This is a genomic window from Acidovorax sp. (genome assembly GCF_021287135.1).
GTDB lineage: Bacteria > Pseudomonadota > Gammaproteobacteria > Burkholderiales > Burkholderiaceae_C > Acidovorax.
Window position 1 is genome coordinate 57,672 of the sequence record NZ_JAJTBB010000047.1, and the last position, 56,054, is coordinate 113,725.

The window sequence follows — 56,054 nt, forward strand, 5'->3', positions numbered from 1 at the left end:
GCGCCGAGCCAGGTCACCGACCTTCAACAACACGAGAGACTCCCAAGCAGGAATTTTTGCTGATACGCAGCGATGCCACGGGCGCTGTGCACGCCCGGGCAGCCGAGCAAGGGCCGCCCCGCAGCGAGGGCTGCGTGCCCCTGAGGGGAAGGGGCCGCAGGCAACTCAGGGGGGCTTTCATTTCACTTGCGCACGGAGATCAGTTCGATCTCGAAATTGAGCGTGCTGTTGGGCGGAATCACCCCGCCCGCGCCGCGCTCGCCGTAGGCAATGGCCGGCGGGCAGGTCAGCTTGGCCTTGCCGCCGGGCTTCATGCGCTGCACGCCCTCGGTCCAGCAGGGAATCACGCGGTTGAGCGGAAACTCCGTGGGCTCGCCGCGCTTGTAAGAGCTGTCGAACTCCTTGCCGTCCAGGAACGTGCCCTTGTAGTGCACCTTCACGGTGTCCGTGGCCTTGGGCGATTCGCCGGTGCCGTCTTTCAGCGACTCATAGACCAGGCCGCTGGCGGTGGTGACCGGCTTGGCGGTCTGTGCCTGAGCAACCGAGGCAAGGGCTAGCGAGGCGAGCAGGGCGAGAAGAATGCGCATGGGAATCCGATGGGTTGGGTTGGTGAAAACAGGAAAGCCCCCGATGGTAGGGCCTTGCCGAGCGCTGCGTCGAGCAACGACTCTCGGGCGTCGCAATCAGGGCATTCCGTCTGACGTTCGCTGTGGGGTGGCCTTTTGAGCAGCTAACGTAGAAGTGAGCGGCCTGCGCGGCTTTTCGCGCAGGTCCGTTCGACTGCCGGATTGGGCGACTTGTAGCTCATGGCGCTTCTAGGGCTGGCAATACGTAACCCCGGTCGCCATGTTTCACAATCCACGGTTCAAAGCGCATCGACGACTGCTTTAGGAAAGTTGTCTCGGATCGAAGGCATATCTAAGGCGCTCAACGGTGGAGTTAAGCCGCACCGCGAAGCGGCGTCGGCTTGGACGAATTGTTAGGCCGCACGTGCCTTGACCACGAGAGGCTCGACACGCGGGGCCTGCCAGAGCTGAACAAGATAGCGTTCCTCGCCGAATAGGCAGTAACTGATACGGACCCGGTAAATACCGGGAGCCAAGGGGATGCGCGCTGCCTCTGGAAAGTATTCCGTCCAGCCTGCGACCACCAGCGGCCCATGTGCGATTGCTAGCGAACACTCATTGACCTGATCGTACGGCTCCCATGATTCTGCCGGCGCGCCCTCAAGCACCTCTACGGCAACAGGGATATTGCCGTTGCTGGCAGTGCCCACACCAACAATTCCCGGGGCGAGAGCGAGTAAGCGCTCTACGGCCTCGTCCGTCCATGCATCCGACAAGTCACCGCTCGCCAGCTCGTCCTGAAGGTAGAACTGATGGTAGTCAGCGAACAGCTCAAGATCGCGATGTTGCATGTGTGTGGCCTAACGTTTGACGTAACCGGCCTCGCGCGCTTTTTGCGCGAGGTCCGTGTTGACCGGGAGGTTAGGCGCGGCCATGGAACCACGCGCTCTGCTCGGACAACTGAACCTCCACTTGATACGCCTCTAGCCCAAGGTCGGGAAGCTCCACAGAGTAGTCTCGGACTAGGCAGGTAAATAGAGGGACCGTAGTTCCATCCGGTGCAATGACAGCGAAACGGAACCTTGAATTGCGTGCGTAAAACCTCCCAAGCATTTCTTCGTCAGGCGGCGCCTTCTCGAAGGTGGCCTCGGTGAATAGGCGAAAGTGCTTTCTAACCTTCTCGTAGTCTTCCGTTGGAAAGAATGCGCCGACGGCGACTCCCATTCCCGCATCAACTCCGCCAAGATCGGAAGTTCCAATCATCAGATCGCCGCAGTAGATCGAAAACATGAAGCCCTAACGAACCAAGCTAAGCGGCGGCGTAGCCGTCCGCTTGAGCGACGGGTTAGAACCCCCTGAACTAGTGGTTTTTGAGTAGATCACCGACCAGCCTCACCGCTTGTAGCGTCTCGGACGGGAAATAACTGTTGTCTCGCATGCGGCTATAAAGCTCTTGGATGTTTTTCTCAAATGCCGCTGCAAATTCTGGGTCTTTTTTCCCCAGTGTTTGTGCAAAACAAGCAGCTAAAACGGCGATTGTTTGGGTCGCCTGATCTGGGAGGGGGCTACTCATTAAATACTCCAGATAAAAATCTAACGGACGAAGTAAGCGGCTGGCCGCAGGCCAGTCCGCTTGAATGAATAGTTAGCTCATAAAGTCAGTTAAGAAATTTCTGAACTCTGAGCCTAAAAACTCAGGTGTTGAGGGCTTAGCTATTGGTCTGCTGTTGGTGAAAAGTGGAAAACGATCTGATGCAGGAACTCTCACAAAATAAGGGACTTCTTTGTCACTCTTGGTCCAGAGAGTGAAGCTGCCATATTCAGAGTTCTTGGAATATAACTCTGAAAATGAATCAAAGCCTAAAACATTCGAGGCGTTGTACTTTCCAGAAATTATGTCATAAAGCAGCAAATCGTTTATTTTAAGAATTTCTTTCGTTAGGTTAAGTTGGTTTAATAATTCGCTGCCCAAAATCTGATTTGAAGGCATTGGAGAGAAGCCGCACGTCATAGCGCCAGACATCAAGCCTGATGGTCCAATGCGTCGAGCACCAAATATAATTTTTTGGCTTCTTGCGGAATAGTAACCATCTAGACATGGATCTGCATGGTCGTAAATAATTTCCATATGCCTTCTCAACATTTTTATTTTGACGGGCTTACCGTCGATCACGGCTAACGTAGAAGTAACCGGCACCGAAGCGCAAGCGAAGGGAACCCAAATGCGCAGCATTTGGGTGTCCGGTTGACTGCCAGGTTATGCCTCACTGCCAGGAATTCCACGTAGCGCTTCTCGGGCGGACATAACGACGCCTGGAGCTCTAAAGGATGCCATCTCGAGGAGGACTTCCCTTTCCAGTGGATGCGTTCCCTCGCCAAGTATGTAAGCCAAGTGCTCCTGTCGTGGTTCCGGCCACGATCTCCATTGGCTTTTGATCTGGCACATAACCAACTGCGGGTCTGCATCAATGATGGAACGCGCCTCGATACACCCGACATCAGACCAATAGTCCGCATCGGGAAGATCCAGAAGTTCCGCCAGACGCTCAATCATTGACTTGGTTCGCTGACGCATAACGCCCTGAGTTCAGCCGCCGCCGTAGGCGGTCGGCTGCGACGAACAGTTAGACCCGAAGGCCAAAAGGGGGCGCCACGACTTGAAGACGTGCGCGGCCCAGGAAAAAGCGCTGTGCCACGGAAGCGTCGCAGCGCTGCAAGAATGATAGCTGGTAGCGCTTTCTGCACAAGCGCTGGAGGCCAAAAAGGCTTGAAACTTGCAACGCGTATGCAGGCGAAGCCCGGCGCAGCGCCAAGACCCCCAAGGAGAAACCTTTGAGAAAGGCAAAGCGCTGGAATAAAGGCTGGCCTGCATAAAGCGGAATATGAAGGGACTAACGAACTGAGTTCAGCCGCCGCCATAGGCGGTCGGCTGCGACGAACAGTTAGACCCGAAGGCAAAAAGGGGGCGCCCAGCCCTGAAGACGTGCGCGGCCCACGAAAAAGCGCTGCGCCACGGCAGCGACGCAGCGCTGCAAGAATGATAGCTGGTGGCGCTTGCTGCACAAGCGCTGGAGGCCAAAAAGGCTTGAAATTTGCGCGGCGAACGCAGGCGAAGCCCCGCACTGCGCCAAAACCCCCAAGGAGAAACCTGTGAGAAAGGCGAAGCGCTGGAATAAAGGCTGGCCTGCATAAAGCGGAATATGAAGGGACTAACGAACTGAGTTCAGCCGCCGCCGTGGGCGGTCGGCTGCGACGAAATGTTAGGGATAGACAAAAGGTTAACGCCCACAACCGCAAGCGCCACAATTGCAGATAATCCAACCACACCGAGAGCACTCGAGAAATCCAAGACTATCAATGTTTAGTTTGCATGACCAGCAATGTGTGAACCGCGCAACTCCAGTTGGTTCGCGTTTATTAATCCCGGTAGATGATAGTCCATATTTTTGAAGATGCGCTTTATGCTTGAGTTCTAGCTCAATGTTTTCTTTCTCAACCAGTTCCTTTTCTGCTTCTTGAACAAAATCAATAGGTAGGTCGTCGAAAACCTTGCTGCGCATGATTTCACGATTGCAGTCAACCCATCTTTGCTGGTCGTAAAACCAAACGTCAATACGATCGCTGCTGGAGGTTGGTTTCTTGACAAGAATTGCTCCTTTGGATACATGGCGACCAAGCCAGTAGCGATTTTTTAGAATCCAGGGCAATTTGTTTCCCTAACTAGAAATAGACGACAAGCATGGTAGTCCGATCAGTCCGCTAAGACAACTATAGCGCCGGCTACCCCATACAAACCCTGATCCTCGGAAAATTAGGCAAACCTAAAATTTTGCGGATGACAGAGCGTCTCGCTCCACCCCCGCAGCCCGGCAACGACCCCGCCGAGCCGCGCCCGCCCAGGTTGCTGGAGCGCATGCGCATTCACCTGCGCACGCGGCACTACAGCATTCGCACGGAAGAGGCTTATATCGACTGGGCACGGCGTTTTATTCTCTTTCATGGCAAGCGCCACCCGCAGGATATGGGGGCGGCCGAGGTGGAAGCGTTTTTGAGCCATTTGGCGGTTGATCGGCAGGTTTCTGCTTCCACACAAAATCAGGTCAAGGCGGCGCTGCTGTATTTGTACAAGCAGGTGTTGGCGATGGACCTGCCCTGGCTCAATGAGGTGGTGCAGGCCAAAACACCCAAGCGCCTGCCGGTGGTGCTGACCCCTACCGAGGTGCGCGAGCTGTTGCTGCACATGGATGGCACCACGGGCTGATTGGGCAGTTGCTCTATGGCACGGGCATGCGCCTGCTGGAGGCGCTGCGCCTGCGCGTGAAGGATGTGGAGTTTGCCCGCCGCGAGATCATCGTGCGCGAGGGCAAGGGCAATAAAGACCGGGTGACGGTGCTGCCCGAGAATTTGATCGCCCCGCTACAAGCGCAATTGCAAAAGGCCCGCGCCTTGCACGAAAAGGATTTGGCCGCTGGGTTGGGCAGGTGTATTTGCCGCACGCGCTGGCGGCCAAGTATCCCAACGCGGATGCAAGCTGGGCTTGGCAATGGGTGTTTCCGTCGCCGGTGCGCTCCATGGATCCGCGCCCCGATGCGCACACGGGAGAGCTGCTAGAACGCCGCCACCATGTGTACCCCGAGTCGGTGCAGCGTGCCGTTCGCGAGGCGGCGCACGCAAATCAACAAGCCCGTGTCGCCGCATGTGCTGCGCCATTCGTTTGCCACGCATTTGCTGCAGGCCGGCTACGACATCCGCACGGTGCAAGAGCTCCTGGGGCATGCCGATGTGAGCACGACCATGATTTACACGCACGTGCTTAACAAAGGCGGGCGCGGCATCTTGAGCCCGCTCGACGCCTTGTAAAAAACACAAAGGCCCGTCACCGGGCCTTTGTTTGTTTGTTCGTCGTCCGCGGGCAGCACCGTCATGGCGCTGCGTCGGCACGCTCTATGCGTAGTCGCTCACCGGGATGCAGCTGCAGTTGAGGTTGCGGTCGCCCCACACGTTGTCCACGCGGCCCACGGGCGACCAGTACTTGTTGCTGCGCAGGGCGGCCACGGGGTAGGCGGCGGCTTCGCGGGTGTAGGGGCGGTTCCATTCGCCGGCCAGCAGCGCCTCGGCGGTGTGCGGGGCGTTCTTGAGGGGGTTGTTGTCTTGCGGCAGATTGCCCGCTTCGATCTGGCGGACTTCCTCGCGGATGGCGATCATTGCGTCGATGAAGCGGTCCAGCTCGAAGAGGGTTTCGCTTTCGGTGGGCTCCACCATCAGCGTGTTGGGCACGGGGAAGCTCAGCGTGGGGGCGTGGAAGCCGTAGTCGATGAGGCGCTTGGCGACATCTTCGGCCATCACGCCGCTGGTTTCCTTCAGGCCGCGCAGGTCCAGGATGCACTCGTGCGCCACGTGGCCGTTTTCGCTGGCGTAGAGCGTGGGGTAGTGGTCCTTCAGGCGGGCGCTGATGTAGTTGGCGCTCAGGATGGCGGTTTCGGTGGCGGCCTGCAGGCCCTCGGCGCCCATCATGCGGATGTACATCCAGCTGATGGGCAGCACGGCGGCGTTGCCCAGCGGCGCGGCGCTGACGGGGCCGACCTTGCCGACGGCCGGGGCCTGCGGCTGGTCGCCCTGGCCGGGCAGGCCGGGCAGGAAGGGCACCAGGTCGGCCACCACGCACACGGGGCCCACGCCGGGGCCGCCGCCGCCGTGGGGGATGCAGAAGGTCTTGTGCAGGTTCAGGTGGCTCACGTCGCCGCCGAACTCGCCGGGGGCGGCCACGCCCACCAGGGCGTTCATGTTGGCGCCATCCACGTACACGCGGCCGCCGTGGCTGTGCACCAGGGCGCACAGTTCCTTCACGCTGGTCTCGAACACGCCGTGCGTGCTGGGGTAGGTGATCATCACGCAGGCGAGGTGGGCGCTGTGCTGCTCGCACTTGGCCTTCAGGTCGGCCAGGTCCACGTTGCCGCTGGCGTCACAGGCCGTCACCACCACCTGCATGCCGGCCATCTGGGCGCTGGCAGGGTTGGTGCCGTGGGCGCTGCTGGGGATGAGGCAGATGTTGCGGTGGCTTTCGCCGCGCGCGGCGTGGTAGCCCTTGATGGCCAGGAGGCCCGCGTATTCGCCTTGGCTGCCGGCGTTGGGCTGCAGGCTGATGCCGGCGTAGCCCGTGGCCTGGCACAGCCAGGCGCGCAGTTGCTCGTCCAGCGCTTGGTAGCCTTGCAGCTGGTCGGCGGGGGCAAACGGGTGCACGTTGGCAAACTCGGGCCAGGTGATGGGGATCATCTCGCTGGTGGCGTTGAGCTTCATGGTGCAGCTGCCCAGCGGGATCATGCTGCGGTCCAGCGCCAGGTCCTTGTCGGACAGCGCGCGGAGGTAGCGCAGCATGCCGGTTTCGCTGTGGTGGGTGTTGAACACCGGGTGCGTCAGGTATTGGCTGGTGCGGCGCAGCGCGGCAGGGATCAGTGGCTCCACGCCGCGTTCAAATGCGTCGAAGGTGGGCAGCGTCTGGCCGTCCTTGGCGAAGACCTTCCACAGCAGCTCGACATCGGCGCGCGTGGTGGTCTCGTCCAGCGAAAGGCACAGGTACTCTTCAAAGTAGATGCGCAGGTTGGCGCCCATCTGCACTGCGCGGGCAGCGATGGTTTTGGTAGCGGCGCCGGTGTGCAGGCTCAGCGTGTCGAATGTGGCGTGTTCGCGCACGGGGGCGCCCAGCTGCTTGAGGCCTTGGGCCAGGATGGCGGTGTAGCTGGCCACGCGTTGTGCAATGCGCTTAAGGCCCTCGGGGCCGTGGTACACGGCGTACATGCTGGCCACCACGGCGGGCAGCACCTGGGCGGTGCAGATGTTGGAAGTGGCCTTCTCGCGGCGGATGTGCTGCTCGCGCGTTTGCAGCGCCAGGCGGTAGGCGGGCTTGCCGTGCACGTCCACGCTCACGCCCACCAGGCGGCCGGGCATGCTGCGCTTGAACTCGTCGCGGCAGGCCATGTACGCGGCGTGCGGGCCGCCCGCGCCCATGGGCATGCCAAAGCGCTGGGTGGTGCCGACCACGATGTCGGCGCCAAATTCGCCGGGTGGCGTGATCAGCGTCAGGGCCAGCAGGTCGGCGGCCACGATGAAGGCGGCTTGCTGGGCGTGGGCCTTTTCCACGTCGGCGCGCAGGTCGTCAATGCGGCCGCTGGTGGCGGGGTACTGGGCCAGCACGGCAAAGTAGTCGCCGGCCAGCAGGGTGTTCCATTCTTCGGCCGAGTTGGCCAGCTTCACCTCAATGCCCAGCGGTTGGGCGCGTGTCTGGATGACTTCGATGGTTTGCGGATGCGCGTCGCCCGCCACCACGAACACGTTGCTCTTGCTCTTGACGGAGCGCTTGGCCAGCGTCATCGCCTCGGCGGCGGCGGTGGCTTCGTCGAGCATGGACGCATTGGCAATCGGCATGCCCGTCAGGTCGCACACCATGGTCTGGAAGTTGACCAGCGCTTCCATGCGGCCTTGCGAAATCTCGGCCTGGTAGGGCGTGTAGGCGGTGTACCAGGCGGGGTTCTCCAGGATGTTGCGCAGGATGACGCCGGGCGTGTGCGTGCCGTAGTAGCCCTGGCCGATGAAGCTCTTGAGCAGCTTGTTCTTGCCCGCGATGGCCTTCAGTTCGGCCAGCGCCGCCGCCTCGGTGGTGGCCGGGGGCAAGTCCATGGCCCGGCTGCGCGCGATGGAGCGCGGCACGATGGAGTCGATGAGCGCACGGCGCGAGGCCTCGCCGATCACGGACAGCATGTGGGCTTCATCCGCCGCGTCGATGCCGATGTGGCGGGGCAAAAACTCGGCGGCGTTTTCCAGCGCGGAGAGGGGCAGGGCGGCGGTCATGGTGGGGCGGTGGTCTGCTATGAAAAAGGGAGCTGCTCGCGCTTGTTTTTAGCCAACCTCAGATCGATTTTGGTCTGAGATCGGCGTGGATCAAGCGCAAGCAGCTATGGTTTTTGAAGCGCTGTGTGCGGCAAGCCCGGCGTTCAGGCGTTGGCGGCAAAGGCCGTGTAGGTGGTCTCGTCCATCAGCTCGGCCAGTTGGCCGGCGTCGGACAGCTTGACCTTGAAGAACCAGCCGGCGCCCAGCGGGTCGCTGTTGGCCAGGGACGGGTCGGCGCGCAGGGCTTCGTTCACCTCGACGATCTCGCCGGCGACGGGCATGTACACGTCGGCAGCGGCCTTCACGGACTCGACCACGCCGGCCACTTCGCCCTGGGCAAAGGTCTTGCCGACTTCAGGCAGGTCCACGAACACCACGTCGCCCAGCGCGTCCTGCGCATGCACGGTGATGCCGACCACGGCAGCGGCGGCGTCAGCGGCGTTGATCCACTCGTGTTCTTTGGAAAATTTGACGGTCATGGGAAAGCTCCTCAGGCAAAGGGGTAGATAAGGGAACCAGCAATGTAGCGGGCGAACGGGGCGTCTGTGGTGGCGGCTGCGCGCCGCCACCCGCGAAATCAGCCGCGGTAGTAATTGGCGGGGACGAAAGGCATGGCCCGCACCTCCATCGGCACGGCCTTGCCGCGCACGATGGCGTTGACGCGGGTGCCGATGGTGGCGTGGGCTGCGTCCACGTAGCCCATGGCCACGGGCTCGTTCACCGTGGGGCCCAGCAGGCCGCTGGTGACCTCGCCAATCTTCTGGCCGTCGGTGCCTTGCAGTGCGGTGTGCTCGCGCACGGGCACGCGTTCCAGCGCGACCAGGCCCACGCGCTTGCGCTGCAGGCTGGCGGGGTTGTCGATCTGCGCCAGCACCTTGTCGGCGCCAGGAAAGCCGCCTGCGCGCGCACCGCCGGTGCGGCGCACCTTCTGGATGGCCCAGTTCAGCGCGGCCTCGGGCGGGGTGGTGGTGGTGTCGATGTCGTTGCCGTACAGGCACAGGCCGGCTTCCAGGCGCAGCGAGTTGCGCGCGCCCAGGCCGATGGGCTTGACCTCGGGCTGGGCCAGCAGGGCGCGGGCCAGCGTCTCGGCCTGGGCGGCGGGCACGGAGATTTCAAAGCCGTCTTCGCCCGTGTAGCCGCTGCGGGTCACGAAGCAGTCGCAGCCCGCAATGCTGAACGCGCCGCCGGTCATGAACACCAGCTTTTCCACACCGGGTGCGAGGCGGGCGAGGGCGGTGACGGCCTGCGGCCCTTGCAGCGCCAGCAGGGCGTGGTCGGGCAGGGGCACCACCTTGCAGCGCTGGCCGATGCGGGCCTGGATGTGGGCGATGTCGCCCACCTTGCAGGCGCCATTGACGATGACGAACAGGGTGGGCTCGCCGTCCACCACGCCCTGGTTGAAGAACATCAGGTCGTCGATGATGGTGCCTTCGTCCGTCAGCAGCAGGCCGTAGCGCTGCTTGCCCACGGGCAGGTCGATCACGTCCACGGGCATCAGCGTCTCGAAGGCCGCCGCCGCATCGGCGCCGATGAGCTTGAGCTGGCCCATGTGCGACACGTCGAACAGGCCCGCGGCCGTGCGCGTGTGCACATGCTCGGCCATCAGGCCGGCGGGGTACTGCACGGGCATGGAGTAGCCGGCAAACGGCACCATGCGGGCGCCCAGCTCAATGTGCAGGGCGTTCAGGGGCGTGGTGAGCAGGGGGGCGGATGCGGAAGCGGGCGTGGCGGTCAAGGCGGAACTCCGGGGCAAATGGTGGCCGCGACCCCATGGATCGCGGGATTTGCCCTGCTGTCCGCTTTACCTGAGAGATTCACCGCGGCGCCCTGGCTGGCCGCGCGGCTTGCTCCTTCGGTGGATGGCCCATCGCGCGATGCGGCAAGCCATCTCTCTCCAGCAAGGGAACGCCCGCATCGCTGCGGGCGGTTGCCAGTCCTTTTGCCTGAGCGTTCGGCAGCTGCCTGCGCCTTCGGCGGTGCCGCGCTGCCTTCGTGGTGAAGGTGGGGCACTCTCTCCTGACGGCCGCGATTGTAATGCCTACTTTGCGTACACCCAATCGCGCAGCGCCAGCGAAATCGAGGGCACGTAGGTGATGACGAGCAGGCACACCAGGATCACGCCCACAAAGGGCAGCAGGTGCTTGACGATGCGGTCCAGCGAGATCTTGGCCACCGTGCAGGCCGCAAACAGGTTCACGCCGAAGGGCGGGGTGATCATGCCCAGCGCCAGGTTCACCACCATGATGAGGCCGAAGTGCACAGGGTCCACGCCAAAGTGCATTGCCACCGGGGCCAGGATGGGGGCCAGCACGATGATGGCGGCGCTGGTCTCGATGAACATGCCGATGAAGAACAGCGCGGCATTCACGCCCAGCAGGAACATCGCGGGCGACTGCAGCACGCCTTCGAGCCAATGGCCGATGGCGTCGGGCACGCCGGCGCGGGTGATGAGAAAGGCAAACAACCCGGCATTGGCGATGATGAACATGATCACCGCGGACGAAAGCGCCGACTTGCGCAGGATGGCGTACAGATCCCGCAGCTTGATCTCGCGGTAAATGAGCACGCCGACCACCAGTGCATAGAACACCGCCACCGCCGACGCTTCGGTGGGCGTGAACACGCCGCCGTAGATGCCGCCCAGAATGATGACCGGCATCAGCAGTGCCCAGCCCGCCTGCAAGGTGGCGCGGCCCAGGGGCATGCGCCCGTCGCCGTCGTTTTTGCCCCAGCCCTTGATCTTGCAATACACCCACACAAAGCCCATCAGCGCCACGCTGATGAGGAGGCCGGGGCCGAAGCCTGCGATGAACAGCTCGCCAATCGACACCTCGGCGCTCACGCCGTAGAGGATCATGGGAATGGAGGGCGGAATGACCACGCCCAGCTCGGCGCTGGTGGCCTGCAACGCCGCCGCGTAGCTGGTGGGGTAGCCATGCTTGATGAGCGCCGGGATCAGGATGGCGCCGATGGCGAACGTGGTGGCCACTGACGAGCCCGAGACCGCCGCAAAGATCATGCAGGTGAGCACGCAGGTCATGGGCAGGCCGCCTTGCACGCCGCCCACGATGCTCTTGGCAAACTCCACCAGCCGGCGCGAGATGCCGCCGGTTTCCATCAGGTTGCCCGCCAGGATGAAGAACGGAATGGCCGCCAGCGGGAACTTGTTGATCGAGGCGAACATTTCCTTCACCGAGATCAGCATGTTGGCGTTGGACACCTGGATGCCCACGACCGATGCGAGCCCGATGGACACCGCGACGGAGACGGTGAGTGCAAAGCACAGCACCATGGTGACGAGCATGGTGGGTGTCATTGCGCGGTCTCCAGTTCCTGGCGCTGCGGGTCGAGCCAGTTGCCCACGATGCCGATGGCGCTGAACAGGCCGCCCACCGGCATGGCCACATAGGCCCAGAACATCGAGACCGATTCCAGCCCCGCCATCGACTGCACGCCGCCGCGCTGGGCATAGTCCCAGCCAAACCACACGATGACCGCAATGAGCGCCAGGGCGGCCAGGCTCACGACGGCATCCAGCACGCGCCGCAGGGCCGGCGGGCTCCAGCGGTAGAGCACGTCCACGCTCACCATCGCGCCCTGGCGAAAGGCCGCGGGAATAGCGAGGAACACCATCCAGATCAGGCTGAAGCGGATCAGCACCTCCGTCCACTCGGCCGGCTGCTCCAGCACGAAACGCATGACGATCTGGAACATGCCCAGCAGCGATGCCAGGGCCAGCATCAGGCAGGCACCTGCCATGGCGGCGCCGGTGCTCCACCGTTCCCATTGAAGAAAGATTTTTTTCATGAATGAAAAAGCCCGTTTGCGCGCGGCAAACGGGCGTTGAAAGCTAGGACCAGGAGCAACGGGTGCGTCCGCCGCACGCGTTGCGGGTTACTTCACGGCCCGGATCTTGTCCAGCGCAGCCTTGCCGAACTGCTTTTCAAACTCGGCATTCACGGGCGCCAGCGCTTCCACGAACTTGGCCTTGTCCAGGTTGTCGATCACGGTCATGCCCTTGGCGCGCAGGTCGGCCACGCCCTTGGCATCGTCTTCATCCACACGGGCGCGGTTGGCCTTGGCGCCTTCTTTCGCAGCGTCCAGGAAGGCTTGCTTGTCGGCGGCCGACAGCTTGTCGAAAGCGGCCTTGTTCATCAAGAAGATGCAGGGCGAATACACATGGCCGGTGAGCGACAGGTGCTTTTGCACCTGGTCGAACTTGGCCGAAATGATGACCGACAGCGGGTTTTCCTGGCCGTCCACCGTGCCTTGCTGCAGCGCCGTGAACACTTCCGGGAAGGCCATGGGCGTGGTGATGATGCCAAAGCCCTTGTAGGCGGCGATGTGCACGGGGTTCTCCATGGTGCGCATCTTCAGGCCCTTCAGGTCGCCGGGCTCCTTCACGTCACGCTTGCTGTTGGTCATGTGGCGGAAGCCGTTTTCCGCCCAGGCCAGCGCCTTGAAGCCCTTGGCGTCGAATTTGGACAGCAGGTCTTGCCCGATGGGGCCGTCCAGCACGGCGCGGGCGTGCGCCTTGTCGCGGAACAGGAAGGGCACGTCCAGGATCTTCGTTTCGGGCACAAAGTTGGGCACAGGGCCGCTGGAGCTGAATGCCAGCTCCTGCGTGCCCAGTTGCACGGCTTCGATGGACTCGCGCTCGCCGCCCAGGGCGCCGTTGTAGAAGGTCTGCACCTTGTAGCGGCCGCCCGTGCGCTTTTCGACTTCCTTGGCAAACGTGTCGATGGCCACGCCCTGGTGGGAGTTCTGGGCCGTCGAGATGCTGATGCGCATGGTGGTCTGCGCAGCCGCGGAGGCCACAAAGCCGAGCGCAAGGCCCAGGCCGACGACGAGTTTGGTCAATTGCATGCTGTCTCCTGTTGGAATAGTGGGCGGGGGCCGGCAGATCGTGCGGCACACCCCGCAGGGGCGGCCCCCGGCCTCGCACAAATTATGGCGGTGCAGCATCAGACCAGGCATCCGGGTTTGTGCTGGTAAGCGTGCTTATCAAATGCCGTGCGCGGAGCCTCGGCACAGCCGCTGCGCGGCGGTGGGCGCGGCGGCTTTTCTGTGCCTCGGGCACACATGCCAACGGCCCCGTGCTGGCGGTAACCAGCCGGGGCCTTGCCATTTCGTGCACTCCGGTAAGAGCGCCTTGATGGAAGAAAGTATGCGCTGCGCAGTGAAGATGAATCTTCTGAATTTGATGGGTTTTGTGCTTTTTGCAGAATAATTTTCTGCTGAGAGCGAATTTTGTGAATAATTGGCCTGATGGACCGATTGGACAGGAAAATTCTGGCTGTGCTGCAGGCCAACGCCCGCGCCAGCCTGCAAGAGATCGGGCAGGCCGTGGGCCTGAGCCCGTCGCCTTGCTGGGGCCGCATCAAGAAGATGGAAGAGGCCGGCGTCATCCAGGGCTACACGGTGCGCATCAACCCGCAGGCGCTGGATTTGGCCGACACGGTGCTGGTGCAGGTTACGCTGGACAGCCACTCCGACAACACGCTGGAAAAGTTTGGCGAGACGCTGGCCAGCATCCCCGAGGTGATCGAAGCGCACCTGGTGTCGGGCGACTACGACTACCTGCTGCGCATCGTCGTCAAGGACACGCGCGACTACGAGCGGCTGCTGCGCGAGAAGCTCTACAAGATCAAGGGCATCCGCCACAGCCGCTCCAGCTTTGTGCTGCGCACGCTGAAGAAGGCGGACCTGCCGCTGGGTTGATATTGATTTGAATGAAAATGGCCTCCGGCGCTTGTTGAGCAAGCGCAAGCAGCTACTGAAACGATAGCAAATTCCAGCGAGCCCGCGACCGCCGGCCGCCCTGCGGAACCCCCACCATGAACCTGCGTTTTGTCGAAGCCTTTTATTGGGTGGCCTCCCTCAAGAGCGTGACTCGCGCCGCCGAGAAGCTGTTCCTCACGCAGTCGGCCATGTCCAGCCGCATCGCAGCGCTGGAGGAGGAACTGGGCGTGCTGCTGCTGGACCGGCGCGACAAGCACTTCAAGCTCACCGTGGCCGGCACGCGCTTTTTGACCTACGCCCGGCGCATGCTGGAGCTGCAGCGCCAGCTCAAGGCTGAGATGGGCTCGGGCGCGCCGCTGGAGGTGTCCTTCCGCCTGGGGGCCATTGAATCGGTACTGCACTCGTGGCTAATTCCGTGGGTGGAGCAGTTGCGCAAGGACAACCCGCTCCTGGAGCTGGAGCTGACGGTGGAGCCCACCCCGGTGCTGCTCGACCAGGTCCGCCGCGGCACGTTGGACGCTGTGTTCGCCGCGCTGCCCGCGTCGGCCGACGGCATCCGCAGCCAGGCCCTGGCGCCCATGGAGATGGTGTTCGTCGGCAACAGCAAGCTGCACCGCAAGCGCAAGTACACGCTGCAGGACTTTGCGGACACCGACATCCTCACCTTCCAGCGCGGCTCGCAGCCGCACGTGTACCTGCTGGACACGCTGCGCCATGGGCAGGTGGAGCCACGCTGCGTACACACCATCTCCTCCATCTCGGCCATGGTGCAGCTGGTGCAGGGCGGCTTTGGCGTGGCCACGCTGCCGCGCCTTGCGGTGCAGCGCATGCTGGCTTTTCCGGACCTGCGCGTGCTGGCCTGCGACGCCGCGTTGCGGCCCCTGCCCATCCACGTGAGCTACCGCGAAGACCCATCCTCCCCCGCGATGGAAGCCGTCGTGCGGTCGGCGCTCGCATTCATCGACGCACCTTCTCCTGCTGCCGTACGCAAGCGCGGCTGACCCCACCTTAAGCCGAATAACCCCCTTGCCGCGTGCACGCCGGGCGCAGCCGGGCCGCGCCGCGCTGCCGTGGCGTTCGCGTGCATGCCGCGGGCTCAGGGTTATCCCTGAAACTGCGCCAGCGTGGTGCATAGGGTTAACCCTCGGCACCAAGATGGCTCGCGATTCACCAATGGAGAGCATCGAAAAAATCGATGAGCTAAGAGAAATTTTTTGAATTTGCCAGGCCGGTTACACCCCCACACAATCCGCCCAACGTCATGCAATTGACATTTCTCAATGCAAGGAAAAATGGTGGATTCAGCAGTTCAACCCGCAGTGGAAGTGTTCGGCGCACAGGGGCTTCATGACCCTGCGCAGGTGCGCCGCGTGATCCGGCAAGGGGGCTGGGCATCGCACACCAGCGGCCTGGCGCATGGCCGGGTGCAAGGCAACCTGGTGATCCTGCCCGAGGTGTTGGCCGGCGACTTCCTGCGCTTTTGCCAGCGCAACCCCAAGCCGTGCCCCGTGCTGGCCGTGAGCGAGCCCGGACAGACGGCGCTGCCCTCGCTGGGCGAGGACATCGACATCCGCACCGATGTGCCGCAGTACCGCGTGTGGCGCCACGGCGAGCTGGCGCAGGAAGTGGGCGACATCACGGACCTGTGGCGGCCCGACCTGGTGACCTTTGTGCTGGGGTGCTCGTTCTCTTTCGAGGCGGCGCTGCAGGAGGCCGGCATCAGCCTGCGCCACATCAACGAAGGCAAGAACGTGGCCATGTACCGCACCAACATCGCCACCGAGGCGGCCGGCCCGTTTGGCGGCGCCATGGTGGTGTCCATGCGGCCCATGCCCGCGGCCGACGTGATTCGCGCCGTGCAGGTCACCTCGCGCTTTCCCAATGTCCACGGCGCGCCCGTGCACATCGGTGATCCGGCCCTCATCGGCATTGCCGACATTGCCAAGCCGGACTACGGCGATGCCGTGGCGCTGATGCCGGACGAGATTCCCGTTTTCTGGGCCTGTGGCGTCACGCCCCAGTCCGCCATCCTGAACGCGCAGCCGGCGTTTTGCATCACCCACGCGCCGGGCTGCATGTTGATCACCGACCTTCTCAACCACCACCTTGCCAGCTTCTAAGCGGCAACCCTCCAGGAGTCTCCCGATGAAAAAAATCGCACTGTGCATGACGGCCGCCCTCGGCATGGGCCTTGCCCAGGCCCAGGTCAAGTGGGACCTGCCCACCGGCTACGGCGCCAACAGCTTCCAGACGCAGAACGTGCAGCAGTTTGCCGACGAGGTGGACAAGCTCACCGGCGGCAAGCTCAAGATCACGCTGCACCCCGGCGGCTCGCTCTACAAGGCCAACGAGATCAAGCGCGCCGTGCAGACGGGGCAGGTGCCCTCGGCCGAGTTCATCCTCTCGGGCGCGTCCAACGAGAACCCGCTCTTCGGGGTGGATTCCATTCCCTTCCTGGCGACGAGCTATGCCGACTCCAAACGCCTGTACCTGGCCGCCAAGCCCGCGCAAGAGAAGCTGCTGGCCTCGCAGGGCATCAAGGTGCTGTTCAGCGTGCCCTGGCCCGGCCAGTCGCTGTACTCGCTCAAGCCAGTGAACACGCCCGCGGACTTTGCCGGCACCAAGATGCGCGCCTACAACCCGGCCACCACGCGCATCGCACAGCTGCTCAAGGCCCAGCCGGTCACGATCCAGCTGTCAGAGCTGGGCCAGGCGCTGGCAACCAACACGGTGCAGAACTTCCTCACCTCCAGCGCCAGCGGCGTGGAGTCCAAGCTGTACGAACAGGTCAAGTACTTCTACCCGGTCAGCGCCTGGCTGCCACGCAATGCCACCGTGGTGAACCAGAAGGCGTTTGATGCGCTGGACAAGCCTTTGCAAGAGGCCGTGCTCAAGGCCGCGGCGGCGGCCGAGGCGCGGGGCTGGGCCACCAGCGAGCGGGTGGACAAGGAATTCGTGAAGGAATTGGCCGCGAAGGGCATGGCCGTGGCCGAACCCAGCGACAGCATCAAGAAGGAGCTGGCCAGCATTGGCGATGCGATGACGGCCGACTGGGTCAAGTCCGCAGGCGCCGAAGGCCAGGCCATCATCGACGCCTACCGCAAGAAGTAAGCCCGCCCGCACCGGCCCCCGCGCGCGGCGGGGTCCGGGCCGTCAGTCCCAGGCACGCGTTGCCTGCCCTTCGCCGCGCTGCCGTTTTCCAACCCCTCACTTTTTTCAAGCGTTACCGGGAGTACGCCATGGACAAACTCGTCCGCAATTTCTACAGGCTGCTGATGCTGCTGTCCGGCCTGTCCATGCTGGCTGCGTTCGCGGCCGTCACGCTGGGCGTTTTTGCCCGCGAGGTCATCCACCTGAACATTGATGGGCTGGATGCCTATGCCGGCTATGCCATTGCCGCGGCGCTGTTCTTCGCCTTGCCCGGCACGCTGCAAAACGGCGACCACATCCGCGTGACGCTGGTGCTGGACCGCCTGCCCGCGCGCCTGCGCTCGGCCTTCGAGTGGTTCTGCCTGGCCGCCGCGCTGGTGCTCACCATCTACATCGCCTGCTACGCCGTGCGCTCGGTGTGGATCTCTTACGCCACGCACGACATCTCGCCCGCGGCAGACGCGTCGCCGCTGTGGATTCCGCAGATCAGCATGGCCCTGGGCTGCATCGGCTTTGCGCTGTCGTTTGCCCATGCGCTGGTACTGCGGGTGCAGGGCGTGGCCTTTATGGCCGTGTCCGAATCGGCCCGTTCCGAATAACGCCCGCAAGGAGAAAACAACATGGACATTCTCATTGCTTTCGGCCTGATCGTGGCGCTGTTCGCGGTGCTCGGCTCAGGCCTGTGGATCGGCCTGTCGCTGTTGGCCGTGGCGCTGGTGGGCATGGAGTTCTTCACCAGCCGCCCGGTGGGCGACAGCATGATGCTGACCATCTGGGGCTCCACCTCCAGCTGGACGCTCACGGCGCTGCCGCTGTTTCTGTGGATGGGCGAAATCCTGTTCCGCAGCAAGCTGTCGAGCAGCATGTTCAAGGGCCTGGCCCCGTGGCTGGAGCGCCTGCCGGGCCGCCTGCTGCACGTGAACGTGGTGGGCTGCACCATCTTTGCCGCCATCTCCGGCTCGTCGGCCGCCACCTGCGCCACCATTGGCAAGATCACGCTGCCCGAGCTGAAGGAGCGCGGCTACCCCGAGGACATCTCCGTGGGCACGCTGGCCGGGGCGGGCACGCTGGGCCTGCTGATTCCGCCCTCGATCATCATGATCGTGTACGGCGTGGCCGCCAACGTGTCCATCTCCAAGCTGTTCCTGGCCGGCGTGATCCCCGGCCTGCTGCTGGCCGCGCTGTTCATGGGCTACATCATCGTGTGGGCCCTGTTCAACAAGGACAAGGTGCCCGCACCGGACGCCCGCCTGAGCTTTGCGCAAAAGCTCTATGCCTCGCGCCACCTGATCCCCGTGGTCTCGCTCATCGTCCTCGTGCTGGGTGCCATCTACAGCGGCATCGCCACGGCCACCGAAGCGGCGGCGCTGGGCGTGGGCGGCTCCCTCATCCTCGCCAAGATCGAGGGTTCGCTGGACTGGGCGCGCTTCAAGGAAGGCTTGTTCGCCGCCTGCCGCGTGTACTGCATGATCGGCCTCATCCTGGCGGGCGCCGCCTTCCTCACGCTGGCCATGGGCTTCATCGGCCTGCCGCGCCACCTGGCCGAATTCATCGGCTCGCTGCACCTGTCGCCGTTTGCGCTGATGCTGCTGCTCATCGTGTTCTTCATCCTGCTGGGCTGCTTTCTGGACGGCATCTCCATGGTGGTGCTGACCATTGCCGTGTTGTTGCCCACGGTGGAGGCAGCGGGCTTTGACCTGGTGTGGTTCGGCATCTTCATCGTGCTGGTGGTGGAGATGGCGCAGATCACCCCGCCCGTGGGCTTCAACCTGTTCGTGCTGCAGGGCATGACACGGCGCGAAGTCACGTGGATCGCCCGCACGGCGCTGCCCCTGTTCGTGCTCATGATTGCCGCGGTCGTCGTGACGTACTTCGCGCCCGATGTCGTGCTCTGGCTGCCCCGCCAGATGCAGGGTTGACCGGCTGCAACCACCACACCGACATCCCAGGAGTTCCGCCATGAAAGCCCTTGTGTTGCTGCTGGCCATGCTGGCCGCGGCCCCGGCGCTGCACGCCCAGACCCAGTGGAAGCTGGCCACGGGCTACCGCGCAGAGTCGTTCCACACCCGCAACGTCGTGCAGTTTGCGCAAGAGGTGGAACGCGCCACCGCCGGGGCGCTGCGCATCAAGGTGCACGCCAGCAACACGCTGTTCAAGCTGGGCGATATCCCGCAGGCCGTGCAGGACGCCAAGGCCGAGGCGGGCGAGACCATCATGACCAGCCTGGTGCCGGGCATGCCCATTGCCGGCGCCGATGCCGTGCCCTTCGTGGTGCGCAGCTATGCCGACGCGCGCCGCCTGTGGGAGCTGCAGCGCCCGCTGATCGAAGAGCACTTTGCGCAGCGGGGCCTGAAGGCCCTGTATGCCGTGCCCTGGCCGCCGCAGGGCCTGTTCTCGGTGGCGCCGGTCAAGTCGGCCGCCGACTTCAAGGGCACGCGCATGCGCACCTACAACCCCGCCACGGTGCGCATTGCCGAGCTGCTGGGCGCCACCCCGGTGGACGTGCCCATGGTGGAGGTCAACCAGGCGCTGGCGGCGGGCAAGCTCGACTCCATGATCACCTCGGCCCTCACGGGCGTGGAAAACCAGGTCTGGGGCCAGATCAAGCAGTACTACGGCATCAATGCCTGGTTTCCCAAGAACATCGTATTCGTGAACCAGAAGGCGTTTGATGCCCTGCCGCCGCCAGCGCGACGGGCCGTGACGCAGGCCGCCGCCGAGGCCGAGTCCCGTGGCTGGGCCCTGAGCGAAGCCGTCGCGCAGGAATCGGTGAGCGAGCTGCAGCGCAAAGGCATCCAGGTGGGCCGTGCGCCCGCCGAGCTGGACGCCGAGCTCAAGCGCCTGGGCGAGCGCTTCTCGCGGGAATGGGTGCAGTCCGTGGGGAACGAGGCCAACAAGATCTTCATTCCGTACTACTTCCAGCGCTGAGCGCGCGGCCGGCCGGTCCGGCCCCGCGCTGCACGTTGATCGTCCCTTTTCATCTGTTCTTTCTTTTTCTTCTGACGGGTTCAACACCATGCAAGCATCGACCACCAATCCCCACGGCAGCCGCTGGCAGTTCTGGATCGACCGGGGCGGCACCTTCACCGACATCGTGGCCAAGCGGCCGGACGGCACGCTGACCACGCACAAGCTGCTGTCAGAGAACCCCGAGCAGTACAAAGACGCGGCGGTGGCGGGCATCCGCCACCTGCTGGGCCTCCAAGCCGGCGAGCCGGTCACGTCCGACCTGGTGGAATGCGTGAAGATGGGCACCACCGTGGCCACCAACGCGCTGCTGGAGCGCAAGGGCGAGCCCACGCTGCTGGTCACCACGCGCGGCTTTCGCGATGCGCTGCGCATCGCCTACCAGAACCGCCCGCGCCTGTTCGACCGCCACATCCAGCTGCCCGAGCTGCTGTACACCGAAGTGGTCGAGGCCCGCGAGCGCATGGGCGCGCACGGCGACGTGCTGCAGGCGCTGGATGAACCCAGCCTGCGCGGCGACCTGCTGGCAGCCTACGGCCGCGGCCTGCGCAGCGTGGCCATCGTGTTCATGCACGGCTACCGCCATGTGCAGCACGAGCAGGCTGCCAAGCGCATTGCCCAGGAAGTGGGCTTCACGCAGATCAGCACCTCGCACGAAACCAGCCCCATGATGAAGTTCGTGAGCCGGGGCGACACCACGGTGGTGGACGCCTACCTCTCGCCCATCCTGCGCCGCTATGTGGACCAGGTGGCCCGCGAGATGCCGGGCGTGAAGCTGTTCTTCATGCAGTCCTCGGGCGGTCTCACGGATGCGGGCACCTTCCAGGGCAAGGATGCGATTTTGTCCGGCCCGGCGGGCGGCATTGTGGGCATGGCGCGCACCGCCGGCCTGGCCGGGCATGCCAAGGTGATCGGCTTTGACATGGGCGGTACCAGCACCGACGTGAGCCACTATGCCGGTGCGTTCGAGCGCGAGTTTGAAACCCACGTGGCCGGTGTGCGCATGCGCGCGCCGATGATGAGCATCCACACCGTGGCCGCAGGGGGCGGCTCGGTGCTGGCCTATGACGGGGCCCGCTTCCGTGTGGGGCCTGAGAGCGCGGGCGCCAACCCCGGCCCCGTCAGCTACCGCCGCGGCGGTCCGCTGGCCGTGACCGACGCGAACGTGATGGTCGGCAAGGTGCAGCCGCGCTACTTCCCCAGCGTGTTTGGCCCGGCGGCCAACGAAACGCTGGATGCTGACGCGGTGCGCGCCCGTTTTGAGGAGATTGCTGCCCAGACCCAGCGCCAGCCCGAGGAAGTGGCCGAGGGCTTCATCCAGATCGCCGTGCAGCAGATGGCCAACGCCATCAAGAAGATCAGCGTGGCGCGCGGCTACGACGTGACGCGCTACACGCTGCAGTGCTTTGGCGGCGCGGGCGGGCAGCACGCCTGCCTGGTGGCCGACGCCCTGGGCATGACGCGCGTGTTTGTGCACCCGCTGGCTGGCGTGCTCAGCGCCTACGGCATGGGCCTGGCCGACCAGACCGTGATCCGCGAGCAGGCGGTGGAGATGCCGCTCGCCGCAGAGTCGCTGCCCCTGATTGCCGAGCGGCTCGATGCCCTGGGCGCCGCCGCGCAGGCCGAGCTGGAGCGCCAGCAGGTCAGCACCAACCCCGTGCAGGTGCGCCACAACGTGCACGTGCGCTACGAGGGCACCGATTCGGCGCTGGTCGTACCCTTTGGCGACATGGCCGCCATCGAGGCCGCGTTCGAGGCCGCCTACCGCCAGCGCTTTGCCTTCCTGATGGCCGGCAAGAGCCTGGTGGTGGAGGCCGTGTCGGTGGAGGCGGTGATTGCCGGCGACGCGCCCGCCGAGCCGCGCCTGCCCGTGCACCCGCACCGCAAGCACCCGCAGCGCGAGACGGTGCGCATGTATTCGGGCGGCCAGTGGCACGGCGCCGCGCTGGTGGTGCGCGAAGACCTGCGCCCCGGCGACGTGGTCCCCGGCCCGGCCATCATTGCCGAGAAGAACACCACCACGGTGGTGGAGCCCGGCTGGTCCGCCCGCCTGACCGACCTGGATCACCTGGTGCTGGACCGCGTCACCGCCCGCAAGGTGCAATACGCCGCGGGCACCACAGTGGACCCCGTGCTGCTGGAGGTGTTCAACAACCTGTTCATGAACATTGCCGAGCAGATGGGCCTGCAGCTGCAGAACACGGCGTACTCGGTGAACATCAAGGAGCGGCTGGACTTCAGCTGCGCGCTGTTCGACGCCGAGGGCAACCTGATTGCCAACGCACCGCACATGCCGGTGCACCTGGGCAGCATGGGCGAAAGCATCAAGACCGTGATCCGCGAGAACGCAGGCAAGATGCACCCGGGCGATGTGTACATGCTCAACGACCCGTACCACGGCGGCACCCACCTGCCCGACGTGACGGTGATCACGCCCGTCTATGTGGCCGAGGGCCGCGAGCCCACGTTCTACGTGGGCAGCCGGGGCCACCACGCGGACATTGGCGGCACCACGCCGGGCTCCATGCCGCCGTTTTCGACCCGCATTGACGAGGAGGGCGTGCAGCTGAACAACGTGAAGCTGGTGGACCGCGGCATCTTTTTGGAAGACGCCGTGCGCAACCTGCTGGCCACGGGCGGCGGCACCACGCCGTATCCCAGCCGCAACCCCGAGCAGAACCTGGCCGACCTGCGTGCGCAGATCGCTGCCAATGAAAAGGGCGTGCAGGAACTGTCGAAGATGGTGGACCAGTTCGGGCTCGCGGTCGTGCAGGCCTACATGCGCCATGTGCAGGACAACGCCGAGGAATCCGTGCGCCGCGTGATTACGCAGCTCAAGGACGGCCACTTCACCCTGCCGCTGGACAACGGCGCACAGATCAGCGTGTCGGTGAAGGTGAACGCGGCCGAGCGCAGCGCGGTGATCGACTTTGCGGGGACCAGCGCGCAGCAGCCCAACAACTTCAACGCGCCGCGTGCGGTGTGCATGGCCGCCGTGCTGTATGTCTTCCGCACGCTGGTGGATGACGACATTCCGCTCAACGCCGGGTGCCTCAAGCCCCTGCAGGTCATCATCCCGCAGGGCAGCATGCTCAACCCCAACCCGCCGGCCTCGGTGGTGGCGGGCAATGTGGAGACCTCCACCTGCATCACCAATGCGCTGTTCGGCGCCCTGGGCGTGATGGCGGGCAGCCAGCCCACCATGAACAACTTCACCTTCGGCAATGCGCAGTACCAGTACTACGAAACCATTGCCGGTGGCAGCGGTGCGGGCGCGGTGCTCGATGCGTCGGGCCAGGCCGTGCGCGGCTTTGACGGAACCAGCGTGGTGCAGACGCACATGACCAACTCGCGCCTGACGGACCCCGAGGTGCTGGAGTTCCGCTTCCCGGTGGTGCTGGACAGCTACGAGATCCAGCGCGGATCGGGCGGGGCAGGGCGCTGGGCGGGCGGCGATGGCGGCGTGCGGCGCGTGCGCTTCCTGCAGGCGATGACGGCCAGCATTCTTTCCAACGGGCGGCTGAACCCCGCCTTCGGCATGGCTGGCGGCCAGCCCGGCAAGCCCGGCGCCAACCGCGTGCTGCGTGCCAACGGCGAAGTGGAGGTGCTGGGCCACATCGGCGCGGCGCTGATGCAGCCGGGCGATGTGTTTGAGATCGCCACGCCGGGCGGCGGGGGCTATGGCCCTTGCCAGGCGCCCGCCGAGGAGCGTGAACCGGCCGACGCGGCCGTGTCATGACGCCGTGGCACACAGCTTGCTGGTCGTTTCGCGCGTTGCCCACAAGGCTCTTTCGATGAACAGGAAATTACCGATGAACTCTGTGCCCGCTGTCTTTTCCGCACCGGCGCTGCCGGCATCCCTGGCCGCTGCGGCGACCCCCGCAGCTGCTTCGGCATCGGCGGGGGGCGCGGCCGCCTCACGCCGCACGCTGTCGGTCGGCCAAAAGCTGGCCGCCAGCTTTGGCCTGCTGGGCCTGGCCGTGGCGCTGCTGGGCGCCACCACCTGGCTCACGGGCCAGGACACCGAACACCAGGCCGCGCTGCTGGCGCGGGAGCAACTGCCCATCGAGCGCACGGTGCGCGACTGGAAGACGCAGTCCGTCACCATCGGCCAGATCGCGCTGCGCGCCACCATCTCGACGGATGTGTTCCCGCTGCTGGCCGAAATGCGTGATCGCCTGAAGGCCGAGGACGCCACGCGCCAGCGCATCGAACAGGCGCTGGCAGGCGCCTCCACCGCCCACAGCACCGAGCCGTTGTGGAAGGCAGCCCAGGCCCAGCGCCAGCAGTACGCGGCGCTGCGCGATGCGCTGATGCAGGACGCGCTGGAGTCCAAGGTCATCAGCCAGAAGGCGCTGCAGGAGCACGCCGCAGCGCTGACGGCCTACCTGCAGACCATCGACCGGCTGCTGGAGGCGTCCGAGCAATCCTCGCTGGCGGCGGCCGACGCGATGATTGCCGGCGCGGGCCGCGCGCAGTGGATCAGTGCCATCGCGGTGGCGGTGGTGGTGGCCCTGTCGGCGCTGTTTGGCTGGCTGCTGCGCCGCTCCATCGTGCAGCCCTTGCGCGAGGCTTCCGAAGCGGCGGCCACGGTGGCGCGCGGCGACCTCACCGTGCGCGTGCAGACCGGCCGCAGCGACGAGATCGGCCAGTTGCTCACGGCGCTGAACAAGATGGTCGAATCCCTGCACTACGTGGTGACCGAGGTGCGCGATTCGGGTGAGTCCATCCACGTGGCCAGCACCGAAGTGGCGGCCGGCAACACCGACCTGAGCGCCCGCACCGAACACGCGGCCAGCAACCTGCAGCAAACGGCGGCCAGCATTGCCCAGCTGGCGCAGATGGTGGCGGCCAATGCCGACAGCACCCGCCAGGCCAACGCCCTGGCCGTGAACGCCACAGAGGTCGCCAGCAAGGGCGGCGCCGTCGTCAGCCAGGTGGTGCGCACGATGGAAGAGATCAACGCCAGCAGCCAGAAGATTGCCGACATCGTGGGCATCATTGACGGCATCGCGTTCCAGACCAACATCCTGGCGCTGAATGCGGCCGTGGAAGCCGCCCGCGCGGGCGAGCAGGGCCGCGGCTTTGCCGTGGTGGCCAGCGAGGTGCGTGCCCTGGCAGGACGCAGCGCCAACGCGGCGCGCGAGATCAAGGCCCTGATCTCCAGCAGCGTGGAGAAGGTGAGCGACGGCGCGAAGCTGGTGGTGACCGCCGGCTCCACCATGGGCGACATCGTGCAGAGCGTGGAGCGCGTGACGACGCTGATGTCCGAGATCAACGCCGCCAGCTCCGAGCAGAGCACTCAGATCGGCCAGGTGAGCCAGGCGGTGGACCAGCTGGACCACATGACCCAGCAGAACGCGGCGCTGGTGGAGCAGGGCGCGGCAGCCGCGCAAAGCCTGCAGGACCAGGCGAATCGGCTGGCGGGGGCGATGGGGCAGTTTCAGCTAGCCAGGATGGGATAAACACCCCCCCCTGAGTCGCTTCGCGCCTTCCCCCCGCTCTCGCATCGCTGCGCGATGCGGGCAGGGGGACGCCACCGGTGCGGCGGGGCGGCCCTTGCACGGTGGCCCCCTGACTTGAGCGGCGCCCGTTGGATGCGCTGGCGGAGAAAGGGAGTCACGGCGCCGAATGACATGATTCGGTAGAAAAGATGAAAAAAAGGCCTGCAACGCAGGCCCATCAAGCGCAAGCAGCTACTGATTTTGTAGCTTACATGCCCGAGTAGTTCGGGCCGCCGCCGCCTTCCGGCGTGACCCATACGATGTTCTGCGTGGGGTCCTTGATGTCGCAGGTCTTGCAGTGCACGCAGTTCTGCGCGTTGATCTGCAGGCGCTGGGCATTGCCGCCCTGGGCCGTGTCGGGCACGAATTCATACACCCCGGCCGGGCAGTAGCGGGCCTCGGGGCCGGCGTACTTGGCCAGGTTGATGTTCACCGGCACGCTGGCGTCCTTGAGCGTGAGGTGGGCCGGCTGGTTTTCTTCGTGGTTGGTGTTGCTGATGAACACGCTGCTGAGCCGGTCGAAGGTCAGCTTGCCGTCGGGCTTGGGGTAGACGATGGGCTTGCACTCGGCCGCGGGCTTCAGGTAGGCGTGGTCGGGCTTGTCGCGGTGCAGGGTCCAGGGAATATGGCCGCGCAGCACGAACTGCTCGAAGCCGTTCATCAGCGTGGCCGTGGTCAGGCCGTACTTGAACCAGTTCTTGAAGTTGCGGTCCTTGTTCAGTTCGGTGTGCAGCCAGCTGGCCTCGAAGGCCTTGGGGTAGGCTGTCAGCTCGTCGTGCTGGCGGCCGCCCACGATGGCGTCATAGGCGGCCTCGGCGGCCAGCATGCCCGACTTGATGGCGGCGTGGCTGCCCTTGATGCGGCCCACGTTCAGGTAGCCGGCGTTGCAGCCCACCAGCGCGCCGCCCGGGAAAATGGTCTTGGGCAGGGCATTGATGCCGCTGGCGTTGATGGCGCGCGCGCCGTACGACAGGCGCTTGGCCGTGATCTCGCCCTTTTCGTTCTCGAAGTAGTAGCGGACGTTGGGGTGCGTCTTCCAGCGCTGGAATTCCTCGAAGGGGCTGAGGTAGGGATTCTTGTAGCCCAGGCCCGTCACAAAGCCGAGCGCGACCTTGTTGTCGTCCAGGTGGTACAGGAAGGCGCCGCCGTAGGTGTCGTTTTCCATCGGCCAGCCGGCGGTGTGCATCACAAAGCCGGGCTGGTGCTTCTTGGGGTCGATCTCCCACAGCTCCTTCACGCCGATGCCGAAGCTCTGCGGGTCGCGGCCCTCGTCGAGCTTGTAGCGGGCGATCAGCTGCTTGCCCAGGTGGCCGCGTGCGCCTTCGGCGAACACGGTGTACTTGCCCAGCAGTTCCATGCCCAGCTGGAAGTTCTCGGTGGGCTCGCCGTCCTTGCCCACGCCCATATTGCCGGTGGCCACGCCCTTGACGGAGCCGTCATCGTTGTACAGCACCTCGGCGGCGGCAAAGCCGGGGAAGATCTCCACGCCCAGGGCCTCGGCCTGCTCGGCCAGCCACTTGGTCACGTCGCCCAGGCGCACGATGTAGTTGCCGTGGTTCTGCGCGAAAGGCGGCAGGAACATGTTGGGCACGCGAAAGCCCGACTTTTCCGACAGGAACACGTAGGCATCGTCGGTGACGGGCTGCTTGAGGGGCGCGCCCTTGGCCTTCCAGTCGGGAATCAGCTCGGAGAGCGCCTTGGGGTCCATGATGGCGCCCGAGAGGATGTGCGCGCCGGGCTCGGAGCCCTTTTCCAGCACGACCACCGACACGTCTTGGCCTTTGTCTGCGGCCAGCTGTTTCAGGCGGATCGCAGTGGCAAGGCCGCCAGGGCCGCCGCCCACGACCACCACGTCGTATTCCATGGATTCACGGGGGCCGTACTGGGCGAGGATCTCTTCGTTGGTCATGGGCTTCTCGTCGGGCGTTTGGGTTTGATAATGGATATTGTGTCCAGGGCCGGGCGCAATCGCGTGTCGGACAGGCGACTGATTGTATTCACGGAATATAGACAATCGAACGACCGTTCTATTTTGACTTGTAGGGAGACTCTCATGGCATACAGCATCGATTTGTCCGGCCGCGTGGCGTTGGTCACCGGCGCTTCCAGCGGACTGGGTGCACAGTTTGCCCGCACCCTGGCCCGGGCCGGCGCGGGCGTGGTGCTGGCCAGCCGGCGCGTGGAAAAGCTCAAGGAGCTGCGCGCCCGCATCGAAGGCGAGGGCGGCGACGCCCATGTGGTGGAGCTGGACGTAACCGACCACGACTCCATCAAGGCGGCCGTGGCGCACGCCGAGACGGAGATGGGCTCCATCGACATCCTGGTCAACAACTCGGGGGTGAGCACCACCCAGCGCATCCAGGACGTGGCGCCCGAGGACTACGACTATGTGTTCGGCACCAACGTGAAGGGCGCTTTCTTCGTGGCGCAGGAAGTGGGCAAGCGCATGCTGGCCCGCGCCAAGGGTGCCGCGCCGGGCAGCTTCACGGGCGGGCGCATCATCAACATTGCCTCGATGGCCGGTCTCAAGGTGCTGCCGCAGATCGGCGTGTACTGCATGAGCAAGGCCGCCGTGGTGCACATGACCCGCGCCATGGCGGTGGAGTGGGGCAAGTACGGCATCAACGTGAACGCCATCTGCCCCGGCTACATCGACACCGAGATCAACCACCACCACTGGGACACCGAGCAGGGCCAGAAGCTCATCGCCATGCTGCCGCGCAAGCGCGTGGGCAGCCCGCAGGACCTGGACGCGCTGCTGGTCATGCTGGCCAGCGACCAGAGCCATTTCATCAATGGCGCGGTGATTGCGGCGGACGACGGCTTCGCCGTATGAAGATCGAAATCCCCGAGGTCAAGAAGCTGGTCTATGAAATGCGCTTTCCGGTGCGCTGGGGCGACATGGATGCGATGGGCCACGTCAACAACACGGTGTACTTCCGCTACCTGGAGACCGCGCGCATCGAATGGATGGTGTCGGTGGGCTGCAACCCCGATCCGCGCGGGGAGGGGCCGGTCATCGTCAACGCGTTCTGCAATTTCTACAGGCAGCTCGAATACCCGGCGGACGTGCTGCTCAAGCTCTACGTGAGCGACCCGGGCCGCACCACGTTCGAGACCTGGGGCACGATGGAGCGTGTGGACCAGCCGGGCGTGATCTGCGCGGCCGGTGGGGCCACCACGATCTGGGTGGATTTTCCGCAGCAGAAGGCCGCGCCCCTGCCGGACTGGATGCGGGCCCTGGTCAGTTGACCGGCGTCACACCTGCCGCGGCAGGCGGCAGTGCCACGCAGTGGGCTTGCGGCACGCCCTGCGCCTCGGTGGCGCCCAGCAGCAGCACGCGCTGCAGTTCGGGCAGGTAGCGGATGGCCGTCTGCGGGGCGCTGTAGCCGTTGACGTCCGCCAGACGCTCTTGCATGCGCAGCACGCGGCGGGTGGGCAGGTGCTCGATGCTGAGCGTGCGCACGCCCGTGTAGAAGGTGGTGTCGATGGGCGCTTCGGAGCCAAAGAAGCCGCCCCCGACGCGGGCCGTGCGGCGGCGCCCGTCGAACGCGGTGGTGATGCGCAGCGTGCCATCGCGGCTGGTGCAGCTGCCTTCGAACGCTGCAGCACACTCCATGGGCAGCGGGTTCTGCTGCACCACGACCGCTTGCACCGTGGGGGTGTGCAGGAGGGACGTGGGCACAGGCTCCAGGCGGGCACAGTCACGCGTGGGCACGACCTTCCAGGCGGTGGCGCCGGGCGCGTCCGGAATCTGCAAGCGCGCGCCTGCCACGCCCGCGCCGAGGTAGTAGGTGGGCACGGCCCCCGGTCCGGAAGCCTCCCGGAACAGCGCGGACGACAGCAGCGGCGACAGGGCGCCCGCCGGAACGCTCACGGCCAGCGGGTACACGGGCAGTGTTCCTTCCGGCGGCCCGAATCCCGCGGCCTGGGCCGCAGGAAGGGCCAGCATCCCGGCCAGCAGGGCCGTTGCGGTAGCGCGCATGCGCTGCCTCAGGCGGCCGGCTTGGCCTTGGGCACGCGGCCCATCAGGTAGAACTCGGGGTTGGGCTGCATGCCCGCAAAGCTGGCCATGCGGTTGGACAGGCCGAAGAACGCGGTGATGGCCGCGATGTCCCAGATGTCCTCGTCGTCGAAGCCGTGGGGGTACAGGGCGTCGAAGTCGGCGTCCGCAATCTCCTGCGAGCGCAGGCAGACCTTCATCGCAAAGTCGAGCATGGCGCGCTGGCGCGGGCTGATGTCGGCCTTGCGGTGGTTCACGGCCACCTGGTCGGCCACGAAGGGCTTTTTCTCGTAGATGCGCAGGATGGCGCCGTGCGCGACCACGCAGTACAGGCACTGGTTGGCCGCGCTGGTGGCCGTGACGATCATCTCCCGCTCGCCCTTGGTCAGGCTGCCTTCCTCCTTGAGCATCAGCGCGTCGTGGTAGGCGAAGAAGGCCCGCCATTCGGCCGGACGGCGCGCGAAGGCCAGGAACACGTTGGGGATGAACCCGGCCTTTTCCTGCACCTCCAGGATGCGGGTGCGGATGTCCTCCGGCAGGGTGTTCAGGTCGGGGAAGGGGTAGCGGCTCACGAAGGTCTCCTGGGTTGTATCGTGTTGTGGGTGCCAGTATCGGCGATGCGTGCGTCGCGCACACCCCCTGAAACGGTCCCTGGCCATGCCAGTGCACCCGTGGATCCGGCTCTGCCGCTCCACCGGGTGCGTCCCCCTCCGGGGGAAGACACCGCCAGGTGGCTCAGGGGGGCTCTCAAGGATGCCAGCGGGTTGCCCGCACCGGGCTCTGGGCGGGCGCAGCCGAATTGCCCGCCAGCGCATACGACAACTGGGTGGCCGCAGCCATGACCGTCTGCGCCAGCGTTTCGAGCTTTTCGGCGGGCAGACGCGATGCGGGGCCCGAAATACACACCGAGCCCATCAGCCGCCAGTGCATGCCGAACACGGGGGCCGACACGGTCGCCACGCCTTGTTCGCGTTCGCCGATGGACCAGTGGTAGCCCTTCTTGCGGATCTCCTCATAGGCCTTGCCGGGCTCGCCGGAGAAGGCCAGGATCACGCGCCCCGGCGAGCCCTTGTCCAGCGGCAGGCCTTCGCCCATGCGCGCGTGGTGGCGCAACGCCTGCGGCCCTTCCACCCGCACCAGGCAGGTCCGCACGTCGCCCTCGCGCACGTAAAACGCCGCGCTTTCGCCGGTGGCGTGGGTGAGCTCGCGCAGCGCGGGCTCCAGCACGTTCTGCACGTCAAAGCCCGCCTGGTAGCGCGCTCCCAGCCAGCCGGCGGCGGGGCCCAGGCGCCAGTCGCCGTCCTCGCGCTGCACCATGAAGCCCGACTGCGCGAGCGTGCGCGCCAGGCGCAGCACAGTCGTCTTGTGCAGGGCGCAGCGGCGGCTCAGCTCCGCAAGCGAAAGGCTGGATTCGCCCAGCGCAAACGCCTCCAGCACCTGCAGGGCACGGGTGACGGCGATGACGCCGCCGGAGGGCTCGGCCTCCGTCGCTGGCAGCGGCGGGGCCGGCGCGTCGGGTTGGGGCGCGCGGGGCGCAGCACGGCGTGCGGAGGGGCGGGGGAGGTTGCTCACGGCGGTCTTCGTTTCATTCTGCGCAACTGCATTGTATGGGTTGAAACGTCTGCGTACAGTCGCGGCCACGGCGCCGGACCTTGCAGAGTCCTGCGGACCGGGGTTGAACAACCACCATAAAACGGAGACAAATCCATGCCTGCTTTTCCATCGCTTTCGCGTGCCGTCGGCGCGCCCCTGTGCGCAGCCCTGATGGGCCTGGCCGCCGCTGCCGCGCCCGTGGCCGCGCAGGCCCAGGCCGCCTACCCCAGCAAGCCCATCCGCCTCATCGTGCCGTTCCCGCCCGGCGGCGGCACCGACATGATCGCGCGCACCGTGGCGCAAAAGCTCACCGACCAGAACAAGTGGAACGTGATCGTGGACAACCGCCCCGGCGCGGGCGGCAACCTGGGCGTAGACGCGGCGGCCAAGTCGGCCCCGGACGGCTATACCCTGGTCATGGGCCAGACCAGCAACCTGGCTATCAACCCCACGCTGTACCCCAAGCTGCCCTACGACCCCCTCAAGGACCTGGCACCCGTGGCGCTGGTGTCGTCCTCGCCCATCGTGATGGCAGCGCCTGTGAACTCGCCGTACAAGACCTTTGCCGACGTGGTGGCGGCCTCCAAGGGCAAGCCCGATGCGCTCACCCTGGGCTATTCAGGCAACGGCACCGTGGCCCACCTGGCGGGCGAGCTGGCGGAGAACGCCGCAGGCGTCAAGCTGCGCCACATTCCGTACAAGGGCGCGGCCCAGGCCATGACGGATCTGGTGAGCGGGCAGATCGACTTGTACATGTCGTCCGTGCCGACGCTGCTGGGCCAGGTGCGCAACGGCAAGCTGAAGGTGCTGGCCATCACGTCGGCCAAGCGCTCGTCGCAGCTGCCCGACGTGCCCACGCTGGCCGAGTCGGGCTACAAAGGCTTCGAGGCCGTGACCTGGTTCGGCATCCTGGCGCCGGCAGGCACGCCCGCGCCCATCGTGGCGCAGCTGAACAAGGCCATCAACGCGGTCCTGCAGCAGCCCGACGTGGCCGACAAGCTGCGCTCCGAAGGCGGCGACGTGCTGGGCGGCTCGGCCGAGCAGTTCGGCCAGCTGTTGCGCGCCGAGGTGCCGCGCTGGGGCAAGATCGTCAAGGACTCGGGCGCGAGCCTGGACTGACCGGCCGCACCCGCCAGCCCGCACTTCCCGCCCACCGAAGAGTCCGCGCCATGCACCGCGACAGCCTTGCCACGCCTGTGCGCACCGCGCAGCCCGTGCGCTTTTCTGCCGGCACCGCCGCGCCGCGCACCGTGGCGCCCGCCGGCGCCTGCGACTGCCATGTGCATGTGTACGACAGCCGGTTTCCTGCCGCACCGGGCGCCAGGCTGCTGCCGCCAGATGCGTCCGCGCAGGACTACCGCGCGCTGCAGCAGCGCATCGGCACCACGCGGGTGGTGCTGGTCACACCCTCGACCTACGGCACCGACAACCGCCCGCTGCTCCAGGGCCTGGCCGCGCTGGGCGCCCTGGGCGTGCAAGCCCGTGGCGTGGCGGTGATCGACGGCACCGAAACCGATGCCGCGCTGCAGCACCTGCACGCTGCCGGCGTGCGGGGCGTGCGGCTGAACCTGTCGCTGGGCGTCGTGGGCACCGCGGATGCGCTGCTGCCGCTGGCCCGCCGCATCGCGCCGCTGGGCTGGCACCTGCAACTGCTGATGGCGCCCGACGTGCTGGTGGCCCAGGCGGGCGTGCTGCGCCAGCTGCCCGTGCCCGTGGTGTTCGACCACTTCGGCCGCATTCCGCCGGCGCAGGCGGGGCGGCACCCTGCCCATGCGCTGCTCCTTGCGCTGCTGCAGGCCGGGCGGGCGTGGGTCAAGTTGTCGGGCGGCTACATCGTGAGCGAACAGCACTCGGTGGAAGACCCCGCCCTCGATGCGCTGGCCGCGAGCTACCTGCGCTGCGCGCCGGACCGCGTGCTCTGGGGCAGCGACTGGCCGCATGCCACCGCGTCGGCCGGCGTGCAACCCCTGCCCGACGACGCCCGCCAGGTGGACCGGCTTGCCGACTGGGTGCACCAGGCCGGCGGCGGCGCCGCGCTGCAGCGCGTGCTGGTGGACAACCCGGCGGCGCTGTACGGCTTCGGCCCCATTGGAGTTTCCTGCCCTGATGACATGACACCGAAAGAGACGACCTCGCCATGACCGACACCACCCACTTTCACCTCCCACCGGCCGGCCCGTCGCGCCGCAGCCTGATCGCGGCCGCCGGTGCGGCACTGCTGGGCTCCGCCTTGGGCACCCCCGCACTGGCGCAGGGCGACTGGCCTGCCGGCCGCGTCATCACCTGGGTGGTGCCGTACCCGCCCGGCGGCAGCACCGATGTGCTGGGCCGCAATGTGGCGCAGCGCATCGGCGCGGCGCTGTCCACCAACGTGATCGTGGACAACAAGGCCGGAGCCACCGGCACCATCGGCGCCGCGTTCGTCGCCAAGGCGCCGCCTGACGGCTACACCTTGCTGGGCACCTCCATCGGGCCGCAGGCGATTGCGCCGCACCTGATGGCCAAGCTGCCGTACGACCACATCACCGCGTTCGAGCCGGTGGTCATCCTCGGCACCATTCCGCACATCCTGGTGGTGGGCGCGAACCAGCCGTTCAAGACCGTGGCCGACCTGCTGGCGGCGGCCAAGGCGCAGCCGGGCAAGCTCGCATTCGCCTCGGGCGGCAACGGCACCATCCTGCAGATGCAGGGCGAGCTGCTGCAGCAGCAGACAGGCGCGCGCTTCATCCACGTGCCCTACAAGGGCGACACCCCGGCGCTGCAGGACACGCTGGCCGAGCAGGTGCAGTTCATGTTCGCGCCCGCCGCCGCCGCGCTGCCGCATGTGCAGGCGGGCAAGCTGCGCGCGCTGGCCGTCACCTCGGCCCGGCGCCTGAAAGCCTTGCCCGACGTGCCCACGATGGGCGAGGTCGGCATGAAGGACTTTGTGGTGGAGCAGTGGCAGGCCGTGTTCGCGCCCGCCAAGACGCCCGCTGCCGTGGTGCAGCGCCTGAACCAGGAAATCAACAAGGCCCTGAAGGACCCGGCCATGGTGGCCCTGGCCGACAAGCTGGGCGTGACGCTGGTCGGCGGCACGCCGCAGCAGCTGGGCGACCTGCAAAAGGCCGATTCCGCCAAGTGGGCCAAGGTCATCAAGGACGGAAACATCAAGGCTGAATAAGGCCGCGTCCTCTCTTGGTTGCCGAACCGCCTCCGACATCTCCCATTCCCGATTCTTTTCTCTCAACCGGACAGAACACCATGAGCCAACTCCCTGAAATCATCCGCGAGATCCAGCGCGTGAGCGCCGACGTCGTGAACAAAGCCGCGACCTACCAAGCCGCCATCCTGGCTGACGTGGCCGGCCGCCGCGGCACCATGCACGGCCGCGTCGCACCCGTGCACCAATCCATGAAGGTGGCAGGCCCCGCCTTCACCGTGGAAGTGCGCCCCGGCGACAACCTCATGATCCACGCCGCTATCGCCCTGGCCCAGCCGGGCGACGTGCTGGTGATCGACGGCAAGGGCGACCAGACCGCCGCCCTCATGGGCACCTTGATGCTCAGCGCCTGCAAGAAGCGCGGCCTGGCCGGCGTGATCGTGGACGCCGCCATCCGCGACAAGCTGGAGATCCTGGAGCTGGACTTCCCCGTGTTCAGCGCGGGCTTCAACCCTGCCGGGCCCACCAAGTACGTGCCTGGCCGCATCAACCACCCCATCTCTGCCGGCGGCGCGACCGTGAACCCCGGCGACCTGGTGGTGGGCGATGCCGACGGCGTGGTCGTCATCGAGCGCGAGAAGGCCCCCGGCATGCTTGCCCTGGCCGACAAGAAGGTGGCCGACGAGGCCGCCCGCATCGAGGCGATTGCCCGTGGCGACACCGCATCGAAGTGGCTGCCCGCCGCGCTGCGTGCGGCTGGTGTCCTCAAGGAAGGGGAATCGCTGTGAGCACGACTCCCGCCATCATCGTCACCGGCGCCGACCTGGCGCAGCAGGCGCTGGACCTGCTCACCGGCTACGAGGTCATCTACGCCGGCAAGACGCCCACCGAGGACGACATGGTCGCCCTTGCTCGGCACCACGATCCCGTGGCCATCATCGTGCGCTACGGCAAGGTGGGCTCGGCCGTGATGGACGCGGCGCCTTCGCTCAAGGTCATTTCCAAGCACGGCAGCGGCACCGACACCATCGACAAGGTGGCGGCGAAGGCGCGCGGCATCGAGGTGGTGGCCGCCGTGGGCGCCAACGCCGCCGCCGTGGCCGAGCAGGCACTGGCGCTGCTGCTGGCGTGTGCCAAGTCGGTGGTGCAGCTGGATGCGCGCATGCACGCCGGCCACTGGGACAAGGCCACGCACAAGAGCCTGGAACTGGGCGGCCGCACGGTGGGCCTGGTGGGTCTGGGCGCCATTGGCCTGCGCTTTGCCAAGATGGCTGACGCCTTGGGCATGCGCGTGATCGGGTTCGACCCGTTTGCCAAGAACCTGCCGGACTATGTGCAGAGCGTTCCGCTCGAAGCCATCTGGCGCGAGGCGGATGCGATCTCGCTGCACTGCCCGCTGACCGACGAGAACCGCGGCATGCTCAACGCTGCCACGCTGGCGCAGTGCAAGCGCGGCGTGATCGTGGTGAACACCGCACGCGGCGGCCTCATCGATGAAGCCGCGCTGCTGGCCGCCGTGCGCTCGGGGCAGGTCATGGCCGCCGGCCTGGACAGCTTTGCGGTGGAGCCCATGGTGGCCGGCCACCCGTTCCAGGGTGAGCCGCGCTTCATCCTCAGCCCGCACATTGGCGGCGTGACCAGCGATGCCTACGTGAACATGGGCGTGGGCGCGGCGAAGAACCTGCTGGCCGTGCTGGCCCGTGCGCCCGGCGAAGCGGCGGTGGCCTGAGCGCTTCTCGTAAAACATCCCACCAAGAACATGGCCGGGCAGGGCGCCCGGACCCAGCGGAGACAAGAGACATGCCCATTCATTTCAAGGAAAAAACGGCTCTGGCGCTTATCCAGAAAGCGCTGGCAGCTATTGTTATGGTAGCAACCGGCGCCACGGCCGCTGCCCAGGCGGCTTACCCCAGCAAGCCCGTCAAGCTGGTGGTGGGCTTTGCCGCAGGCGGCCCCACCGACGTGGTGGCCCGCGCGTTCGCCGACCACGCCAGCCAGGCACTGGGCCAGCCCTTCATCATCGACAACAAGCCCGGCGCCAACACCATCCTGGCCGCGCAGGCCGTGGCCAGCGCGCCGGCCGACGGCTACACCCTGCTATTCGGCGCCACCAACCACACGATGATCCCGGGGCTGTACAGCCACCGCGTCAAGTTCGACGCGGTGAAATCGTTCAAGCCGCTGTGCACCGTGGCCACCAGCCCCACGGTGCTCGTGGTGGGGCAGGGCCTGCCGGTGAAGACGCTGGCCGACTACATGGCGCGGGCTCGCAAGGAGCCGGGCGCCACCACCGCCGGCACTGCCGGCGTGGGCAGCTCGGGGCACTTCGCCACCGAGATGTTCGCGCGGGCCAACGGCCTGAAGCTCAACCACGTGCCGTACAAGGGCGCGGCGCCCGTGGTCACCGACCTGATGGGCGGCCAGCTCGACAGCTCGTTCGCCACCCTGGGCTCAGTGCTGCCGCACATCAAGAGCGGCAAGCTCACGGCCCTGGCCGTGGCGTCGCCCCAGCGCTCGCCGCTGCTGCCCGACGTGCCCACCTTCGCCGAGGCGGGCGGCGGCAAGTATTCGGCCGATGCCTGGTACGGCGTGCTCGCACCCGCTGGCGTGCCGGATGCGGTGGTGCAAAGGCTGGAGCGTGTGGCCATCGACTTCGCGAAAAGCGCCACGGCCATGGAGAAGCTGCGCGGCCTGGGCCTGGATGCGGACTCCACCTGTGGCACTGCGTTTGCGGCGCAGGTGGAGCGTGAAGTTGCCACCTATTCGCAGATCGCCAAGGATCTGAATCTGAAAGTGGAGTGACCCCCTGAGGCGCTTTGCGCCTTATCCCCCTCTCTCGCCTCGCTGCGCGGTGCGCGAAGGGGGACGCAGCCGGTGCGGCGGGGCAGCCCTTGCACGGCTGCCAGCGCCTTGCCTGCGCCAGTTTCGCAGGCCATGGTGCTGCGATACCTGTTGATTCTTGATGGACTGAATGGATTAGGAGACTTTATGTTGCGCTTTCTCAAACCCCTGATCGCCGCCTGCGCGCTGGCCGCCGGCGTCGCCCATGCCGCTTACCCAGATCGCCCCATCACCATCGTCGTGCCCTACGCCCCCGGCGGCGCGGCCGACGCCGTGGCCCGCGTGCTGGCCACGCGCCTGGGCACCAAGCTGGGCACCAGCGTGATCGTGGACAACAAGGCCGGTGCCAGCGGCACCATCGGCGCGAGCTACGTGGCCAAGGCCAACCCCGACGGCTACACGGTGCTGTACGACGCCACGCCGTATTCCATCAACCCGCACCTGTTCCCCAAGATGCCGTATGCCGCCAACGCGCTGCAGCCGCTGTCGCTGGTGCTGCTGGCGCCCAATGTGCTGATCGTGAAGGCCGACTCGCCCCTCAAGAACATCAACGACCTGGTCGCCAAGGCCAAGGCGGCGCCGGGCAAGCTCAACTTCGCTTCGGGTGGCAGCGGCACCGTGCAGCGCCTGGCGGCGGAGCTGCTGCGCCAGCAGCTCAATCTGGACATGGTGCACGTGCCCTACAAGAGCGGCGGCCCTGCCATCACCGACGTGATGGCCGGCCAGGTGGACTTTATGTTCGGCACCGTGGCCGCGACCTATCCGCATGTGTCGGGCGGCAAGCTGCGCGCCCTGGCCGTGTCGGCGTCTGAGCGCTCCAAGCGCCTGCCCGACGTGCCCACCGTGGCCGAGACCGTCATCCCCGGCTACGAGGCCTATGAGTGGAACGGCATGTTCCTGCCAGCCGGCACCCCTGAACCCATTGCCGCCAAGCTGCGCGATGCTGTGCAGGAAGTGATGAAAGAAGACGAAATCAAGCAGCGCCTGGCCGATATGGGGGCGCAGCCCGTGGGCTCCACACCCGCCGAGTTCGCGGCGTTCCTGAAGAAGGAAGATGCCAAGTGGGGCGGGGTGGTGAAGAAAGGCAACATCAAGCTGGATTGAGCCCCATGACGCTGCCCGCGCTTTCTGAACCCGTGCCGCATTCGGCGGGCCAGAGCCGGCCGTCGCGCAAATTGCCGCAGCTGGCGTGCGACAGCCACATGCACATCTTCGACGCGCGGTTTGCGCCATCGCCGCACTGGCCGCGCACGCCGCCCCATGCGCCCGTGGCGGCCTATCGGCTGTTGCAGCAGCGCCTGGGCACGTCGCGCGCCGTGGTGGTCACGCCGTCCACCTACGGCACCGACAACGCTTGCACGCTGGATGCGCTCGACCAGTTGGGTGACAGCGCGCGCGGCGTGGCCGTGGTGGCGCAGGACGTCAGCGATGCCGAGCTGGAAGGTCTGCATGCCTGCCGCGTGCGCGGGTTGCGCGTGAACTTCGTCTCGCCGCAGTCCTGGGGCGAGACCACGCCGGAGATGCTCACCACGCTGGCGCGCAAAGTGGCTCGCCTGCCGGGTTGGCACATCCAGGTCTTCATGCATCCGGAGCAGATCGTTGCACTGGAAGGCGTGCTTGCCGGCCTGCCCGTGCCGCTGGTCATCGACCACCTGGGCTGCATCGACCCGGCCGAAGGGCCATCGGCCGCGGCTTTTGGCGCGCTGCGGCGGCTGCTGGATGGCGGCAACACCTGGGTCAAGCTCTCGGGCGCCTACATGCGCTCGGCCGTGCAGGGCCCCAGCTACGCCGACACGCTGCCCCTGGGCCGCGCGCTGGTGCAGGCTGCACCCGAGCGCCTGGTGTGGGGCAGCGACTGGCCGCACACCACCGAGGCACCCGGCACCGTGAACGATGCCGACCTGGTGGACTTGCTGTCGGCCTGGTCTGGCAGTGACGCTGCGATGGACCGCATCCTGGTCGACAACCCGGCGCGGCTGTATGGTTTCGCCACCGTGTCCTGAACAAGAAAGATCCCCTCCATGTTTCTGCTGCAACCGCCCCAAGTCCGCGACCTGGAGGTGTTCACCGCCATGCCCGAACACTTTCGCCGCCGCGAGCGCAGCGAGTGGGCCGATGCCAACCGCGGCGGCACCGTCACCGATTCGTTCCTCGAGGGCCCGGTGTTCGACGATGCGGGCCACCTGTACGTGACCGACATCCCCTGGGGCCGCATCTTCCGCATCGACCCCCAGGGCGACTGGACGCTGGTGGCCGAGTACGACGGCGAGCCCAACGGCATGAAGTTCCTGGACGCCGGCACGCTGCTCATCACCGACTACAAGAACGGCCTCATGCAGCTGGACGTGGCCAGCAGCGCCATCACACCGTACCTGCAACGCCGCAACAGCGAACGCTTCAAGGGCGTGAACGACCTCATCTTTGACGCCGAGGGCAACCTGTACTTCACCGACCAGGGCCAGAGCGGCCTGCACGACCCGAGCGGCCGCCTGTACCGCCTGCGGCCGAGCGGACAGCTCGACCTGCTGCTGGCCAATGTGCCCAGCCCCAACGGCGTGGCGCTGTCGCCTGACGGGCGCGTGCTGTACCTGGCCGCCACGCGCGGCAATTGCGTGTGGCGCGTGCCGCTGCTGCCCGATGGCAGCGTGGCCAAGGTGGGGCAGTTCTTCACGTCCTATGGCCCGAGCGGCCCGGACGGGCTGGCGGTGGACGCGGCCGGCCGCCTCTGGGTCGCCAACCCCGGCCTGGGCTACGTGTGGGTGCTGAACCACCGCGCCGAGCCCGAAACCGTGCTGCGCGGCCCGGCGGGCGCCTCCCTCACCAACCTGGCCTTTGGCGGGGCCGGGCGCCATGGGGCCTATATCACGGACTCCACCCACGGCCAGATCCTGCGCGTGCAGATGGACACCCCCGGCCTGGCGCTGGCGCGCTTGCGGTAGGAGCGCGGCGCCCTTGGCGTGGCCTGCGGCGGCCGGGGATCTTCAGCTCCATCGGTCTGTTTTGCTATATTTTTAATAGCTTCTGGCGCTTGTCTTTGAACGACTTCAATGCCGTATCTCTTTGAATTCAATGCAGGGCAATCGCTAGCTGCTATCAAATTTGATGAACTCCCGGCCCCCGGGCCCCGGGCATTGCGCGGCATCAAAGAGCCCGATGTTTAAGAAAAACTATTGTTAAATTTGAATTAATTGGCTTTCTATTGTTGGGTTCGCTGCCTACCATTTGTCTGCACAACGCCGCTACGGCGCCATTTGCGACATCCAAAACAGGAGCGTTCCATGACCCAAGAAGCCCAATGCCCATTCCACGCCGCCGGTGCCAGCACCGGCACCACCACCCGTGACTGGTGGCCCAACCAGCTGCGCGTGGATCTGCTGAACCAGCATTCCGACCGCTCCAACCCCCTGGGCGCGCAGTTCAACTACGCCGAGGAGTTCAAGAAGCTCGACTACGCCGCGCTCAAGGCCGACCTCAAGGCCCTGCTCACCGATTCGCAAGACTGGTGGCCTGCCGACTGGGGCAGCTATGCGGGCCTGTTCATCCGCATGGCCTGGCACAGCGCCGGCACCTACCGCATGGTGGACGGCCGCGGCGGGGCAGGGCGCGGGCAGCAACGCTTTGCGCCCCTCAACAGCTGGCCCGACAACGTGAGCCTGGACAAGGCGCGGCGCCTGCTGTGGCCCATCAAGCAGAAATACGGGCAGAAGATCTCCTGGGCCGACCTGATGGTGCTGGCCGGCAATGTGGCGCTGGAGAACGCGGGCTTTCGCACCTTCGGCTTCGGCGCCGGCCGCGAGGACGTGTGGGAACCCGACCAGGACGTGAACTGGGGCGATGAAAAAGCCTGGCTGGCCCACCGCCATCCCGAGACGCTGGCTAGCAACCCGCTGTCGGCCACGGAAATGGGCCTGATCTATGTGAACCCCGAAGGCCCCGGCGCCAGCGGCGACCCGCGCTCGGCCGCGCCCGCCATCCGCGCCACCTTCGGCAACATGGGCATGAACGACGAGGAGATCGTGGCCCTGATCGCCGGCGGCCACACGCTGGGCAAGACCCACGGCGCCAGCGCCGCCACCCACGTCGGCGTGGACCCCGAAGGCGCGCCCATCGAGCAGATGGGCCTGGGCTGGGTCAGCACCCACGGCAGCGGCAGTGGCGCGGACGCCATCACCTCGGGCCTGGAGGTGGTGTGGACGCAGACGCCCACGCAGTGGAGCAACCACTTCTTCGAAAACCTGTTCAAGTACGAATGGGTGCAGACCCGCAGTCCGGCCGGCGCCATCCAGTTCGAGGCCCAGGACGCGCCGGAGACCATCCCCGACCCGTTCGATCCGGCCAAGAAGCGCAAGCCCACCATGCTGGTCACCGACCTCACGCTGCGCTTTGACCCCGGTTTCGAGAAGATCTCGCGCCGCTTCCTGAACGATCCGCAGGCCTTCAATGAAGCCTTCGCCCGCGCCTGGTTCAAGCTGACCCACCGCGACATGGGCCCCGTGGCGCGCTACCTGGGCCCCGAAGTGCCCAAGGAAGAACTCATCTGGCAAGACCCGCTGCCCACGCCCTCGCACAACCCCACGGCGGCAGACATTGCCGAGCTGAAGGCGCAGATTGCCGCTTCCGGCCTGTCGGTGAGCGAGCTGGTGTCGGTGGCCTGGGCCTCGGCCTCCACCTTCCGCGGCGGCGACAAGCGCGGCGGCGCCAACGGCGCGCGCCTGGCCCAGGCTCCGCAAAAGGACTGGGCCGTCAACCAGGCCGCCGCAGCCGTGCTGCCCCGCCTGCAGGCCCTGCAGCAGGCCTCGGGCAAGGCATCGCTGGCCGATGTGATCGTGCTGGCCGGTGTGGTCGGTGTGGAGCAGGCCGCCCGCGCTGCCGGCGTGGCCGTGGAGGTGCCGTTTGCGCCCGGCCGCGTGGATGCGCGCCCGGACCAGACCGACGTGGCCGCGTTCGCGGTGATGGAGCCTGTGGCGGACGGCTTCCGCAACTACCGCCGCGTGCGCGGCGGCACGGCCACCGAGGCCCTGCTGGTGGACAAGGCGCAGCAGCTGACGCTGACTGCGCCCGAGATGACCGTGCTGGTGGGCGGCCTGCGCGTGCTGGGCGCCAACCATGACGGCAGCCGGCATGGCGTGTTCACCGACCGGGTGGGCGTGCTCAGCAACGACTTCTTCGTGAACGTGCTGGACATGGGCACCGTGTGGAAGCCGGTGGACGCCACGGCCGAAGTCTTCGAGGGCCGGGACCGCCAGAGCGGCGCGGTCAAGCACACCGCCACGCGCGCCGACCTGGTGTTTGGCTCCAACTCGGTGCTGCGCGCCCTGGCCGAGGTGTATGCCAGCGCCGATGCGCAGGAAAAGCTGGTGCGCGACTTTGTGGCCGCCTGGACCAAGGTGATGAACCTGGACCGGTTTGACTTGGCGGCCGCCAAGGGCTGAGGCTGCCGCACAGAAGGGAACGGGGAAGGGCGGGCGCGGCGGCGCGGGCGACTACCATGCGGGGACTTTTGTCCCCTTCAAGGAGCACCCGCGCATGACGCAACCCACCCCCTCCAAGGACTTCGACACCGGCCTGGCCACGCGCCGCCAGGTCATGGGCGATGACTATGTGGACCGCGCCCTGGGCAACGCCACGGCGTTCACCCAGCCCATCCAGGAATACATCACCCGCAATGCCTGGGGCGACGTGTGGCAGCGCCCCGGCCTGGACCGTCGCACGCGCAGCCTGGTCACGGTGGCGATGCTGGTGGCCCTGGGCAAGCAGCACGAGCTCAAGGGCCACGTGCGCGGCGCGCTCAACAACGGGGTCACCGCCGAGGAACTGCAGGAGGTGCTGCTGCACGCCAGCATCTACTGCGGCCTGCCCAGCGCGGTGGAGGCGTTCCGCACAGCCGCCGAGGTGGTGGACGGCCCCTTGAAAGGGTAGGCAAAGTAGGGCGCAGCGGTGCGCCGCGCACGCACCTCGCCTCCTTCATTCGCGATGACATGCTCACAGCGCGTGAAACCGGCGCGACCCAGGCCGGTGCACCCGTGGAACTGGCTTTGCCAGGCCACCGGGTGCGTCCCCCCCCCCGGGGGGGAAGACGCGAAGCGGCTCAGGGGGGCTTAACTCCCCCCCGCCAGCAGCTTCTGCACCAGGTCTGCCGCCGTCGAGGCGTTGTACTTGCGCATGAGCCGGGCGCGGTAAATCTCCACCGTGCGGTGGCTGATTTCCAGCGTGCGGCCGATCTCCTTGGAGGTCAGGCCTTGCAGCAGCCGGGCGGCCACCTCGCGTTCGCGGCCCGTGAGTTCGGCCTTGACAGGGCGCTGCGCGCTCAGGTCTTCAAAGCTCCAGATGCCCGAGGCGTGCGGGTTCTCGCGGTTCAGCGCGCGGCCCGACACATGGCACCAGAAGACCTCGCCGTTGGCCCGCTTCATGATGCGGTTGTCGGCGTAGTGGCCTTTGGCGTTCAGGATGGGCTCCATGTGCGCGCCCAGGCGCTCGTATTCGTCGGCGCTGGGGTAGAGGATCTGGAACGACTGGCCGATCAGCACCTCGCGCGAGGCGCCGAACATTTCGCAGACGTGGCGATTGCAGTCCACCATCGTGCGGTTGCGGGAAAGCACCAGCCCCACGGGGGCCATGTCAAAAGCCAAGCGGTAATCCACGTCCATGGGCGAGATAGTGCAAATCTTTACGAAATACTACTTATTTACGTACGTAGTATCGTAGCGCATCCCAATTCAAGGAGACCGTGGTGAACAAGTTATTCCCCTCCGCCGCCGAGGCGCTCAAAGGCGTTGTCGCCGACGGCCAGCTCATGGCTGTCGGGGGCTTCGGGCTGTGTGGCATTCCAGAAGCCCTCATCGACGCGCTGCGCGATTCGGGGGTGAAGAACCTCACCGTGATTTCCAACAACGCGGGCGTGGACGGCTTCGGCCTGGGCAAGCTGCTGGAAACCCGCCAGATCAAGAAGATGATCTCGTCCTACGTGGGCGAGAACAAGGAGTTCGAGCGCCAGTACCTGGCGGGCGAACTGGAGCTGGAGTTCACCCCCCAGGGCACGCTGGCCGAGAAGCTGCGTGCGGGCGGCGCGGGCATTCCGGCCTTCTTCACCAAGACCGGCGTGGGCACCATCGTGGCCGAAGGCAAGGAACTGCGCGAGTTTGACGGTGAAACCTATGTGATGGAGCGCTCCCTCGTGCCCGAGGTCTCCCTGGTCAAGGCCGACGTGGCCGACACGTCGGGCAACCTGCGCTTCAACCTGACGGCCCGCAACTTCAACCCGGCTGCGGCCACGGCGGGCAAGATCTGCATCGTCGAGGTGGAAAAGATCGTGGAAGTGGGCGAGCTGGCCCCGGATGACATCCACCTGCCCGGCATCTACGTGCACCGCATCGTGGTCAATGCCAACCCCGAAAAGCGCATCGAAAAACGCACGATCACCGAGACCAAGACCGAAAAAGCAGGAGCCTGACCATGCCGTGGACCCAAGACCAGATGGCCGCCCGTGCGGCGCAAGAACTCGAAGACGGCTTCTACGTGAACCTGGGGATCGGCATCCCCACCCTGGTGGCCAACTTCACCGGCGACAAGGAAGTGTGGCTGCAGTCTGAAAACGGCATGCTGGGCATCGGCCCCTTCCCGACGGACGACAAGGTCGACCCGGACCTCATCAACGCCGGCAAGCAGACGGTGACCACGATCAAGGGCTCGTCCATCTTCGGCAGCGACCAGTCGTTTGCCATGATCCGCGGCGGCAAGATCAACCTGTCCATCCTGGGCGCCATGCAGGTCAGCGAAAAGGGCGACCTGGCCAACTGGATGATTCCCGGCAAGATGGTCAAGGGCATGGGCGGCGCCATGGACCTGGTGGCCGGCGTCAAGCGCGTGATCGTGCTGATGGAGCACGTGGCCCGCAAGAAGGACGGCACCGAAGACCTGAAGATCCTGCCCCAATGCACGCTGCCCCTCACCGGCGTGGGCGTGGTGGACCGCATCATCACCGACCTGGCCGTGCTGGACGTGACGCCCCAGGGCCTCAAGGTGGTGGAGCTGGCCCCGGGCGTGACGTTCGAGACCCTGCAGGCCAAGACCGGCGTGACGCTGATTCCCTGACGCCTGGCCTGCCCGGCGCGTGCACAGCGCGCCGTGGAGCACACAAGCAAAAAGGCCGGGCCCCCAGGGGGCTCCGGCCTTTTTGCATTCTGCGGGGTCCCGGCCGCCCTGCGCTGGCAGGGAAGGCCGCAGCCATTACATGCTGAATTCGCCCGAAGGGATCTTGCCGGTGCGCAGGGCTTCGGCAGCCTGGGCGCGCACAGCAGCGCGGTCGGCCGTGCTCTTGTAGGTCACCACGCGGGAGCCTGCGGGCTCTTGGCTGCGGGTGGCAGCCACCGTAGCGGCTTCGGAAGCCACTTCAGCACGGGTGCGGTTGGTCTGGAACTGCGTGGCGAATTGCGAAGCGTCGGCTTCATCGGCCTGGGCACCGAAAGCGGTGAAAGCAGCCACGGCAGCAACGGAGAGGAAACGAGCGGTCTTGTTCATGATGGATTCCTAGTTAAAAGCGTCTCAGAAAAGCCGGTGCAAAAACCATTCTTGAACCGGGTTCGGTGAGTCGCCTTGCGGGTTCGGCTCATCGATGGGATGAACTGTACGCCGCAGGTGTTCAGAGAAAAACCACTGGGTCGCAAACTGACTGTTCTGGTTTTGGAAATAATTGGCGATACCCGAACCGAGCCACCTTGCGCCACAACACCTATATTCCGCGGAGTTTTTGGCTTTTTGCATGACCGATTTTTCTGCGACCGATAGCCGCGAGACTGCAGGCAATCCGCATTACCTGCGTGCCTTGACCGATATGGCAGACCGCCGCACGGTGGTGGCGGGGCGGGCCATTTACACCGACAACGGCATCAAGCTGGTCGAGCAGGGGGCCCGCATTGACAGCCGCCTGTACGACCGCCTGGTGCAGCACAAGCTGCGCGAACCCATTGACCGGCACCTGTCCGTCGAAGCCCCCGTCGATGTGCCGGCGCTGCTGGGGGCCGCCCAGGCAATGGTCGAGCAGAACGTGCTGCCCAACATGCTGGCCGAGGCGCTGGGGTCGGCAGCGCGGCTGTTGGCGCCGTTGCGCTCGCTGTCGTTGCATCCCTCACTGGCCTGCAAGCTCACCGTCATGCGTGAACAACGGCCCCGGCTGTTCGAGCACAGCCTGCAGATGATGACTGTGGCGGTGTTCCTGGGCATCAAGAGCGGCCTGGCAGAGCGGGAGCACCCCCCTCTGGCTGCGGCCGCCTTGCTGCATGACCTGGGTGTGCTGCACATGGACCCCGCATGGAGCGACCCTGACCACAAGGTGGTCGGCCCCCAGCGCAAGCATCTGGTGGCGCATCCCATCACCGCCATGCTCATGGTGCGCGGCACCGAAGCCTACCCTCGGACGGTGGAGATAGCCGTGCTGGAGCACCATGAACGCATGGACGGCAGCGGCTACCCCCGAGGCCTCAAAGGTGCCGATATTTCTGCGTTCGGCCGCATCTTGTTGCTGGCAGAAGTGGTGGCTGCGTTTTATGAGAAGTACGACGACATGCCAGCGCAGCGCCTGTCGCTCATGCTTCGATTGAACCACCGCAAGTTTCCATCGGCCCTGGTTGCTCACATCCTGCCCTTGCTGCAGGAGGAGGTGGTGCGGGAGTCTGCCCTCATGCCGCTGGGCAACGATGCGCTGCAGCAGATGGGGTTGATCGCCGAGGCCTTTGAACGCTGGGATCAGCTCAAGGTAAAGGCCATGGCGCCCTTGGAGCCCGGCGCGAAGCCCGTGCCAGGAAGCGCACTGGAGTTCCTTGAGACCCGCTTGCTGGGGTTGCAAAAAGCCCTGTTGGAAGCGGGCTCCCACCCGCAGCAGCAGGATGATTTTCTGGGGCCATTGCAAGGCGACGCAGTCGGCATGGCCGAGGTCGCGCTGGTAGGGCGCGAGGCGCTGTGGCAGCTGCGCAGTACGCTGAATGCGTGCTTTCGGCGCTGGCCCCAATTGGCAGAGCGTGCGACGCTGGCGGAAGCGGCTGTCGCAGACTGGTGTGATTGGGCCTCCGAGCGGCTTTAAAGCCCGTTTGACGATCCTCCCAGGGCGCGCAGCGGCTTTGGCGGGATGGTCCGAAAGCCACGGTGCTGGGCCGGGTGGGTTTCAGCGCGGCAATGCTCGTCCTCGCCCTCCCTTTCGCTGACGACGCAGGGGAAAGCTTCAGGGTTTTGTCCTGAACCGAGCGACCTGAAAGGCAAAATACTGGTTATATTTACAGTATTGTTTTTGCCTTGCTCTCTATTGCCGTATGTCTGCCCCACGCCACTCCTTGCGGGTTGCCGTGTCTGCTCTGCCATCCACCGTACCGGGGGTGTGGCATGCGGACGAGCTGGGCACGGGCCAGGCGCACGTGCAGCCCACGGGGTTTGGCGTGCTGGATGCGCAGTTGCCCGGCGGCGGCTGGCCGGTGGGGGCGTTGAGCGAGGTGCTGCAGCCCCTGGCCGGCCTGCACGAATGGCAGTTGGTGTTGCCCGCGCTGGCTGCTGCCACGGCCCGCCGGACGGGGGCGGTGGTGGCGGTGGGGCCGCCGTGCGAGCCTTTTGGGCCGGCATTGCAGGCGCGGGGCATGCCGTGCGAGCGCTTGGGCGTGGTGCGGGCGGGCGGGGCGGCTGCGCTGTGGGCGGCGGAGCAAGCCCTGCGCTGCCGTGATGTGATGGCCGTGATGGCCTGGTTGCCCCAGGTCCAGCCGGCGGCCTTGCGCAGGCTTCAGTTGGCGGCGGCACAGCAACAGCAGTTGCTGTGGGTGTTCCGTCCGGCCGGTGCGGCGCTCCAGTCTTCGCCGGCCTCGCTGCGGCTGCAGGTGGCCGGGGCAGGGACGCCGGGAGGCGCTTTTGCGGCACCCCGCCTGCGGGTGCGCATCCTCAAGCGCCGCGGTCCTCCCTTGGTGGAGGAGCTGGATCTGCCGGGCTGCCCACCGGCCCTGGCCCAGGTGCTGGCAGCGCAGGCGGCACGCCGCCGGGCGATGCAGGCCGCAGCGGGGTCGGAACAGACGGCGGTGGAACAGACGGCGGTGGAAGGGGCGGCTCCCCGGTCGCGTCCAGGAGGTGTGCATGCATTGGATCGCATTGCCGTTGCCGTGGGCCACTGACGGGGCGCCGGGCGCCGCGCTGCCGCCACATGCCACGGGGCCTGGGGCTCCCAGCGCGGCCTGGGTGGACGCACGCCCCGAGGCAGCGGGGTGGTGGGCACTGCGTTTCACCCCCCGCGTGGCGTTGGTGGACGGCGAGGCCGTGCTGCTGGAGGTCTCCTCCACCGAGCGCCTCTGGGGCGGGCGCGAGGCCTTGCTGGCACAGGTGCTGCAGGCGTGGGCGGTGGCTGCTGCTGCGGGGCGGGCAACACCGGCACCGGCCGATGGCAGGGCGGCACCTTTGCCCGGCGTGCCGGCCGAGCCGCCGGCCTGGGGCTGTGGTGGCACAGCCCCGCTGGCCCTGGCCCTGCTGCGGATGGCCCGGGCCGGCCAGCCGTTGCCCGGGCAAAGCCCAGGGGGCCTGCCCTTGCACACCCTGACGGCGCTGCGCCCCCATGTGGCCAGCCTGGAGCGCATGGGTTGCCGCACCTGGGGGGGCTTGCGGGCCCTGCCGCGGGCGGGTGTCTCGCGGCGGTTTGGGGCGGCGGTGTTGCGGGCGCTGGACCAGGCGCTGGGAGACGCCCCCGAGGCCCACGCCTGGCTGGAGCTGCCCGAGCAGTTTGTGCTGACGGGGGAGCTGCCGGCCTTGGCCGAATCGGCCGACGCGCTGCTCTGGGGCGCGGCGCGCGCCCTGACGCTCCTTCAAGGCTGGCTGCAGGCACGCCAGCAAGGCGTGCTGGGGCTGGAGCTGGCCTGGCGCCACGATCTGCGGCGTGTGGACGGAGCGGCGGTTGCGCCCACACAGGCGCTGCAGGTGCGCACGGCGCAGGCCACGCAGGACATGGCGCACTTGCGGCGCCTGCTGGCGGAAAACCTTGCGCGCACCCGGCTGGCCGCCCCCGCGAACCAGATCACGCTGCGGCTGCTGGAGGCCGCACCGCTGCCCCACCGCAGCGCCAGCCTGCTGCCCCCGGGCGATCGCTGGGGCGGGGAGGGCGACCCCGCCCCGGCCAGCGAAGCCCTGCACCAGCTGCTGGAGCGCCTTTCGGCCCGCCTGGGCGCCCACCAGGTGCAGGCGCCGGTGCTGCAGGCCGACCACCGGCCCGAGTGCATGCAGCAATGGCGCCCCGCCGCCGAAGTGCTGGGCCGCCGCACAGGTGCAGGCCCCAGCGGCGCGCACGCGCCGGACGCGGTGCTGTGGCCCACCTGGCTGCTGCCCACCCCCCGGCGCCTGGCCCTGCAAGGGCACCGCCCCTGCCACCATGGGCTGCTGCGCCTGCTGGCCGGGCCGCACCGGTTCGAGGCCGGGTGGTGGTCTTGTGCCGAGACGTCTGCCCCGGGCGATCCGCAGGCTCCCCAGCCCGGCCTGGCGCTGCGCGACTACTTCGTGGCGCACAACGATGTGGCCGGGCTGGTGTGGGTGTTCCGCGAGCGGCTCCCGCCCCACGCGGAGGGCGCAGAAGCGGCCCATCCACGGCTGCCGCGGTGGTTCCTGCACGGCCTTTTCGGGTGATGCGATGCCCACGGGTTCTGTGTCCGGTGCTTTTGCGCCCCGCCCACCCATCCTGCCCACCCCGCCCGGGCCCGCCGGCCTGCCGGGGTATGCGGAACTGCACTGCCTGTCGAACTTCAGCTTCCAGCGCGGCGCATCGCACCCTGCCGAACTGGTGGAGCGCGCGGCCGAGCTGGGTTACCACGCGCTGGCGCTGACCGACGAATGCTCCGTGGCCGGCGTCGTGCGCGCCCACGGGGCGGCCCAAAAGTGCGGCCTGCGCCTCATCGTGGGCAGTGAGTTCCTGTGGGGCGACCTGCGCCTGGTGGCCCTGGTGCGGGACGCCGAAGGCTGGGGCAACCTGTGCGAGTTCATCACCGCCGCCCGCGCCGCCGCGCCCAAGGGCGCGTACCGCGTGGATGCGGGCAGCCCCTGGCATTTGCTGCACGGCTGCGAGCTGCTGCTGGCCCCTTGCCGTGGAAGCTTTGATGCTTCTGATTTGATAGCTGTTCGCGCTTGCCTGGAAAGCGCTAGAGGCCATTTTGATGCAAATTTTGCGGGCCACCTCTGGCTGGCCGTGGAACTGCACCTGGGCCCGGACGACGGCCTGTGGCTGGCCACCCTGCAGCAGGCGGGCGCCGCCCTGGACCTGCCGCTGGTGGCTGCGGGCGACGTGCACATGCACAGCCGTTTGCGCAAGCCGGTGCAGGACGTGATCACGGCCGTGCGCCTGGGCTGCAGCGTGGCGGAATGCGGCTTTGCGCTGCAGCCCAATGCCGAGCGCCACCTGCGCCGCCGCGTGCGGCTGGCGGGCATCTACCCGGCGCCGTTGCTGGCGGCCACGCTCACGGTGGCGGGGCGCTGCACCTTCAGCCTCGATGAAATCAAGTACCAGTACCCGCTGGAGACCGTGCCGCCCGGCATGACGCCCGCGCAAGGGCTGGCCTGGCTGGTCGAGTCCAACGCCGCCGGGCTGTATCCCCAGGGCGTGCCCGAAAAGATCGCCGCGCAGATCCGCAAGGAGCTCGCGCTCATCTCGGACTGCGGCTACGAGATGTACTTCCTCACCGTGTACGACATCGTCAAGTTCGCGCGCAGCGTGGGCATCCTGTGCCAGGGGCGGGGCTCGGCGGCCAACTCGGTGGTTTGCTACGTGCTGGGCATCACGGCGGTGAACCCGCGGGAATCCCACCTGCTGTTCGAACGCTTCATCAGCAAGGAGCGCAGCGAGCCGCCCGACATCGACGTGGACTTTGAGCACGACCGGCGCGAAGAGGTCATCCAGTACATCTACGACAAATACGGCCGCGACCGCGCCGCCATTGCCGCCGTGGTCACCACCTACCGCACCCGCAGCGCCCTGCGCGACGTGGGCAAGGCCCTGGGCGTGGCGCCCGCGCTGGTGGACGCCTTTGCCAAGGACCACCACTGGTTCGACACCGAGATCGCCACCGACCGGCTGCAGGAGCTGGCCCAGGCGGTGGGCGTGCCGCTGCACCACCACACGGCCCGGCTGTGGCTGGAGACGGCCGGCGACCTCATCGACTTTCCGCGCCACCTCAGCCAGCACGTGGGCGGCTTCGTGCTCACGCAGGGCAAGCTCACGCGGCTGGTGCCGGTGGAGCCCGCCAGCATGGCGGACCGCTCCGTCATCCAGTGGGACAAGGACGACCTGGACGACATGGGCCTGCTCAAGGTCGACGTGCTGGCCCTGGGCATGCTGAGCGCCCTGCGCCGCTGCCTGAACCTGCGCGCCGCCCTGCGCGGCGAGCGCTGGGGGCTCAAGGACATCCCGCGCGAAGACCCCGCCACCTACGACATGATCTGCGCCGCCGACACCGTGGGCGTGTTCCAGATCGAAAGCCGCGCGCAGATGAGCATGCTGCCGCGCCTCAGGCCGCGCGAGTTCTACGACCTGGTGGTGGAGGTGGCCATCGTGCGGCCCGGGCCCATCCAGGGCGGCATGGTGCATCCGTATTTGAAGGCGCGGGAGCGCCGGCGCCAGGGCCTGCCGCTGGCGCTGGAAAAGCCCGAGCTGGAAGAGGCGCTGGCGCGCACGCTGGGTGTTCCCATCTTCCAGGAGCAGGTGATGCAGATCGCCATGATCGCCGCCGGCTTCACGCCCGGCATGGCGGACGACCTGCGCCGATCCATGGCTGCCTGGAAGCGCAAGGGCGGGGTGCACCGATTTGAAGAGCCTCTGAAAAGGGGCATGGAGGCCAACGGCTACCCGGCCGATTTTGCCGACCGCATCTTCCAGCAGATGCTCGGCTTTGGCGAATACGGCTTTCCTGAAAGCCACGCCCACAGCTTTGCCCTGCTGGCCTACGCCAGCAGCTGGCTCAAGTGCCACGAACCGGCGGCCTTCCTGGCTGCACTGCTCAACTCGCTGCCCATGGGCTTCTATACCGCGTCGCAGCTGGTGCAGGACGCGCGCCGCCACGGTGTGCGCGTGCTGCCCATCGACGTCACGGTGAGCGACATCGACTGCACGCTGGAGGGCGAACTGCAGCCGCTGCGCCCCCACAAGGGCCTGCCTGCGCCGCCCATGCCGCAGCCCGCCGTGCGCCTGGGCCTGCGCCTGGTCGCCAGCCTGCATGCCGATGCCGCCGAGCGGCTGGTGCAGGCGCGCAGCGCCGGTCCCGCCTTTGCCAGCACCGAAGACCTGGCCCTGCGCGCGCAGCTCTCCCTGCAGCATCTCCAAGCCCTGGCCGCGGCCGATGCGCTGGCCAGCCTGTCGGGCCACCGCCGCCAGCAGATGTGGGAGGCCGCCGCGCAGCACACCGCACCCGCCCTGTGGCGCGATGTGCCCGTGCACGAGGCCCCGCTGGCGCTGCCCGCCGCGCCCGAGGGCGAAGAGATCCTGTTCGACTACGCCGCCACCGGCCTCACGCTGCGCCGCCACCCGCTGGCGCTGCTGCGGCCGCGCCTGGACCGCTGGCGGCTGCAATCCGCGCTGCAACTGAACGCCGTGCCGCACGGCCGCCGGGTGCGCGCCTGCGGCATCGTCACCGTGCGCCAGCGCCCCGGCACGGCCAAGGGCACGATGTTCGTCACGCTGGAGGACGAGACCGGCCCCGTCAACGTGATCGTCTGGCCCTCCATGGTGGAGCGGTGGCGCAATGCGCTGCTGCGCTCGCAGCTGCTGGCGGTGGAGGGGCTGTGGCAGTGCAGCGTGCCTGAAGCCTCCGAGGCTTCCGACGCCGCCCCGGGCGGCAAGCCCGCGCCGCATTCGCGTGCGGCGCCGATGGTGGTGCGGCATCTGGTGGCCCAGCGCTTCAAGGACCTCACGCCGCTGCTCGGGCGCATGGCCCAGGCGCTGCAGGGCAGCCGGGATTTCCATTGACACTCCAGCGCGCCCCCACCCGTTCGGGCCTGGTTCAGACGCGGTTCAGACCCTTTTGGCCGCTGGCGCATGTGGGGTAAGCGCAGGCAGCTATCAAAAATGTAGCGGTAAGCGGGGGCTCATCGGTAGGCGCCGCGTCAGGCCACCTCAGCGCGCCGGCGCTGCCTTGCTGGCCGCCTGCCGTGCGGGCTGTGACGCCGTGCCTGCCGCGCCCTGGGCGCCGGGTTTCACGGGCTGCTTGCCCAGGTCCAGCAGCGGTTTGCAGTGCGTGTCGTCGTCGGCCGCCGGCACGGTGATGGGCACCAGCGCCAGGGCGGCCGGCGCGGCCACGGCCGCCGCCACGGCGGCACCCGCCCGCAGCAGCAGCGGGCCGGCTTCCACGCCCACCTTGGGGTCGCCAAACGTGCCTTTCACGTACAAGGGCGAGCGCAGCGAGAAGAACTTCCATTCCAGCGACTCGGGCTTGATGCGCAGGTTCATTTCCTCGGTGCCCAGGTCAATGGTGCCCGTGGCCTCCACGATCGCGTCGTCCGTGCTCATCTTCACCACGCGCGTGGTGGCCAGGCCGTCCACCACCGTGAAGTCGGCCACCGCGCAGCGCAGGTGCACTTCCTGGCTCTCGCCAAACAGCTTGCCCACGATGATGCTGCCCACGTTCAGCGCGGCCAGGTCCAGCAGCTGCTTGCTCAGGGTGCCGTCCCGCACATACAGCCGCATCTCCCCCGTGCCCTGGCCCAGCAGCCCGGCCACGCTGTTCCCCCGGCTCTCCAGCGCAATGGCGCCATCCATGCGGCCGAAGCTCTTTTTCATCAGCTCCACCTTGGGGAACAGCGCCGACAGCCGCAGGCCCTGTACCGTGCCGTGGATCTGGGCCTTGAGCGGCGGGGCGCGCCCGTCAATACGCACCTGCGACTCGATCTGGCCCTCGGCCACGCCGAAGGTGAGGGGCGCCAGCCGCAGCTGCGCGTTTTCCATCACGGCGTGCACGCTCAGGTCTTCCAGGGGCAGGCTTTCGGGGCGGATGATGTGGCGCCCCTTGAACACGATGTCCATGTCCATGGCGCTCCAGCGCTCGGCCGCAAAGCGGGAGTCCGGCAGCACCTTGCCGCCCGGGGCGCGGGCGCGGCGCGTGCCCTCGGGCTTGCGGGCGCCGATGGTCGGCCCCAGGTCGGCCAGGCGCAGCTGGTTGGATGCCATGGTGCCCGTAAGCCGCGGCCGGGGCTTGCCGGAGGTGTACTTGAGCGAGCCTTGCAGATCGCTCTGGCCCACCTTGCCGTGAAAGCCGTTGTACTGCCACACCGCGCGCTCGGGCTCCAGGCTGCCGGTGAGCCGCCCATCGGTGTCGAACGGGGGCGTGTCGGGCAGCACCAGCCCGGTCAGCTCGTACAGGTCGGCCATGCTGCCGCCCCGCAGCCGCACCTGAAAATCCAGCCCCGAGAGTGCGCCGGGATTGGCCAGGATGCCCTCGGCCGACAGGGCCACCGTTGCGGCGCTGGCGTTGATCTGCAGGGGATAGTTCACCACCTTGTTGCGCAGGCTGATGACCTGGCCGGCCCGGCCCGAGCCTTGCACCTGGGCCTTGGCATAGCGCCCGCGCACCTTAAAGCGCAGTCCGTAGGGAACCGGGGCGCTGGCGGCGCGTGCGGCGCCCTGGCTGGCGGCCGGCGCCGGTGCCGAGGCAGAAGCGGCGGAGGACGGTGTCGCGGCGGACGCCGGCGCAGCGGCTCGTGCTGCGCTGGCTGCCGGGGCCGCGCGGGCCGGGGCGGTGGACTGCGGCAGGCCGGGTGCCACGGGCTCCGTGGTGTCGATCCGTGCCTGCAGGTCCAGGTCTCTCGCACCGTCCGCATACCCCAGCACGCCCTGGGCGATGACCAGCCGGTCCACATCCAGGCTCCAGCCGCTTTGGGGACCCTCGCGGCGCTTGAAGGTCCAGTTGTTGGTGCCGTCGGCGGTGCGGGCCAGAGCCACCTGCGGGCCGGTCAGCGCCACGGTGTCGACCGACAGGTGCCGCGCCAGCAGCGGCCACAGGCGCACGCTGGCCGTGGCCCGGTCGACGCGCGCCATGGTCGGCGACTCGGGCAAGTGCCAGCCCTGCGCCGCAGGCTTCTGGGGCCGGCCGAAAGGCCGGGCAAACGCAGCGGGATCGCCCAGCACCAGCCGGTCGGCCTGCACCGTCACACCGGGAATCCAGCGCTGCCATCCTTCGTCCAGCGGCTGGGGCCATTGCCAGTGCACGGCCAGATCGCCCTCAATGGCAAAGTGCCGCCCCGTGGCCTCGCTCACCCGTTCATTGACCCAGGGCTTGGCGCGGTTCCAGTCGATCAGCGCCACCGCTGCCGCGAGGCACAGCCCCAGCAGGACCACGGCCCCCGCAGCCCAGCCCAGCCCGCGCAGAAGCCGTCCGCCCATGCCGGAGCGGGCCGCAGGAGAAGAGGAGGGCGCAGGTGCAGGGGTGGTGGCGGGCATGGGCAATAAAAGGACCAGTGCGGCCCGCCCGCGCAAGGACACAGAACGGAGCGGAGCGGGGCGGAACGCTGTGCGGCCATGCTAGACGGGCCCGTGCCGTCCCGCACGCCTCGGCGTGCAACTGCCGCCGTTGTCCTACAGCGCGCCTTGGGGGGCTTTGCCGAACCGTGCCGCCGTGCGCTCCGCCGCGCGAACCGTTCCAGGGCCGGCCGCCGACTCCCTAAAATCGCCGCCATGCACA

General features: G+C 66.8%; 52 protein-coding genes, 1 pseudogene and 2 riboswitches (2 of these 55 cut by a window edge). Of the genes and pseudogenes, 30 read left to right on the forward strand and 23 right to left on the reverse strand.

The window, feature by feature from the left end; genetic code table 11:
• The 9 genes from LWW96_RS11425 to LWW96_RS11465 all read right to left on the reverse strand — a co-directional run.
• Positions 1 to 33, reverse strand: partial view of a MerR family transcriptional regulator gene (locus LWW96_RS11425; RefSeq protein WP_291487052.1) — the start only. Its footprint begins 993 nt before the window's first position; the window shows 33 of its 1,026 coding nt (coding positions 1-33); it begins with the start codon at positions 31 to 33; the stop codon falls past the left edge of the window.
• Between the two features lie 149 nt (positions 34 to 182).
• Positions 183 to 587, reverse strand: a complete 405-nt coding sequence (locus LWW96_RS11430) for an FKBP-type peptidyl-prolyl cis-trans isomerase (protein ID WP_291487053.1) — start codon at positions 585 to 587, stop codon at positions 183 to 185.
• Positions 588 to 979: 392 nt separating this feature from the next.
• Positions 980 to 1,417, reverse strand: a complete 438-nt coding sequence (locus LWW96_RS11435) for a hypothetical protein (protein ID WP_291487054.1) — start codon at positions 1,415 to 1,417, stop codon at positions 980 to 982.
• A 70-nt stretch (positions 1,418 to 1,487) separates the two neighbouring features.
• The gene (locus LWW96_RS11440) at positions 1,488 to 1,856 is read right to left on the reverse strand and encodes a hypothetical protein (protein WP_291487055.1); all 369 of its coding nucleotides are present in this window, start codon (positions 1,854 to 1,856) and stop codon (positions 1,488 to 1,490) included.
• A gap of 70 nt (positions 1,857 to 1,926) precedes the next feature.
• On the reverse strand, positions 1,927 to 2,139 hold the full coding sequence (locus LWW96_RS11445; protein WP_291487056.1) for a hypothetical protein: 213 nt from the start codon (positions 2,137 to 2,139) through the stop codon (positions 1,927 to 1,929).
• A 72-nt stretch (positions 2,140 to 2,211) separates the two neighbouring features.
• A complete protein-coding gene (locus LWW96_RS11450) occupies positions 2,212 to 2,694 on the reverse strand; it encodes a hypothetical protein (protein WP_291487058.1) in 483 nt (160 codons plus the stop codon).
• A gap of 459 nt (positions 2,695 to 3,153) precedes the next feature.
• Entirely contained in the window at positions 3,154 to 3,438 is a 285-nt protein-coding gene (locus LWW96_RS11455; protein ID WP_291487060.1) for a DUF1010 domain-containing protein, read from the reverse strand.
• Positions 3,439 to 3,471: 33 nt separating this feature from the next.
• Entirely contained in the window at positions 3,472 to 3,756 is a 285-nt protein-coding gene (locus LWW96_RS11460) for a DUF1010 domain-containing protein (protein ID WP_291487062.1), read from the reverse strand.
• Positions 3,757 to 3,844: 88 nt separating this feature from the next.
• A complete protein-coding gene (locus LWW96_RS11465; protein ID WP_291487064.1) occupies positions 3,845 to 4,273 on the reverse strand; it encodes a hypothetical protein in 429 nt (142 codons plus the stop codon).
• Positions 4,274 to 4,479: 206 nt separating this feature from the next.
• Between LWW96_RS11465 and LWW96_RS11470 the strand changes: the two are divergent.
• Positions 4,480 to 5,426 (forward strand): annotated as a pseudogene (locus LWW96_RS11470) (integron integrase).
• A gap of 84 nt (positions 5,427 to 5,510) precedes the next feature.
• Here the strand turns inward: LWW96_RS11470 and gcvP are convergent.
• The 6 genes from gcvP to LWW96_RS11500 all read right to left on the reverse strand — a co-directional run bounded on the left by gcvP (position 5,511) and on the right by LWW96_RS11500 (position 13,316).
• Positions 5,511 to 8,411, reverse strand: a complete 2,901-nt coding sequence (gene gcvP / locus LWW96_RS11475) for an aminomethyl-transferring glycine dehydrogenase (RefSeq protein WP_291487066.1) — start codon at positions 8,409 to 8,411, stop codon at positions 5,511 to 5,513.
• Between the two features lie 143 nt (positions 8,412 to 8,554).
• Entirely contained in the window at positions 8,555 to 8,929 is a 375-nt protein-coding gene (gene gcvH, locus LWW96_RS11480; RefSeq protein WP_291487068.1) for a glycine cleavage system protein GcvH, read from the reverse strand.
• 98 nt (positions 8,930 to 9,027) lie between these two features.
• Positions 9,028 to 10,185, reverse strand: a complete 1,158-nt coding sequence (gene gcvT, locus LWW96_RS11485) for a glycine cleavage system aminomethyltransferase GcvT (protein WP_291487070.1) — start codon at positions 10,183 to 10,185, stop codon at positions 9,028 to 9,030.
• A 47-nt stretch (positions 10,186 to 10,232) separates the two neighbouring features.
• Positions 10,233 to 10,358: riboswitch (glycine riboswitch) on the reverse strand.
• Between the two features lie 13 nt (positions 10,359 to 10,371).
• Positions 10,372 to 10,479, reverse strand: a riboswitch (glycine riboswitch).
• A gap of 9 nt (positions 10,480 to 10,488) precedes the next feature.
• Positions 10,489 to 11,766: a TRAP transporter large permease gene (locus LWW96_RS11490; RefSeq protein WP_291487072.1), complete on the reverse strand. Its 1,278-nt coding sequence runs from the start codon at positions 11,764 to 11,766 to the stop codon at positions 10,489 to 10,491.
• Positions 11,763 to 12,257, reverse strand: a complete 495-nt coding sequence (locus tag LWW96_RS11495) for a TRAP transporter small permease (protein WP_291487074.1) — start codon at positions 12,255 to 12,257, stop codon at positions 11,763 to 11,765. Before LWW96_RS11495 ends, LWW96_RS11490 begins: the two co-directional genes overlap by 4 nt.
• An 87-nt stretch (positions 12,258 to 12,344) precedes the next feature.
• Positions 12,345 to 13,316 (reverse strand): TRAP transporter substrate-binding protein, encoded by a 972-nt coding sequence (locus LWW96_RS11500; RefSeq protein WP_291487076.1) that lies wholly within the window; start codon positions 13,314 to 13,316, stop codon positions 12,345 to 12,347.
• Between the two features lie 402 nt (positions 13,317 to 13,718).
• Here LWW96_RS11500 and LWW96_RS11505 point away from each other — a divergent pair, with 402 nt between their 5' ends.
• The 9 genes from LWW96_RS11505 (at position 13,719) to LWW96_RS11545 (ending at position 25,774) form a co-directional block, all read left to right on the forward strand.
• Positions 13,719 to 14,171, forward strand: coding sequence for an Lrp/AsnC family transcriptional regulator (locus LWW96_RS11505; protein ID WP_291487078.1), 453 nt, complete (start codon positions 13,719 to 13,721; stop codon positions 14,169 to 14,171).
• A 116-nt stretch (positions 14,172 to 14,287) separates the two neighbouring features.
• The gene (locus tag LWW96_RS11510) at positions 14,288 to 15,193 is read left to right on the forward strand and encodes a LysR family transcriptional regulator (RefSeq protein WP_291487080.1); all 906 of its coding nucleotides are present in this window, start codon (positions 14,288 to 14,290) and stop codon (positions 15,191 to 15,193) included.
• Between the two features lie 291 nt (positions 15,194 to 15,484).
• Positions 15,485 to 16,312: a putative hydro-lyase gene (locus LWW96_RS11515; protein WP_291487082.1), complete on the forward strand. Its 828-nt coding sequence runs from the start codon at positions 15,485 to 15,487 to the stop codon at positions 16,310 to 16,312.
• Between the two features lie 25 nt (positions 16,313 to 16,337).
• Entirely contained in the window at positions 16,338 to 17,303 is a 966-nt protein-coding gene (locus tag LWW96_RS11520) for a TRAP transporter substrate-binding protein (protein ID WP_291487084.1), read from the forward strand.
• 128 nt (positions 17,304 to 17,431) lie between these two features.
• Positions 17,432 to 17,941 (forward strand): TRAP transporter small permease, encoded by a 510-nt coding sequence (locus LWW96_RS11525; RefSeq protein WP_291487086.1) that lies wholly within the window; start codon positions 17,432 to 17,434, stop codon positions 17,939 to 17,941.
• 21 nt (positions 17,942 to 17,962) lie between these two features.
• Entirely contained in the window at positions 17,963 to 19,261 is a 1,299-nt protein-coding gene (locus tag LWW96_RS11530) for a TRAP transporter large permease subunit (RefSeq protein WP_291487088.1), read from the forward strand.
• A 40-nt stretch (positions 19,262 to 19,301) separates the two neighbouring features.
• Complete coding sequence (locus LWW96_RS11535; protein WP_291487090.1) at positions 19,302 to 20,270, forward strand: TRAP transporter substrate-binding protein; 969 nt, start codon at positions 19,302 to 19,304, stop codon at positions 20,268 to 20,270.
• An 88-nt stretch (positions 20,271 to 20,358) separates the two neighbouring features.
• Positions 20,359 to 24,048, forward strand: coding sequence for a hydantoinase B/oxoprolinase family protein (locus tag LWW96_RS11540; RefSeq protein ID WP_291487093.1), 3,690 nt, complete (start codon positions 20,359 to 20,361; stop codon positions 24,046 to 24,048).
• Between the two features lie 73 nt (positions 24,049 to 24,121).
• Entirely contained in the window at positions 24,122 to 25,774 is a 1,653-nt protein-coding gene (locus LWW96_RS11545; RefSeq protein WP_291487094.1) for a methyl-accepting chemotaxis protein, read from the forward strand.
• Positions 25,775 to 26,021: 247 nt separating this feature from the next.
• On the opposite strand, the gene LWW96_RS11550 is transcribed toward LWW96_RS11545, so the two are convergent.
• The gene (locus tag LWW96_RS11550) at positions 26,022 to 27,722 is read right to left on the reverse strand and encodes an electron transfer flavoprotein-ubiquinone oxidoreductase (RefSeq protein ID WP_291487096.1); all 1,701 of its coding nucleotides are present in this window, start codon (positions 27,720 to 27,722) and stop codon (positions 26,022 to 26,024) included.
• Between the two features lie 144 nt (positions 27,723 to 27,866).
• On the opposite strand from LWW96_RS11550, the gene LWW96_RS11555 reads away from it, so the two are divergent.
• A complete protein-coding gene (locus LWW96_RS11555) occupies positions 27,867 to 28,649 on the forward strand; it encodes an SDR family oxidoreductase (protein WP_291487098.1) in 783 nt (260 codons plus the stop codon).
• A complete protein-coding gene (locus LWW96_RS11560) occupies positions 28,646 to 29,065 on the forward strand; it encodes a thioesterase family protein (RefSeq protein ID WP_291487100.1) in 420 nt (139 codons plus the stop codon). The genes LWW96_RS11555 and LWW96_RS11560 overlap by 4 nt, the downstream gene beginning before the upstream one ends.
• Here the strand turns inward: LWW96_RS11560 and LWW96_RS11565 are convergent.
• The 3 genes from LWW96_RS11565 to LWW96_RS11575 form a co-directional block, all read right to left on the reverse strand.
• Positions 29,058 to 29,798: a hypothetical protein gene (locus tag LWW96_RS11565; RefSeq protein WP_291487102.1), complete on the reverse strand. Its 741-nt coding sequence runs from the start codon at positions 29,796 to 29,798 to the stop codon at positions 29,058 to 29,060. The genes LWW96_RS11560 and LWW96_RS11565 overlap by 8 nt on opposite strands.
• Before the next feature lie 8 nt (positions 29,799 to 29,806).
• Positions 29,807 to 30,388: a peroxidase-related enzyme gene (locus LWW96_RS11570; protein WP_291487103.1), complete on the reverse strand. Its 582-nt coding sequence runs from the start codon at positions 30,386 to 30,388 to the stop codon at positions 29,807 to 29,809.
• A 175-nt stretch (positions 30,389 to 30,563) separates the two neighbouring features.
• Positions 30,564 to 31,313, reverse strand: coding sequence for an IclR family transcriptional regulator (locus LWW96_RS11575; RefSeq protein WP_291487249.1), 750 nt, complete (start codon positions 31,311 to 31,313; stop codon positions 30,564 to 30,566).
• 210 nt (positions 31,314 to 31,523) lie between these two features.
• Between LWW96_RS11575 and LWW96_RS11580 the strand changes: the two genes are divergently transcribed.
• The 11 genes from LWW96_RS11580 to pcaC all read left to right on the forward strand — a co-directional run bounded on the left by LWW96_RS11580 (position 31,524) and on the right by pcaC (position 43,308).
• Complete coding sequence (locus LWW96_RS11580; protein WP_291487105.1) at positions 31,524 to 32,528, forward strand: tripartite tricarboxylate transporter substrate binding protein; 1,005 nt, start codon at positions 31,524 to 31,526, stop codon at positions 32,526 to 32,528.
• Between the two features lie 50 nt (positions 32,529 to 32,578).
• Positions 32,579 to 33,550 carry an amidohydrolase family protein gene (locus LWW96_RS11585; RefSeq protein WP_291487107.1) on the forward strand — a complete coding sequence of 324 codons (972 nt, stop codon included), beginning with the start codon at positions 32,579 to 32,581 and terminating at the stop codon, positions 33,548 to 33,550.
• A complete protein-coding gene (locus tag LWW96_RS11590) occupies positions 33,547 to 34,569 on the forward strand; it encodes a tripartite tricarboxylate transporter substrate binding protein (protein WP_291487109.1) in 1,023 nt (340 codons plus the stop codon). Before LWW96_RS11585 ends, LWW96_RS11590 begins: the two co-directional genes overlap by 4 nt.
• A gap of 80 nt (positions 34,570 to 34,649) precedes the next feature.
• Positions 34,650 to 35,336, forward strand: a complete 687-nt coding sequence (locus tag LWW96_RS11595; protein WP_291487111.1) for an RraA family protein — start codon at positions 34,650 to 34,652, stop codon at positions 35,334 to 35,336.
• A complete protein-coding gene (locus tag LWW96_RS11600) occupies positions 35,333 to 36,277 on the forward strand; it encodes an NAD(P)-dependent oxidoreductase (protein WP_291487114.1) in 945 nt (314 codons plus the stop codon). Before LWW96_RS11595 ends, LWW96_RS11600 begins: the two co-directional genes overlap by 4 nt.
• Before the next feature lie 71 nt (positions 36,278 to 36,348).
• On the forward strand, positions 36,349 to 37,350 hold the full coding sequence (locus LWW96_RS11605) for a tripartite tricarboxylate transporter substrate binding protein (protein ID WP_291487116.1): 1,002 nt from the start codon (positions 36,349 to 36,351) through the stop codon (positions 37,348 to 37,350).
• A gap of 186 nt (positions 37,351 to 37,536) precedes the next feature.
• Complete coding sequence (locus LWW96_RS11610; RefSeq protein WP_291487118.1) at positions 37,537 to 38,493, forward strand: tripartite tricarboxylate transporter substrate binding protein; 957 nt, start codon at positions 37,537 to 37,539, stop codon at positions 38,491 to 38,493.
• A 5-nt stretch (positions 38,494 to 38,498) separates the two neighbouring features.
• Positions 38,499 to 39,392 carry an amidohydrolase family protein gene (locus LWW96_RS11615; RefSeq protein WP_291487120.1) on the forward strand — a complete coding sequence of 298 codons (894 nt, stop codon included), beginning with the start codon at positions 38,499 to 38,501 and terminating at the stop codon, positions 39,390 to 39,392.
• A gap of 18 nt (positions 39,393 to 39,410) precedes the next feature.
• Positions 39,411 to 40,328, forward strand: coding sequence for an SMP-30/gluconolactonase/LRE family protein (locus LWW96_RS11620; protein WP_291487121.1), 918 nt, complete (start codon positions 39,411 to 39,413; stop codon positions 40,326 to 40,328).
• Between the two features lie 339 nt (positions 40,329 to 40,667).
• Entirely contained in the window at positions 40,668 to 42,821 is a 2,154-nt protein-coding gene (gene katG, locus LWW96_RS11625; protein WP_291487123.1) for a catalase/peroxidase HPI, read from the forward strand.
• A 94-nt stretch (positions 42,822 to 42,915) separates the two neighbouring features.
• Positions 42,916 to 43,308: a 4-carboxymuconolactone decarboxylase gene (gene pcaC / locus LWW96_RS11630; RefSeq protein ID WP_291487125.1), complete on the forward strand. Its 393-nt coding sequence runs from the start codon at positions 42,916 to 42,918 to the stop codon at positions 43,306 to 43,308.
• A 179-nt stretch (positions 43,309 to 43,487) separates the two neighbouring features.
• On the opposite strand, the gene LWW96_RS11635 is transcribed toward pcaC, so the two are convergent.
• Positions 43,488 to 44,036, reverse strand: a complete 549-nt coding sequence (locus tag LWW96_RS11635; RefSeq protein ID WP_291487127.1) for a LuxR C-terminal-related transcriptional regulator — start codon at positions 44,034 to 44,036, stop codon at positions 43,488 to 43,490.
• Positions 44,037 to 44,119: 83 nt separating this feature from the next.
• Between LWW96_RS11635 and LWW96_RS11640 the strand changes: the two genes are divergently transcribed.
• Entirely contained in the window at positions 44,120 to 44,839 is a 720-nt protein-coding gene (locus LWW96_RS11640; protein WP_291487129.1) for a CoA transferase subunit A, read from the forward strand.
• Positions 44,840 to 44,841: 2 nt separating this feature from the next.
• Positions 44,842 to 45,480 (forward strand): 3-oxoacid CoA-transferase subunit B, encoded by a 639-nt coding sequence (locus LWW96_RS11645; RefSeq protein WP_291487130.1) that lies wholly within the window; start codon positions 44,842 to 44,844, stop codon positions 45,478 to 45,480.
• A 135-nt stretch (positions 45,481 to 45,615) separates the two neighbouring features.
• Here the strand turns inward: LWW96_RS11645 and LWW96_RS11650 are convergent, their stop codons facing one another.
• On the reverse strand, positions 45,616 to 45,906 hold the full coding sequence (locus LWW96_RS11650) for a DUF4148 domain-containing protein (protein ID WP_291487132.1): 291 nt from the start codon (positions 45,904 to 45,906) through the stop codon (positions 45,616 to 45,618).
• Between the two features lie 24 nt (positions 45,907 to 45,930).
• A complete protein-coding gene (locus LWW96_RS11655) occupies positions 45,931 to 46,149 on the reverse strand; it encodes a hypothetical protein (RefSeq protein ID WP_291487134.1) in 219 nt (72 codons plus the stop codon).
• Between LWW96_RS11655 and LWW96_RS11660 the strand changes: the two genes are divergently transcribed.
• From LWW96_RS11660 to LWW96_RS11675, 4 genes are all read left to right on the forward strand, one after another.
• Positions 46,148 to 47,464, forward strand: a complete 1,317-nt coding sequence (locus LWW96_RS11660; RefSeq protein WP_291487136.1) for an HD domain-containing phosphohydrolase — start codon at positions 46,148 to 46,150, stop codon at positions 47,462 to 47,464. The genes LWW96_RS11655 and LWW96_RS11660 overlap by 2 nt on opposite strands.
• A 259-nt stretch (positions 47,465 to 47,723) precedes the next feature.
• On the forward strand, positions 47,724 to 48,530 hold the full coding sequence (gene imuA, locus LWW96_RS11665) for a translesion DNA synthesis-associated protein ImuA (RefSeq protein WP_291487137.1): 807 nt from the start codon (positions 47,724 to 47,726) through the stop codon (positions 48,528 to 48,530).
• Entirely contained in the window at positions 48,493 to 50,022 is a 1,530-nt protein-coding gene (locus LWW96_RS11670; RefSeq protein ID WP_291487139.1) for a DNA polymerase Y family protein, read from the forward strand. The genes imuA and LWW96_RS11670 overlap by 38 nt, the downstream gene beginning before the upstream one ends.
• A gap of 4 nt (positions 50,023 to 50,026) precedes the next feature.
• Positions 50,027 to 53,347: an error-prone DNA polymerase gene (locus LWW96_RS11675; RefSeq protein ID WP_291487141.1), complete on the forward strand. Its 3,321-nt coding sequence runs from the start codon at positions 50,027 to 50,029 to the stop codon at positions 53,345 to 53,347.
• Between the two features lie 147 nt (positions 53,348 to 53,494).
• On the opposite strand, the gene LWW96_RS11680 is transcribed toward LWW96_RS11675, so the two are convergent.
• Positions 53,495 to 55,813: an AsmA family protein gene (locus tag LWW96_RS11680; protein ID WP_291487143.1), complete on the reverse strand. Its 2,319-nt coding sequence runs from the start codon at positions 55,811 to 55,813 to the stop codon at positions 53,495 to 53,497.
• A gap of 234 nt (positions 55,814 to 56,047) precedes the next feature.
• Between LWW96_RS11680 and LWW96_RS11685 the strand changes: the two genes are divergently transcribed.
• Positions 56,048 to 56,054: the start of a pseudouridine synthase gene (locus tag LWW96_RS11685; RefSeq protein ID WP_291487145.1), read on the forward strand. It continues 905 nt past the right edge of the window; the window shows 7 of its 912 coding nt (coding positions 1-7); it begins with the start codon at positions 56,048 to 56,050; its stop codon lies off the right edge, out of view.

What these genes read in the sequence shown, in the direction of transcription:
- gcvP (WP_291487066.1), bottom strand. Translation starts at nt 8,411, where the DNA reads ATGACCGCCGCCCTGCCCCTCTCCGCGCTGGAAAACGCCGCCGAGTTT.
- LWW96_RS11540 (WP_291487093.1), top strand. Translation starts at nt 20,359, where the DNA reads ATGCAAGCATCGACCACCAATCCCCACGGCAGCCGCTGGCAGTTCTGG.
- LWW96_RS11495 (WP_291487074.1), bottom strand. Translation starts at nt 12,257, where the DNA reads ATGAAAAAAATCTTTCTTCAATGGGAACGGTGGAGCACCGGCGCCGCC.
- LWW96_RS11650 (WP_291487132.1), bottom strand. Translation starts at nt 45,906, where the DNA reads ATGAACAAGACCGCTCGTTTCCTCTCCGTTGCTGCCGTGGCTGCTTTC.
- pcaC (WP_291487125.1), top strand. Translation starts at nt 42,916, where the DNA reads ATGACGCAACCCACCCCCTCCAAGGACTTCGACACCGGCCTGGCCACG.
- LWW96_RS11505 (WP_291487078.1), top strand. Translation starts at nt 13,719, where the DNA reads ATGGACCGATTGGACAGGAAAATTCTGGCTGTGCTGCAGGCCAACGCC.
- LWW96_RS11545 (WP_291487094.1), top strand. Translation starts at nt 24,122, where the DNA reads ATGAACTCTGTGCCCGCTGTCTTTTCCGCACCGGCGCTGCCGGCATCC.
- LWW96_RS11620 (WP_291487121.1), top strand. Translation starts at nt 39,411, where the DNA reads ATGTTTCTGCTGCAACCGCCCCAAGTCCGCGACCTGGAGGTGTTCACC.
- LWW96_RS11565 (WP_291487102.1), bottom strand. Translation starts at nt 29,798, where the DNA reads ATGCGCGCTACCGCAACGGCCCTGCTGGCCGGGATGCTGGCCCTTCCT.
- LWW96_RS11450 (WP_291487058.1), bottom strand. Translation starts at nt 2,694, where the DNA reads ATGGAAATTATTTACGACCATGCAGATCCATGTCTAGATGGTTACTAT.
- LWW96_RS11515 (WP_291487082.1), top strand. Translation starts at nt 15,485, where the DNA reads ATGGTGGATTCAGCAGTTCAACCCGCAGTGGAAGTGTTCGGCGCACAG.
- LWW96_RS11440 (WP_291487055.1), bottom strand. Translation starts at nt 1,856, where the DNA reads ATGTTTTCGATCTACTGCGGCGATCTGATGATTGGAACTTCCGATCTT.
- LWW96_RS11455 (WP_291487060.1), bottom strand. Translation starts at nt 3,438, where the DNA reads ATGCAGGCCAGCCTTTATTCCAGCGCTTTGCCTTTCTCAAAGGTTTCT.
- LWW96_RS11645 (WP_291487130.1), top strand. Translation starts at nt 44,842, where the DNA reads ATGCCGTGGACCCAAGACCAGATGGCCGCCCGTGCGGCGCAAGAACTC.
- LWW96_RS11635 (WP_291487127.1), bottom strand. Translation starts at nt 44,036, where the DNA reads ATGGACGTGGATTACCGCTTGGCTTTTGACATGGCCCCCGTGGGGCTG.
- LWW96_RS11585 (WP_291487107.1), top strand. Translation starts at nt 32,579, where the DNA reads ATGCACCGCGACAGCCTTGCCACGCCTGTGCGCACCGCGCAGCCCGTG.
- LWW96_RS11590 (WP_291487109.1), top strand. Translation starts at nt 33,547, where the DNA reads ATGACCGACACCACCCACTTTCACCTCCCACCGGCCGGCCCGTCGCGC.
- LWW96_RS11655 (WP_291487134.1), bottom strand. Translation starts at nt 46,149, where the DNA reads ATGCAAAAAGCCAAAAACTCCGCGGAATATAGGTGTTGTGGCGCAAGG.
- LWW96_RS11510 (WP_291487080.1), top strand. Translation starts at nt 14,288, where the DNA reads ATGAACCTGCGTTTTGTCGAAGCCTTTTATTGGGTGGCCTCCCTCAAG.
- LWW96_RS11525 (WP_291487086.1), top strand. Translation starts at nt 17,432, where the DNA reads ATGGACAAACTCGTCCGCAATTTCTACAGGCTGCTGATGCTGCTGTCC.
- katG (WP_291487123.1), top strand. Translation starts at nt 40,668, where the DNA reads ATGACCCAAGAAGCCCAATGCCCATTCCACGCCGCCGGTGCCAGCACC.
- LWW96_RS11490 (WP_291487072.1), bottom strand. Translation starts at nt 11,766, where the DNA reads ATGACACCCACCATGCTCGTCACCATGGTGCTGTGCTTTGCACTCACC.
- LWW96_RS11435 (WP_291487054.1), bottom strand. Translation starts at nt 1,417, where the DNA reads ATGCAACATCGCGATCTTGAGCTGTTCGCTGACTACCATCAGTTCTAC.
- gcvH (WP_291487068.1), bottom strand. Translation starts at nt 8,929, where the DNA reads ATGACCGTCAAATTTTCCAAAGAACACGAGTGGATCAACGCCGCTGAC.
- LWW96_RS11680 (WP_291487143.1), bottom strand. Translation starts at nt 55,813, where the DNA reads ATGCCCGCCACCACCCCTGCACCTGCGCCCTCCTCTTCTCCTGCGGCC.
- LWW96_RS11500 (WP_291487076.1), bottom strand. Translation starts at nt 13,316, where the DNA reads ATGCAATTGACCAAACTCGTCGTCGGCCTGGGCCTTGCGCTCGGCTTT.
- LWW96_RS11670 (WP_291487139.1), top strand. Translation starts at nt 48,493, where the DNA reads ATGCATTGGATCGCATTGCCGTTGCCGTGGGCCACTGACGGGGCGCCG.
- LWW96_RS11555 (WP_291487098.1), top strand. Translation starts at nt 27,867, where the DNA reads ATGGCATACAGCATCGATTTGTCCGGCCGCGTGGCGTTGGTCACCGGC.
- LWW96_RS11615 (WP_291487120.1), top strand. Translation starts at nt 38,499, where the DNA reads ATGACGCTGCCCGCGCTTTCTGAACCCGTGCCGCATTCGGCGGGCCAG.
- LWW96_RS11675 (WP_291487141.1), top strand. Translation starts at nt 50,027, where the DNA reads ATGCCCACGGGTTCTGTGTCCGGTGCTTTTGCGCCCCGCCCACCCATC.
- LWW96_RS11460 (WP_291487062.1), bottom strand. Translation starts at nt 3,756, where the DNA reads ATGCAGGCCAGCCTTTATTCCAGCGCTTCGCCTTTCTCACAGGTTTCT.
- LWW96_RS11430 (WP_291487053.1), bottom strand. Translation starts at nt 587, where the DNA reads ATGCGCATTCTTCTCGCCCTGCTCGCCTCGCTAGCCCTTGCCTCGGTT.
- LWW96_RS11580 (WP_291487105.1), top strand. Translation starts at nt 31,524, where the DNA reads ATGCCTGCTTTTCCATCGCTTTCGCGTGCCGTCGGCGCGCCCCTGTGC.
- LWW96_RS11605 (WP_291487116.1), top strand. Translation starts at nt 36,349, where the DNA reads ATGCCCATTCATTTCAAGGAAAAAACGGCTCTGGCGCTTATCCAGAAA.
- LWW96_RS11560 (WP_291487100.1), top strand. Translation starts at nt 28,646, where the DNA reads ATGAAGATCGAAATCCCCGAGGTCAAGAAGCTGGTCTATGAAATGCGC.
- LWW96_RS11530 (WP_291487088.1), top strand. Translation starts at nt 17,963, where the DNA reads ATGGACATTCTCATTGCTTTCGGCCTGATCGTGGCGCTGTTCGCGGTG.
- LWW96_RS11535 (WP_291487090.1), top strand. Translation starts at nt 19,302, where the DNA reads ATGAAAGCCCTTGTGTTGCTGCTGGCCATGCTGGCCGCGGCCCCGGCG.
- LWW96_RS11445 (WP_291487056.1), bottom strand. Translation starts at nt 2,139, where the DNA reads ATGAGTAGCCCCCTCCCAGATCAGGCGACCCAAACAATCGCCGTTTTA.
- LWW96_RS11610 (WP_291487118.1), top strand. Translation starts at nt 37,537, where the DNA reads ATGTTGCGCTTTCTCAAACCCCTGATCGCCGCCTGCGCGCTGGCCGCC.
- LWW96_RS11520 (WP_291487084.1), top strand. Translation starts at nt 16,338, where the DNA reads ATGAAAAAAATCGCACTGTGCATGACGGCCGCCCTCGGCATGGGCCTT.
- LWW96_RS11660 (WP_291487136.1), top strand. Translation starts at nt 46,148, where the DNA reads ATGACCGATTTTTCTGCGACCGATAGCCGCGAGACTGCAGGCAATCCG.
- LWW96_RS11550 (WP_291487096.1), bottom strand. Translation starts at nt 27,722, where the DNA reads ATGACCAACGAAGAGATCCTCGCCCAGTACGGCCCCCGTGAATCCATG.
- LWW96_RS11595 (WP_291487111.1), top strand. Translation starts at nt 34,650, where the DNA reads ATGAGCCAACTCCCTGAAATCATCCGCGAGATCCAGCGCGTGAGCGCC.